54 protein-coding genes and 2 pseudogenes (2 of these 56 only partly in view) are annotated in these 55213 nt (G+C 72.9%); 27 read left to right on the top strand and 29 right to left on the bottom strand.

From position 1 onward, the window contains the following. Positions 1-565, bottom strand: the 5' portion of a protein-coding gene (locus AB0950_RS11875; protein ID WP_366778417.1) for a universal stress protein. The gene continues 302 nt to the left of window position 1, outside the view; only the first 565 of its 867 coding nucleotides appear in the window; the start codon lies at positions 563-565; the stop codon falls past the left edge of the window. A gap of 216 nt (positions 566-781) precedes the next feature. Here AB0950_RS11875 and AB0950_RS11870 point away from each other — a divergent pair, with 216 nt between their 5' ends. The 3 genes from AB0950_RS11870 to AB0950_RS11860 are packed head-to-tail and all read left to right on the top strand — an operon-like array spanning position 782 to position 4282. Then, positions 782-2458, top strand: a complete 1677-nt coding sequence (locus tag AB0950_RS11870) for an FAD-dependent oxidoreductase (RefSeq protein ID WP_360145612.1) — start codon at positions 782-784, stop codon at positions 2456-2458. A 16-nt stretch (positions 2459-2474) separates the two neighbouring features. Further along, positions 2475-3932 carry an ATP-binding protein gene (locus tag AB0950_RS11865; protein ID WP_360573772.1) on the top strand — a complete coding sequence of 486 codons (1458 nt, stop codon included), beginning with the start codon at positions 2475-2477 and terminating at the stop codon, positions 3930-3932. Next, positions 3929-4282 (top strand): UBP-type zinc finger domain-containing protein, encoded by a 354-nt coding sequence (locus AB0950_RS11860; protein WP_360145618.1) that lies wholly within the window; start codon positions 3929-3931, stop codon positions 4280-4282. Before AB0950_RS11865 ends, AB0950_RS11860 begins: the two co-directional genes overlap by 4 nt. Positions 4283-4339: 57 nt before the next feature. Here AB0950_RS11860 and AB0950_RS11855 read toward each other — a convergent pair whose 3' ends face one another. Both AB0950_RS11855 and AB0950_RS11850 read right to left on the bottom strand, forming a co-directional pair. After that, the gene (locus AB0950_RS11855; RefSeq protein WP_366778416.1) at positions 4340-5557 is read right to left on the bottom strand and encodes an SGNH/GDSL hydrolase family protein; all 1218 of its coding nucleotides are present in this window, start codon (positions 5555-5557) and stop codon (positions 4340-4342) included. A gap of 293 nt (positions 5558-5850) precedes the next feature. Beyond that, positions 5851-7638, bottom strand: a complete 1788-nt coding sequence (locus tag AB0950_RS11850; RefSeq protein ID WP_366778415.1) for a M4 family metallopeptidase — start codon at positions 7636-7638, stop codon at positions 5851-5853. Between the two features lie 340 nt (positions 7639-7978). On the opposite strand from AB0950_RS11850, the gene AB0950_RS11845 reads away from it, so the two are divergent. From AB0950_RS11845 to AB0950_RS11815, 7 genes are all read left to right on the top strand, one after another. Next, the gene (locus AB0950_RS11845; RefSeq protein ID WP_360145627.1) at positions 7979-8656 is read left to right on the top strand and encodes an AIM24 family protein; all 678 of its coding nucleotides are present in this window, start codon (positions 7979-7981) and stop codon (positions 8654-8656) included. Between the two features lie 169 nt (positions 8657-8825). Further along, complete coding sequence (locus AB0950_RS11840; protein ID WP_366778414.1) at positions 8826-9866, top strand: tetratricopeptide repeat protein; 1041 nt, start codon at positions 8826-8828, stop codon at positions 9864-9866. Continuing rightward, positions 9863-10882 carry a polyprenyl synthetase family protein gene (locus AB0950_RS11835; protein WP_366778413.1) on the top strand — a complete coding sequence of 340 codons (1020 nt, stop codon included), beginning with the start codon at positions 9863-9865 and terminating at the stop codon, positions 10880-10882. The genes AB0950_RS11840 and AB0950_RS11835 overlap by 4 nt, the downstream gene beginning before the upstream one ends. Positions 10883-11106: 224 nt before the next feature. Further along, positions 11107-12069 (top strand): threonine/serine dehydratase, encoded by a 963-nt coding sequence (locus AB0950_RS11830; protein ID WP_366778412.1) that lies wholly within the window; start codon positions 11107-11109, stop codon positions 12067-12069. A gap of 198 nt (positions 12070-12267) precedes the next feature. Next, positions 12268-13827 (top strand): serine/threonine-protein kinase, encoded by a 1560-nt coding sequence (locus AB0950_RS11825; RefSeq protein ID WP_366778411.1) that lies wholly within the window; start codon positions 12268-12270, stop codon positions 13825-13827. A gap of 50 nt (positions 13828-13877) precedes the next feature. Beyond that, on the top strand, positions 13878-14849 hold the full coding sequence (locus tag AB0950_RS11820) for an LLM class F420-dependent oxidoreductase (RefSeq protein WP_360145642.1): 972 nt from the start codon (positions 13878-13880) through the stop codon (positions 14847-14849). Positions 14850-15012: 163 nt separating this feature from the next. Beyond that, on the top strand, positions 15013-15438 hold the full coding sequence (locus tag AB0950_RS11815) for an SsgA family sporulation/cell division regulator (RefSeq protein ID WP_360145645.1): 426 nt from the start codon (positions 15013-15015) through the stop codon (positions 15436-15438). A 45-nt stretch (positions 15439-15483) separates the two neighbouring features. Here the strand turns inward: AB0950_RS11815 and AB0950_RS11810 are convergent, their stop codons facing one another. From AB0950_RS11810 to AB0950_RS11790, 5 genes are all read right to left on the bottom strand, one after another. Continuing rightward, positions 15484-16026 carry a DUF6328 family protein gene (locus AB0950_RS11810; protein WP_360145648.1) on the bottom strand — a complete coding sequence of 181 codons (543 nt, stop codon included), beginning with the start codon at positions 16024-16026 and terminating at the stop codon, positions 15484-15486. 53 nt (positions 16027-16079) lie between these two features. After that, positions 16080-17063, bottom strand: coding sequence for an aldo/keto reductase (locus AB0950_RS11805; protein ID WP_366778410.1), 984 nt, complete (start codon positions 17061-17063; stop codon positions 16080-16082). Between the two features lie 70 nt (positions 17064-17133). After that, positions 17134-17721: a TetR family transcriptional regulator gene (locus AB0950_RS11800; protein WP_366778443.1), complete on the bottom strand. Its 588-nt coding sequence runs from the start codon at positions 17719-17721 to the stop codon at positions 17134-17136. Between the two features lie 58 nt (positions 17722-17779). Then, positions 17780-18601, bottom strand: coding sequence for a lipase family protein (locus tag AB0950_RS11795; RefSeq protein WP_366778409.1), 822 nt, complete (start codon positions 18599-18601; stop codon positions 17780-17782). A gap of 34 nt (positions 18602-18635) precedes the next feature. After that, entirely contained in the window at positions 18636-19838 is a 1203-nt protein-coding gene (locus AB0950_RS11790; protein WP_366778408.1) for an FAD-dependent monooxygenase, read from the bottom strand. 334 nt (positions 19839-20172) lie between these two features. Here AB0950_RS11790 and AB0950_RS11785 point away from each other — a divergent pair, with 334 nt between their 5' ends. Continuing rightward, on the top strand, positions 20173-20553 hold the full coding sequence (locus AB0950_RS11785) for a tyrosinase cofactor (protein ID WP_360573755.1): 381 nt from the start codon (positions 20173-20175) through the stop codon (positions 20551-20553). Between the two features lie 35 nt (positions 20554-20588). After that, positions 20589-21410, top strand: coding sequence for a tyrosinase family protein (locus AB0950_RS11780; RefSeq protein ID WP_366778407.1), 822 nt, complete (start codon positions 20589-20591; stop codon positions 21408-21410). Positions 21411-21420: 10 nt separating this feature from the next. On the opposite strand, the gene AB0950_RS11775 is transcribed toward AB0950_RS11780, so the two are convergent. Both AB0950_RS11775 and AB0950_RS11770 read right to left on the bottom strand, forming a co-directional pair. After that, positions 21421-22116: a ribonuclease H gene (locus AB0950_RS11775; protein ID WP_360145666.1), complete on the bottom strand. Its 696-nt coding sequence runs from the start codon at positions 22114-22116 to the stop codon at positions 21421-21423. A gap of 33 nt (positions 22117-22149) precedes the next feature. Further along, positions 22150-22944: a VOC family protein gene (locus AB0950_RS11770; protein ID WP_366778406.1), complete on the bottom strand. Its 795-nt coding sequence runs from the start codon at positions 22942-22944 to the stop codon at positions 22150-22152. Positions 22945-23106: 162 nt separating this feature from the next. Between AB0950_RS11770 and AB0950_RS11765 the strand changes: the two genes are divergently transcribed. The 5 genes from AB0950_RS11765 (at position 23107) to AB0950_RS11745 (ending at position 28779) form a co-directional block, all read left to right on the top strand. Further along, a complete protein-coding gene (locus tag AB0950_RS11765; RefSeq protein ID WP_360147127.1) occupies positions 23107-24114 on the top strand; it encodes a zinc-binding alcohol dehydrogenase family protein in 1008 nt (335 codons plus the stop codon). A 251-nt stretch (positions 24115-24365) separates the two neighbouring features. Then, entirely contained in the window at positions 24366-25808 is a 1443-nt protein-coding gene (locus tag AB0950_RS11760; protein ID WP_366778405.1) for a family 2B encapsulin nanocompartment shell protein, read from the top strand. Then, positions 25805-26875: a family 2 encapsulin nanocompartment cargo protein terpene cyclase gene (locus AB0950_RS11755; protein WP_360145675.1), complete on the top strand. Its 1071-nt coding sequence runs from the start codon at positions 25805-25807 to the stop codon at positions 26873-26875. The genes AB0950_RS11760 and AB0950_RS11755 overlap by 4 nt, the downstream gene beginning before the upstream one ends. A gap of 46 nt (positions 26876-26921) precedes the next feature. After that, positions 26922-27800 (top strand): geranyl diphosphate 2-C-methyltransferase, encoded by an 879-nt coding sequence (locus AB0950_RS11750; protein ID WP_366778404.1) that lies wholly within the window; start codon positions 26922-26924, stop codon positions 27798-27800. A gap of 103 nt (positions 27801-27903) precedes the next feature. Beyond that, complete coding sequence (locus AB0950_RS11745) at positions 27904-28779, top strand: aminoglycoside phosphotransferase family protein (protein ID WP_366778442.1); 876 nt, start codon at positions 27904-27906, stop codon at positions 28777-28779. Positions 28780-28819: 40 nt separating this feature from the next. On the opposite strand, the gene AB0950_RS11740 is transcribed toward AB0950_RS11745, so the two are convergent. Both AB0950_RS11740 and AB0950_RS11735 read right to left on the bottom strand, forming a co-directional pair. Next, entirely contained in the window at positions 28820-29302 is a 483-nt protein-coding gene (locus AB0950_RS11740) for a VOC family protein (RefSeq protein WP_366778403.1), read from the bottom strand. 96 nt (positions 29303-29398) lie between these two features. Beyond that, the gene (locus AB0950_RS11735; RefSeq protein ID WP_366778402.1) at positions 29399-29794 is read right to left on the bottom strand and encodes a helix-turn-helix transcriptional regulator; all 396 of its coding nucleotides are present in this window, start codon (positions 29792-29794) and stop codon (positions 29399-29401) included. A gap of 272 nt (positions 29795-30066) precedes the next feature. Here AB0950_RS11735 and AB0950_RS11730 point away from each other — a divergent pair, with 272 nt between their 5' ends. Beyond that, positions 30067-30954, top strand: a complete 888-nt coding sequence (locus AB0950_RS11730; RefSeq protein ID WP_360147133.1) for an RNA polymerase sigma factor SigF — start codon at positions 30067-30069, stop codon at positions 30952-30954. Between the two features lie 86 nt (positions 30955-31040). On the opposite strand, the gene AB0950_RS11725 is transcribed toward AB0950_RS11730, so the two are convergent. Together AB0950_RS11725 and AB0950_RS11720 are read right to left on the bottom strand one after the other, a co-directional pair. Next, positions 31041-31493 carry an ATP-binding protein gene (locus tag AB0950_RS11725; protein ID WP_366778401.1) on the bottom strand — a complete coding sequence of 151 codons (453 nt, stop codon included), beginning with the start codon at positions 31491-31493 and terminating at the stop codon, positions 31041-31043. Between the two features lie 483 nt (positions 31494-31976). After that, positions 31977-33071 (bottom strand): annotated as a pseudogene (locus AB0950_RS11720) (DUF6777 domain-containing protein); the annotation flags it as partial. Between the two features lie 187 nt (positions 33072-33258). On the opposite strand from AB0950_RS11720, the gene AB0950_RS11715 reads away from it, so the two are divergent. After that, on the top strand, positions 33259-34527 hold the full coding sequence (locus AB0950_RS11715; protein WP_360573746.1) for a streptophobe family protein: 1269 nt from the start codon (positions 33259-33261) through the stop codon (positions 34525-34527). A 403-nt stretch (positions 34528-34930) separates the two neighbouring features. On the opposite strand, the gene AB0950_RS11710 is transcribed toward AB0950_RS11715, so the two are convergent. From AB0950_RS11710 to AB0950_RS11695, 4 genes are all read right to left on the bottom strand, one after another. After that, positions 34931-36025 carry a serine/threonine-protein kinase gene (locus tag AB0950_RS11710; protein ID WP_366778400.1) on the bottom strand — a complete coding sequence of 365 codons (1095 nt, stop codon included), beginning with the start codon at positions 36023-36025 and terminating at the stop codon, positions 34931-34933. Continuing rightward, the gene (locus AB0950_RS11705; RefSeq protein ID WP_360573742.1) at positions 36025-36579 is read right to left on the bottom strand and encodes a hypothetical protein; all 555 of its coding nucleotides are present in this window, start codon (positions 36577-36579) and stop codon (positions 36025-36027) included. The genes AB0950_RS11710 and AB0950_RS11705 overlap by 1 nt, the downstream gene beginning before the upstream one ends. A gap of 38 nt (positions 36580-36617) precedes the next feature. Next, positions 36618-38957 carry an FHA domain-containing protein gene (locus tag AB0950_RS11700; protein ID WP_360145696.1) on the bottom strand — a complete coding sequence of 780 codons (2340 nt, stop codon included), beginning with the start codon at positions 38955-38957 and terminating at the stop codon, positions 36618-36620. 81 nt (positions 38958-39038) lie between these two features. Further along, on the bottom strand, positions 39039-39449 hold the full coding sequence (locus AB0950_RS11695; protein WP_360145699.1) for a hypothetical protein: 411 nt from the start codon (positions 39447-39449) through the stop codon (positions 39039-39041). A 311-nt stretch (positions 39450-39760) separates the two neighbouring features. Between AB0950_RS11695 and AB0950_RS11690 the strand changes: the two genes are divergently transcribed. Both AB0950_RS11690 and AB0950_RS11685 read left to right on the top strand, forming a co-directional pair. Beyond that, entirely contained in the window at positions 39761-40144 is a 384-nt protein-coding gene (locus AB0950_RS11690) for a nuclear transport factor 2 family protein (RefSeq protein WP_366778399.1), read from the top strand. Positions 40145-40210: 66 nt separating this feature from the next. Then, positions 40211-40435 (top strand): annotated as a pseudogene (locus AB0950_RS11685) (DUF1905 domain-containing protein); the annotation flags it as partial. Here the strand turns inward: AB0950_RS11685 and AB0950_RS11680 are convergent. Beyond that, the gene (locus AB0950_RS11680; protein WP_360145705.1) at positions 40428-41345 is read right to left on the bottom strand and encodes an AraC family transcriptional regulator; all 918 of its coding nucleotides are present in this window, start codon (positions 41343-41345) and stop codon (positions 40428-40430) included. The pseudogene AB0950_RS11685 and the gene AB0950_RS11680 overlap by 8 nt on opposite strands. 99 nt (positions 41346-41444) lie before the next feature. On the opposite strand from AB0950_RS11680, the gene AB0950_RS11675 reads away from it, so the two are divergent. Next, entirely contained in the window at positions 41445-42428 is a 984-nt protein-coding gene (locus AB0950_RS11675) for an oxidoreductase (protein ID WP_366778398.1), read from the top strand. A gap of 23 nt (positions 42429-42451) precedes the next feature. Here AB0950_RS11675 and mgrA read toward each other — a convergent pair whose 3' ends face one another. After that, a complete protein-coding gene (gene mgrA / locus AB0950_RS11670) occupies positions 42452-43444 on the bottom strand; it encodes an L-glyceraldehyde 3-phosphate reductase (RefSeq protein ID WP_360145711.1) in 993 nt (330 codons plus the stop codon). Between the two features lie 142 nt (positions 43445-43586). On the opposite strand from mgrA, the gene AB0950_RS11665 reads away from it, so the two are divergent. From AB0950_RS11665 to AB0950_RS11655, 3 genes are all read left to right on the top strand, one after another. After that, on the top strand, positions 43587-44516 hold the full coding sequence (locus tag AB0950_RS11665; RefSeq protein ID WP_366778397.1) for a LysR substrate-binding domain-containing protein: 930 nt from the start codon (positions 43587-43589) through the stop codon (positions 44514-44516). A 64-nt stretch (positions 44517-44580) separates the two neighbouring features. Next, positions 44581-46083, top strand: coding sequence for a carotenoid oxygenase family protein (locus AB0950_RS11660; RefSeq protein WP_366778396.1), 1503 nt, complete (start codon positions 44581-44583; stop codon positions 46081-46083). Between the two features lie 28 nt (positions 46084-46111). Continuing rightward, a complete protein-coding gene (locus AB0950_RS11655) occupies positions 46112-46627 on the top strand; it encodes a DUF664 domain-containing protein (RefSeq protein WP_360573732.1) in 516 nt (171 codons plus the stop codon). Here AB0950_RS11655 and AB0950_RS11650 read toward each other — a convergent pair. From AB0950_RS11650 to AB0950_RS11625, 6 genes are all read right to left on the bottom strand, one after another. Then, a complete protein-coding gene (locus AB0950_RS11650; RefSeq protein ID WP_366778395.1) occupies positions 46609-47679 on the bottom strand; it encodes an adenosine deaminase in 1071 nt (356 codons plus the stop codon). The two genes, AB0950_RS11655 and AB0950_RS11650, sit on opposite strands and share 19 nt — an antisense overlap. A gap of 59 nt (positions 47680-47738) precedes the next feature. Further along, positions 47739-48131, bottom strand: coding sequence for a VOC family protein (locus AB0950_RS11645; RefSeq protein WP_360145726.1), 393 nt, complete (start codon positions 48129-48131; stop codon positions 47739-47741). A 128-nt stretch (positions 48132-48259) separates the two neighbouring features. Further along, positions 48260-49186 carry a M56 family metallopeptidase gene (locus AB0950_RS11640; protein WP_366778394.1) on the bottom strand — a complete coding sequence of 309 codons (927 nt, stop codon included), beginning with the start codon at positions 49184-49186 and terminating at the stop codon, positions 48260-48262. Continuing rightward, positions 49183-49563 carry a BlaI/MecI/CopY family transcriptional regulator gene (locus tag AB0950_RS11635; RefSeq protein WP_360573728.1) on the bottom strand — a complete coding sequence of 127 codons (381 nt, stop codon included), beginning with the start codon at positions 49561-49563 and terminating at the stop codon, positions 49183-49185. Before AB0950_RS11635 ends, AB0950_RS11640 begins: the two co-directional genes overlap by 4 nt. 1107 nt (positions 49564-50670) lie before the next feature. Further along, positions 50671-51576, bottom strand: a complete 906-nt coding sequence (locus tag AB0950_RS11630; RefSeq protein ID WP_366778393.1) for an aldo/keto reductase — start codon at positions 51574-51576, stop codon at positions 50671-50673. A gap of 128 nt (positions 51577-51704) precedes the next feature. Then, positions 51705-52085: a VOC family protein gene (locus tag AB0950_RS11625; protein ID WP_360145738.1), complete on the bottom strand. Its 381-nt coding sequence runs from the start codon at positions 52083-52085 to the stop codon at positions 51705-51707. A 187-nt stretch (positions 52086-52272) separates the two neighbouring features. Here AB0950_RS11625 and AB0950_RS11620 point away from each other — a divergent pair, with 187 nt between their 5' ends. Beyond that, positions 52273-53310, top strand: a complete 1038-nt coding sequence (locus tag AB0950_RS11620; RefSeq protein WP_360145741.1) for an acyl-CoA dehydrogenase family protein — start codon at positions 52273-52275, stop codon at positions 53308-53310. A gap of 41 nt (positions 53311-53351) precedes the next feature. Here AB0950_RS11620 and AB0950_RS11615 read toward each other — a convergent pair whose 3' ends face one another. Continuing rightward, complete coding sequence (locus tag AB0950_RS11615; RefSeq protein ID WP_360145744.1) at positions 53352-53522, bottom strand: hypothetical protein; 171 nt, start codon at positions 53520-53522, stop codon at positions 53352-53354. A 239-nt stretch (positions 53523-53761) separates the two neighbouring features. Here AB0950_RS11615 and AB0950_RS11610 point away from each other — a divergent pair, with 239 nt between their 5' ends. Next, positions 53762-54202, top strand: a complete 441-nt coding sequence (locus tag AB0950_RS11610) for an SPW repeat protein (protein WP_360145747.1) — start codon at positions 53762-53764, stop codon at positions 54200-54202. An 87-nt stretch (positions 54203-54289) separates the two neighbouring features. Here the strand turns inward: AB0950_RS11610 and AB0950_RS11605 are convergent, their stop codons facing one another. Both AB0950_RS11605 and AB0950_RS11600 read right to left on the bottom strand, forming a co-directional pair. Then, positions 54290-55057 carry a metalloregulator ArsR/SmtB family transcription factor gene (locus AB0950_RS11605; RefSeq protein WP_366778392.1) on the bottom strand — a complete coding sequence of 256 codons (768 nt, stop codon included), beginning with the start codon at positions 55055-55057 and terminating at the stop codon, positions 54290-54292. Between the two features lie 155 nt (positions 55058-55212). Then, position 55213, bottom strand: a 1-nt sliver of a protein-coding gene (locus tag AB0950_RS11600; RefSeq protein WP_360145753.1) for an APC family permease. Its footprint extends 1451 nt past the window's final position; only 1 of the gene's 1452 nt is visible here; the start codon falls outside the window, past its right edge — the gene reads right to left on this strand; only part of the stop codon is in view: it crosses the right edge, with 1 base visible at position 55213.

Genomic DNA, 55213 nt, shown 5'->3' with positions numbered 1-55213 from the left:
ACACCGGCGGCAGGGTCCACGCGCGCACGGCCCGGACGGTCGCGCCGCGGGCCGCCGCCGTCTCGAAGGCGAACCGCAGCGCGGCCGCGCTGTCCTCGGGGTCGCCGTGCTGGCCGACCACGACATCCCGCCCGGCGGCCTCCGCCGCGGGCCGGTCCCCGGCGCGCACCAGGACCACCGGCCCGGTCGCCTCGGCGATGACCTGCTGCCCGGCCGAGCCCAGCAGGAACCCGAGGACGGCTCCGTGCCCGCGCGAGCCCAGCACCAGCATCTCGGCCTCCGCCCCGGCACGGACCAGCGCGTCCACGGGGTCGCCCTCGACGACGTCGACGCTCACCGCCGCCTCAGGATGCCGTTCGCAGGCGGCCCGCACGGCGTCGGCCACGCCCTGCGACGCCCATCCGTACTGGGTGTCGCGGTCGGCGGTGGCGAGCGACTCGGCGTAGCGCCAGGCGTGCACCACGCGCAGGGCCAGCCCGCGGCGTACGGCCTCCCGGCACGCCCAGTCCAGCGCGGCCAGACTCTCCTCGGTGCCGTCCACTCCTGCCGTGATCGGGCGTGTCATGCGTGATCCCCTCGCTCGTCGCCGCCGTCGTGGTCCTGGTGCCCACTATCGGGCACCGGCGCACACGGGCCCGGTGATCTTTGCGCCGCCCGGGGGGCCGGGCCGCCTGCCCTATCCCAGGGCGAACCGGGGCGATCGAACATACGATGGCTGGGAACCGGCGCGGTGGTCCCCACGACACCGATCCGTGACAGCGAAGCTCGGGGTGGGAGACGTATGGCACAGGCCGCCGACACAGCGCGGACCGTCATCCTGACCGTGGACGACGACCCGGGGGTCTCCCGTGCCGTCGCCCGCGATCTGCGGCGGCGCTACGGCGAGTCGTACCGGATCGTGCGCGCGGAGTCCGGGCAGTCCGCGCTGGAGGCGCTGCGCGAGCTGAAGCTGCGCGGCGACCTGGTGGCGGTGATCCTGGCCGACTACCGGATGCCGCAGATGAACGGCATCGAGTTCCTGGAGCAGGCGCTGGACGTCTATCCGGGCGCGCGGCGGGTGCTGCTCACCGCGTACGCGGACACCAACGCGGCGATCGACGCGATCAACGTCGTCGACCTGGACCACTATCTGCTCAAGCCCTGGGACCCGCCGGAGGAGAAGCTCTACCCGGTCCTGGACGACCTGCTGGAGGCCTGGCGCTGCAGCGCCTACCGGCCCGTGCCCAGCACCAAGGTCGTCGGGCACCGCTGGTCCGCCCGGTCGTCGAACGTGCGCGAGTTCCTGGCCCGCAACCAGGTGCCCTACCGCTGGTACTCGGTGGAGGAGCCGGAGGGCCGGCGGCTGCTGGCGGCCGCCGGAGCGGACGGCGCGCGGCTGCCGCTGGTGATCACACCGGACGGCGGCACGCTGGTCGAGCCGGAGGCGCCGGAGCTGGCGGCCCGGGTGGGCCTGGCGACGACGCCGACGGCCGACTTCTACGACCTGATCGTGATCGGCGGCGGGCCGGCCGGGCTCGGCGCCGCCGTGTACGGGGCGTCCGAGGGGCTCAGGACCGTGCTGGTGGAGCGGTCGGCCACCGGCGGGCAGGCCGGGCAGAGCTCCCGGATCGAGAACTACCTGGGCTTCCCCGACGGGGTCTCGGGCGCCCAGCTCACCGACCGGGCGCGCCGGCAGGCCGCCAAGTTCGGCGCGGAGATCCTCACCGCCCGCGAGGTGACGGCACTGGAGGCCAACGGCGCCGCCCGTGTCGTACGGTTCGCGGACGGTACGGCCATCGCGGCGCACAGCGTGATCCTCGCGACCGGCGTGCAGTACCGGCAGCTGGAAGCCACCGGCTGCAGTGATCTGACCGGGTGCGGGGTGTTCTACGGCTCGGCGCTGACCGAGGCCGCCGCCTGCCAGGGGCAGGACATCTACATCGTCGGCGGCGCCAACTCGGCAGGGCAGGCGGCGATGTACCTGTCCCGGGGCGCCAAGTCGGTGACGCTGCTGGTGCGCGGGCCGGACCTGTCGGCGTCGATGTCGCACTACCTGATCCAGCAGATCAACGAGGCGCCGAACATCTCGGTGCGGCCGCACACCGTCGTGGACTCGGCGCACGGCTCGGACCACCTGGAGCAGCTGACGCTCCGTCACACGGTGACCGGCGAGAGCGAACGGGTCGACGCGCAGTGGATGTTCGTGTTCATCGGCGCCGCGCCGCTGACGGACTGGCTGGGCGACACGGTGCTGCGCGACGAGCGCGGGTTCATCCTGGCCGGGCCCGACCTGACCGCCGACGGGCGGCCGCCGGCCGGCTGGGAGCTGGACCGGCCGCCGTACCACCTGGAGACCAGCGTCCCCGGCGTGTTCGTGGCCGGTGACGCCCGTGCCGAGTCCGCCAAGCGCGTGGCGTCCGCCGTCGGCGAGGGAGCGATGGCCGTCATGCTCGTCCACCGGTATCTGGAACAGTCATGAACGACGGGGAGCAGCCATGAGCGGGCGGATCATGCCGTGCAGTCCGAAGGAGATCAGCTCGCTGTTCCTCTTCGAGAAGCTGAGCCCCGAGCAGCTCGGGCGGCTGTGCAGCGAGGGGCGGGTGGAGCTGTTCGAGCCCGGCCCGGTGTACACCGAGGGCGACCCGGCGACCTGCTTCTTCGTGTTGATCGAGGGCACGGTGGTGCTCTCCCGCCGGGTCGCCGGCGACGACGTGGAGGTCAGCCGCACCTCGCAGCGCGGGGTGTACGCGGGTGCGATGCAGGCCTACCTCGGCGACCGGGTGCGGCAGGTGTACAACAACTCGATGCGGGTGACGGAGCCGTCGCGGTTCTTCGTGCTGCCGGCGGACATCTTCGCGGACGTCATGACCGAGTGGTTCCCGATGGCCGTGCACCTGCTGGAGGGCCTGTTCTTCGGCTCGAAGAACACCCAGGCGGCGATCGGGCAGCGGGAGCGGCTGCTGGCGCTCGGCTCGCTGTCGGCCGGGCTCACGCACGAGCTGAACAACCCGGCGGCGGCAGCGGTCCGGGCCACCTCGACCTTGCGCGAACGGGTCGCCAAGATGCGGCGCAAGCTCGCCGTGATCTCCGAAGGGCCCTTCTCCCGTGACGCGTTGGCGAGCCTGATCGAGATGCAGGAGCGCACCGCGGAACGGGTCGCCAAGGCCCCGGTGCTCACTCCGCTGGAGGCCGCCGACCGGGAGGACCTGCTCACCGACTGGCTGGAGGACCACGGCATCGGCCAGGCCTGGCAGCTGGCGCCGGCGTTCGTGCAGGCCGGGCTCGACGTGGACTGGCTGGAGCAGGTCGCGGCGGCCGTGGACCCGGAGATCCTGCCCGGAGCCGTCGGCTGGCTCAACTACACCATCGAGACCGAGCTGCTGATGAACGAGATCGAGGATTCCACCACCCGGATCTCGCATCTCGTCGACGCCGCCAAGCAGTACTCCCAGCTGGACCGGGCGCCCTACCGGGTGGTGGACGTCCACGAACTCCTCGACAGCACGCTGCTGATGCTGTCCGGCAAGATCGGCGCCGGCATCAAGGTCGTCAAGGAGTACGACCGCACGCTGCCGCCGGTGCCCGCCTACCCGGCCGAGCTGAACCAGGTGTGGACCAACCTGGTCGACAACGCGGTGTCCGCCATCAACGGCGCGGGCGGCTCGGGCACGTTGACGGTGCGCACCGCGCTCGACCGCGAGCGGCTGCTGGTCGAGTTCCGGGACACCGGTCCCGGTGTGCCGCCGGAGATCAAGGACCGGATCTTCGACCCGTTCTTCACCACCAAGCCGGTCGGCGAGGGCACCGGGCTCGGCCTGGACATCTCCTGGCGGATCGTCGTCAACAAGCACCACGGCAGCCTGCGCGTCGACTCGGTCCCCGGTGACACCCGTTTCCAGGTGCTGCTGCCGCTGACCGCCGAGACGCCGGAGGAAGTGGAGGAAACCGTATGAGCACCGTCGAAGGAGTCGACCCGGGCGTCCCGCCCAGCGGCCCGGGATGTGTGGAGTGCGAGGCGGCGGGCGGCTGGTGGTTCCACTTGCGCCGGTGCGCGCAGTGCGGGCACATCGGCTGCTGCGACGACTCCCCCGCCAAGCACGCGACCGCCCACTACCACGCCACGGGGCATCCGGTGATCCGGAGTTTCGAGCCGGGCGAGGAGTGGTTCTGGAACTACGCGACGGACGAGCTGTACACGGCGGGACCCGAACTCGCGCCGCCCGCCAGCCATCCCGCGGACCAGCCGACGCCGGGACCCGCCGGGCGGGTGCCGGCGAACTGGGCGGAGACGTTGCGGGGTTGAGCACCTAGCGGGTCGGGGGGTGCCGTGCCCCTGCGCGCGTCTTCCGCGTCCGGCCGGTCAGCGGGTGCAGTGGAGGCTGCTCAGGCGGACGGCGTCCGCCAGGGCCCGCATGCCGCGGTCGTCGGTGTGCAGATGGTCGCCGCCGTCGAGGGCCGGCCGCAGCCGCGCGGGGTCGTGCGGGTGGCGCAGGACGCGGTCGAAGTCGGTGACGGCGTCGAACTCCCCGGTGCCGCGGATGAACCGGTTCACCTTCCGGCGTACGGCGTCGGCGCCCGGGTCCCATTCGGGCCGGCCCTCGAACGGGCCGATCGTGGCGGCGACCACGCACTTGCCCGCCGCGTGCACCCGCCGGGCGATCTTCCGGTAGCCGGCGATCAGGTCCCGCGGGCGGACGCCGGTGTGCGCCTTGAGGTCGTTCACCCCCTCGAAGAGGAACACGGTGCGCACCCCGGGCAGGGACAGCACATCCCGGTCCAGCCGGCTGAGGGCGCTCTGCCCGGCGCCGTCCGCGAGCACCTGGTTGCCCGCGACGCCCTCGTCGGCGACGCCCTGGACGGCCGCGTGGGCCCGGTGCAGGCGGCGGGCCAGGTAGTCGGGCCAGCGGCGGTCGGTGTCCGGCGTGGAGTGCCAGCCGTCGGTGAGGGAGTCGCCGAGCACGGCGACGGCCCCGGTGCCCGGGCGTGACGGCCGTACGGACACCGCGTCGAGGTACCACCAGGCGCCGGTCGTCCGCGTCCACTGGGCGCCGCTGTCCTCGGCGGTGTGGTCGCCCTGGCCGGTGTACGACGTCTGCATCGCGAGCCAGTGGCCGGTCGCCGGTCCCGCCGCGTCCGGGGTGTGCAGGCTGACGGCCAGATCGGTGCCGGCGGGCACCCGGCCGGGCACGGGGTCGCTCCAGGCGGTGCCGCCCGCGGGGACGGTGACCGTGCGGGCGCGGCCGAAGGTCAGCCGCCGGTTGCTGCCGGGCCGCAGGGCGGCGCCCGCGGCGCGCACCCCGGCGTGGGCGTCGTCCACGGTCAGCGGCCGGTCGCCGAAGGCGTTGCTCAGGCGGACCCGCAGCTCGTCGCCGCCGACGCTGGTGTGCACGATCAGCCGGTAGTCCTGGCCGGCGGCGCCCTCGCCCAGGCGGTCGGCGCTCGCCGCCCAGGTCACGACCCCGGCGGCCGGCTCGGGGGACGCAGGACGGGCGCCCACGCGGGCGGGCGCGGACTGGCAGGCGGCGACGGTGAGCAGGGCGGCGGCGACGCGGCAGCCGCGGGCGAACCGGCCGGTCACGGCGCGACGTCCAGGTGCGTGCCGGACCCGCCGGGCCGTCTGCGGGTCCTCCGGGAGACAGCTGCCCATCCCACGCAGATCATGGTCGCGCCGACGCCCCCGTCGCGCACCTCGACGGGTGTCCCGTCCGGCGCGGGTGGTCTCGCCGCGGTTGTCCGGGGCCATCCTCTCCTCCAGGCGGTGACGCACGGGCAGGGCCGTACCGGTGCCCTGCAGCGCCCCGGACATGCGGATGCCCGGACATGCGGATGCCCCGCGCGGGGCGGGGCATCCGGTGGTGCGGCGGCCTTGCGTCAGTGACGGGCGGCCGGGGTGTTGGCGGCGGTGACGTTGACCGCGGCCCACGCCTTGTCCACCGTCTTGTACTCGGTGCTGCTCGCGCCGTACAGGTCCTTGGCCGCCTTCAGCGTCGCGTTCCGCGCGTCGTGGAAGTCGGTCGTGGAGACCATGTAGCGGGTCAGGGCACGGTAGAAGATGGCGGTGGCCTTGGTGCGGCCGATGCCCGTGACCGTGGAGTGGTTGTAGGTCGGCGAGTTGTAGTTCACGCCGTTGATCGTCTTCTTGCCGCTGCCCTCCGCGAGGAGGTAGTAGGCGTGCGAGGAGACACCGGAACCGGCGTGCACCTCGGTGTAGTAGGTGTCCGGCGACCAGTAGTCGATGGTGCCCTCGAGCTTGTCGAGCGACGGGTGGTCGAGACGGCGCAGGAACTTCTGCGCCAGGCCCAGCTTCTCGCCGATCAGGTAGTCCCCCGTGTCCTTCGGGTTCTTGGCGTAGAACTCGACGTTGGAGCCGAAGATGTCCGCGAGCGACTCGTTCAGCGCGCCCGGCTCGCCGTACTGGTTGCCGTCGGAGTCGACGTAGGTCGGCTCCAGCTTGGCGGTCGCATCCACCACACCGTGCGTCAGCTCGTGGCCGGTGACGTCGAGGACGACGAGCGGCTTCTTGAACATGTCGCCGTCGCCGTCGCCGTACAGCATGCAGTTGCAGGTCGGGTCCCAGAAGGCGTTGGCGACCTTCTTGCCCCAGTGGACCATCGCCTGGGCGGCCTTGCTGTTGTTGGCTATGCCCTTGCGGCCGAAGGTGCTCTTGTAGAAGTCCAGGGTCTTGGTGACGCCGTACTGGGCGTCGGCCGCGGCGCTGGCGCGGCTGCTGGTCGTGCCGTTGCCCCACACGTTGGTCGTGCTGGTGAACTTGGTGCCGGCGCTGAACTTCTCCGTGTACGAGCCCTTGGCGTCGCGCGTCTCGGTGCCGTACCGGCTCGGGTCCTTCAGCTGGTAGTGGCCGCGCGAGGTCTGCGTGGTGGTCAGGCCGACGGAACCCACGAAGAGGGTCTTGCCGGTGCCCTTGGCGGCCGACGGGTAGCTCGTCGTGGCGCCGGAGACGCCGGAGCCGAGCAGGCTTGCCTCGGGGGAGCCGGTGCCGGTGGCCGGGTCGATGGTCTCGCCGTGCTCGCGCAGGCTCTGGAGCAGCTTCGGCGACAGGAACTCGTCGCTGTCGGGAGTGTTGCTGCGCACCTTGCCGGTGACGGCGTCGACGACGACGGTGTGCGAGCCGCCCTGGTCGTCGGTGACGCTCACCTGGTAGGAGAGGGCGGAGGAGCCGTCGCGCGCATCGACGACGAGCTGGGCTGCGCCCGCCTCGCCCTTGGCCGCCCGGGCGGCCTTCGCGGCGGCCTGAGCGGCGGTCAGCTCGGCCTTGGCGGAGGCCGGCTTGACGGCGTGATCGGCGGCGCGGGTCACGCCGGTGTAGGCCAGCTTGTGGTCGAGGTGGACGACGAGGTCGCCGCCGAGGACGGGCAGGCCGTCGTGGGTCCGGACGAACCGGACGTGCCGGGCGCCCTCGGGGTCGAGCATGACGTCCTGCGCGTGCAGTGCGTCGCCCTGTGAGACGCCGGTCGCCGAGGCGTGGGCGAAGGCCGCGGTGCGCGCCGCCTCAACCACCGCGGTGGCGTTCGTGGTGGCGGACGCCGAGGACCGCTCCACCCCCGTCGAGGGACCCGCGAATGCCGTACCGGCCAGGCCCGTGGCAGCGGTCGTCACCGCGATGGCGACGGCGACGCTGCGTATGTGCGGTCTACGCAAGGATCAAGGTTCCTTTTTTGTCTACAGCAGCCGGGGTCACCAACCGCCTTGAGGCGTGGCGCGGTTGCGCGCCACGGGGGCTGGTCGGGCCCCAGGGCGTAACCCTTGCGGATCAGTCATGTGCACGTAAAGGCGGAATGATCGATTTCGCGACCTTCTATGGCAATCCTTTACGAATGCGTGCCACAGAGTGATCACTGACTGACCAACTGTGTGTCGCCTGTGGAGACGTTCAGGCCACCCCCTGGGTTGCACGGCCGGAATGTGAGCGACGTCGCATGCCTTCGCGTGGGCGGGGGCCACTGGCGCCGGCGCTTTGCGGGAAGACACCATGTCCCGCATGAAGGGTGATCTCTTTTCCAGTGAGCACGTGGTGCAGCCGGCCGTGGAGCCGGGCATGTCCGTCGAGAACGCCAAGTGCATCAAGTACGCGGTGGACGGCGAGATGTACGCCCGCCAGGGCGCGATGGTCGCCTACCGGGGCAGCCTCGCCTTCGAGCGCAAGGGGCAGGGCGTGGGCGGCATGCTGAAGCGTGCGGTCACCGGTGAGGGGCTGCCCCTCATGGCGGTGCGCGGGCAGGGCGAGGCCTGGTTCGCGCACGAGGCGCAGAACTGCTTCATCGTCGAGGTCGAGCCCGGCGACCGATTCACGGTCAACGGCCGCAACGTGCTGTGCTTCGACGCCTCGCTGTCGTACGACATCAAGACCGTCAAGGGTTCGGGCATCGCCGGCGGCGGCCTGTTCAACAGCGTGTTCAGCGGGCACGGCCGGCTCGGCCTGGTCTGCGACGGCAGCCCGCTGGTCATCCCGGTCTCGGCGCAGGCGCCGGTGTACGTCGACACCGACGCGGTGGTCGGCTGGACCGCGGACCTGCAGACCTCGCTGCACCGGTCGCAGTCCATCGGCTCCATGCTGCGCGGCGGCTCCGGCGAAGCCGTGCAGCTGATGCTCCAGGGCGAGGGTTTCGTCGTGGTGCGCCCCAGCGAGCTGACCGCGCAGAAGGCCCAGCAGCACTGAACCTTCACAGGGTGATCCGCACCGCACGGGCAACCCGCCTCGCCGTACCCGCGTCTTGATCGTCGACAGACCGACACGCCCCGGTCCTTACGGCCGGGGCGAATTCGGACCCACCTATACACGCCATGTATACACGCTTTGTATACACATCGCGTATAGAAAGGCACGCATGTACGGCAAGGCTTTCGCCCCCGAGTACCAGGGCGCCCTGACCACCCTGTCCGTGAACTCCTCGCTGGTCGATGTGCTGGCGGAGGGCACCGAGAAGCTGCGCGAGGCCGAGAGGTCCGGGCGCCACGCCGAGGTGGCCCGCTGCGGGCTCGCCGTGGCCGAGGCGCACCGGCGGCTCGGCCACGTACGGGACGCCGACCGGGCGTGGAAGGCGAGCTACCGCGCCGCCCGCGCGGCCGGCGACACCGCCGCGATGGCGTGGGCCCTGTGGAGCGGCGGCACCCTCGCCCGGCAGCGCGGCGCCTTCCCGCTGGCCTGGCGGCTGCTGGGACTCGCGGCCGAACTCGGCGAACGCGGCGGGGACGTCGTGGTCCGGGGCTACTCACTGGCCGGTCTCGCGGAGACCGGCCGGATCCAGGGCGACTACGCGGCGGTCGGCCGGCTGCACGAGCAGCTGCTGGCCGAGGCGCGCAGGCGCGGCGAGGCACGGCACACGGTGTGGGCGCTGGAGGGCATCGCCCAGATGCACCGCAACACCGGCGACCACGACCGGGCGTACGCGCTGTTCGAGGAGGCGGCGGAGATAGCCGAGCGGGCCGAGGACCGGCGCGGGCACGCCTGGGCGCTGCGCGGACTCGCCGACATCCTCTCGGTGCGCGACAAGGACACCGAGCGGGCGCTGGAGCTGCTGTCCCGCGCGGAGGCCGACTGCCGGGCGATGAACCTCGCCAGCGCGCTCGCCTACAACCACAAGATGCGCGGCAACGTCCTGTACCGGGCCGGGCGTTACACCGAGGCGCGCCGGATGTACGAGCTGGCGCTGACGGAGTTCCGCGCCATGAGCGAGCCGCGCGGCGAGGCGCTGGCCCGGCTGGGGCTGGCCAAGTCGCTGGCCCAGCTCGGCCGGGACCGCGCCGAGACGGCGGCCGAACTCGCCGACCTGGCACGAACACTGGAGCGCAGCGGACTCAAGCACGCCCGGGAGATGGTGGCCCGGGCCCAGGAGGAGTTCGGTCTCGACACGGAGGCCGCCCGGTGACCGCCGTACAGGCTCCGCCGTCCGCTCCCGAAGTGCTCGCCCGGTGCCGTCGATTGGCGGACCCGGCGCTGCGCGAGGCGGTCGGCAGGCTGCACCCGTGGGTCGCGGAGATGGCCGCGTACTCCTTCGGCTGGTGCGAGGTCGGCGGGGCGCCCGCCGCCGCGCCCGGCGGCAAGGGCGTACGGCAGGCGCTGGCCGTGCTCGGCGCCGAGGCGGCGGGGGCCGACGGGCTGACCGGCGTCCCGGCCGCCGTCGCGGTGGAGCTGGTGCACGCCTTCTCGCTGCTGCACGACGACATCATGGACGGCGACGCGACCCGGCGACGCCGCCCGGCCGTGTGGCAGGCCTACGGCACCGGCCCGGCGGTGCTCGCCGGGGACGCCCTGTTCGCGCTGGCGGTGGAGACCCTGGCGGCGGCGCCGCGGGGCGCCGGCGCCGTACGGCTGCTGTCGGCGGCCCTCGCCGACCTGGTGCGCGGGCAGGCCGACGACCTGCTGTTCGCCACCCGCCCGTGCACCGGCCCGGAGCGAGTGACGCTCGAGGAGTACCGGGCGATGGCCGAGGGCAAGACCGGTGCGCTGCTGGGCTGCGCCGTCGCGCTGGGCGCCCTGCTCGGCGGGGCGGACGAAGCGGCGGTCGGCGCGCTGGACCGGGCCGGGCGGCGGCTCGGCGTCGCCTTCCAGCTGGTCGACGACGTGCTGGGGATCTGGGGCGACCCGGACGTCACCGGCAAGCCGGTGGGCGGCGATCTGCGGGAGGGCAAGAAGACGTATCCGGTGCTGGCCGCGCTCGGCTCCCCGGCGGCCCGCGGGCTGCCCGAGCTGCTCGCTGCGCCGGGCCGGGCGGGCGAGGCCGCCGCGCTGATCGAGGCGGCGGGCGGCCGTACGGCGGCGCTGGCCGAGGCCCGTGCGCACACGGCCGCCGCACGGGCGCTGCTCACACAGGCACCCGCGGCCCCCGCGGCGGCGGGGGATCTGCTGCGGCTGCTGGACTTCCTGGTGGGCCGCATGCTGTAGCTGCGGCACACGGGGCCGTCCCGGCGAGCCCGCCACCCTGATCAAGGCCGAAGCCCGCGCGCACACGACCGCCGGGGCGGCAGGGGAACTGCACCAGCTGCAGGACTTCCTCGCGGGCCGCATGCTGTAGGCGGCGGGCGAAACCGTGTTGACCTCCGCACTCCCCGCGGGTCAGGGTGCCCTCGGGCGCGGACCTCACCCCCGCGCCGGAAGGGTGAAGCACCTTGATCGGCATCAAGGAGATCGAAGCCGCCGCGGAGCGGATCGCCGGACAGGTCGTGCGGACGCCGACCGTGCCGAGTCCGGGTCTGACCGCGCTGCTCGGCGTCCCGGTCACCGCCAAGCTCGAACTGCTCCAGCGCACCGGCTCGTTCAAGGCGCGCGGGGCGACGGCGAAGCTGCTGTCGCTGAGCGAGGCCGAGCGGGCGGCGGGCGTGGTCGCGGTCAGCGGCGGCAACCACGGGATCGCCCTCGCGGTGATGGCCGCGGCCCTCGATGTGAAGGCGACCGTGGTCATGCCCCGCACCGCGCCCGAGCGCTCCATCGCGCTCGCCGGGCAGGCGGGGGCGCAGGTGCGGCTGACCGACGGCATGGACAGCGCCTTCCAGCTGGTGACGCGGCTCAGTGACGAGGGTCTGACCCTGGTCCACCCGTTCGACGACCCGGTGGTGATCGCCGGGCAGGGCACGGTCGGGCTGGAGCTGGCCGAGGACGCGGGCGACGAGCTGACCGACGTCGTCGTCAGCATCGGCGGCGGCGGGCTGATCGCCGGGATCGCGGCGGCCCTCGCCGCCCTGCGGCCCGGCGTGCGCGTGTGGGGTGTGGAGACCGAGGGCGCCGAGGCCATGTCGGCCGCGCTGAAGGCGGGCGGACCGGTGCCGGTGCCCGTGTCGTCCCTGGTCACCACCCTCACCGCGCCCTCGGTGTCCCAGCTGACGTACGACCATGTGTCCGCGCTGGTCGAGGAGGTGCTGGTGGTGCCGGACCGGGACGCGGTGCAGGGCTCGCTGGACCTCGCCGAGCACGCCAAGGTGTGGGCCGAGCCGGCCGCGGGCTGTCTGCTGCCGGCGGCCCGGCGGATCGCGGCACGGGTCGGCGACGGCGCCCGGATCGGGCTCGTGGTGTGCGGCGGCAACACGACACCGCGCGAACTGACCGGCTGGGCCGAGCGGTTCGGTCTGCTGTGAGCGGGGGCCGCATCCGGCGACTTACCCTCGGTTACCCGCAGGTCGAACCACCGCCGGGTGCGGCCATCGCAAAGTCGCAAGCCCTTTCGGAGAAGTGAATGAAAGGCAGGAACGGCACCGGGTCACGGATTCTTTGAACGCACCCCCGCACGCGCCGCGTACCTCTGTCAGGACACGAAACAGGGGTTTCAGCGAGGGATGACCATGACCAAGTCGCACGTCTCCGCACACGAACTGGTCGCCGGGCGGTACCGGCTCCTCGAGGTCTTCGCCCGCGAGACGAACCGCCTGTGGTGGTACGCCGAGGACGTGGCGGCGGAGCAGCCCCGCCTGGTGGCGCAGACCGCCCTGCCGGAGCCCGCCGACGACGACTCCGCCCGCCGGATCACGGCCCGTGTCGTGCGGACCTCGGAGACGATGCGGCTGCTGTGCCCGGGGCAGATCGCCCAGGTCGTCGACGCCGTGGTGGAGGCGGGCGTCCTGTGGACGGTCACCGAGTGGATCGACGGCACGCCGCTCGGCGAACTCCTGGACCGGGAGGGCGCGTTCAACGCGCTGCGGGCGGCCCGGATCGGCCTGGAGCTGCTGGACGTGCTGCACGCCGCGCACGAGGACGGCATCACCCACGGCGAGCTGAGCCCCGGCCAGGTCTTCGTCCGCAACAGCGGCCCGGTCGTCGTCACCGGGTTCGGGCTGGCCGGCGCGACCCTGGTGCCGCGGCTCACGGCGCCGTCGTACGCCTCGCCGGAACAGGCCCGTGACGAGCGGATCGGGCCGGCCGCCGACCTGTGGGCGCTGGGTGCGCTGCTGTACACGATGGTGGAGGGCCGGCCGCCGTTCCGGGACCGCGGCCGGCCCGACGCCACCCTGAAGGCCGTGGACCGGCTGCCGCTGCGCACCCCGCTGCGCGCGGGCCCGCTCACCCAGGCGGTGCAGGGGCTGCTGAGGAAGAACTCGCGGGAGCGGCTGACCCGGCCGGTGGTCCGGGAGGCGCTGATCCGGACTTTGGACGAGGACGCCGACGCCGACCGCCGGCCGGCTCCCGTGCCCCGGCTGCGCGCCGCGTACGCGGGCGTGCGCCTCGCCGCGCGGCAGCGGGGCAGAACGGCCCTGGCCGTCGGGACCGCGCTGGCCGTGTTCACCGTCGCCGCCGCCGTCCTGGCCGCCACCCACGGGCATACGGGTCCCGGCACCGCCCAGGCACCGGCCCGCCCCAGCGTCTCTGCCCCGCCGGCCGACGCCGGCACCGGCACCGGCACCGGCACGCCGTCCCCCACGGCGAGCGCGTCGTCCGCGCTGCCGGCCGGCTACCGCCGCTACACCGCCCCGGAGGGCTTCTCCGTGGCCCTGCCGGACGCCTGGAAGCGGCTGACCACCACGCGCGTCACCGGCGCCTACCGCGTCGTCTTCGGCCGGGACGGCGCCTCCCCCACCCTGGCGGTCACCCACAGCGAGCACGTCGGCCCGGATCCCGTGGCCATCTGGCGGGACGACGTGGAACCGGGGCTGCGGCGGCTTCCCGGCTACGACCGCGTCGGCGATGTGCGCGCCCTCACCTACCAGGGCCACCGGGCCGCCGACCTGGAGTGGCTCGCGGGGTCCGGGGCCGCACGGGTGCACACCTTCGGGCGCGGCTTCCTCACCGGCGGCGACGGCTTCTCCCTGCGCTTCACCACCCCGGCCACGGCCTGGGACGACGCCGCCAACCGGCTGGCGCTGACGACGTTCCTGCGCACGTTCCGGGCGCCGGGGGACTGACCGGCGCCCGCGGCTCGTTTTCACACCGCCGACGCGGGGACTCGCCCCTTATGGTGCAAATCGGATACACGATGATGACCGAGCAGGCAGGCCCCCGGGAGCTCGTCGACCATGTCGTCCGGGCCGAGGAGGCCGGGTTCGACTTCTCGGTGATCTCCGACCACTACTTCCCGTGGCTGCGCTCGCAGGGCCACTCCTCCTACGCGTGGAGCGTGCTGGGCGCCGCCGCCCAGGCGACCTCGCGGATTCCGCTGATGACGTACGTCACCTGCCCGATCCTGCGCTACCACCCGGCGATCGTGGCGCAGAAGGCGGCCACCGTGCAGCTGCTGTCGCAGGGCAGGTTCCGGCTCGGGCTGGGCGCCGGCGAGAACCTGAACGAGCATGTGGTGGGCGGCGGCTGGCCCCCGGTCGACGTGCGCCACGAGATGCTCGAGGAGGCCGTGGGGATCATCCGCGCGCTGTTCGAGGGCGGCCATGTAACCCACCACGGGCAGCACTTCGACGTGGAGTCGGCCCGGCTGTGGGACCTGCCGGAGCAGCCGCCGCCGATCGGGATCGCCGTCTCCGGCGAGCAGTCCTGCAAGCTCGCCGGGCACCTCGCCGACCTGGTGATCGCGACCGAGCCGAAGCAGGGGCTGCTGGAGGCGTTCGACCGGCACGGCGGCAGCGGCAAGCCCCGCGTCGGCCAGCTGCCGGTGTGCTACGACCCCGACCGGGACACGGCGGTCAAACGGGCCCACTCCCAGTTCCGCTGGTTCGGGCTCGGCTGGAAGGTGAACGCCGAACTCCCGCACCCCGACGCCTTCGAGGCCGCGACGCAGTTCGTGGACGAGGACGACGTGGCCGCCTCCATCCCGTGCGGCGACGACCCGGACGCCTTCGTGGAGGCCGTACGGCCCTACGCCGAGGCGGGGTTCGGGGAGGTCGCGCTGGTGCAGATCGGCGGCGACGCGCAGCCGGAGTTCCTGGACTGGTCCGCGAAGACCCTGCTGCCCGCGCTCCGGGAGGCCTTCGGCTGACTCCGGGGACGCGGCGGGCCGGGACCGGCGGCCGGCCCGCCGGGGAGACACGGAGTCGTCGGCGTCCGCGCACAACCGCCGGGAATCGGCCACAGAGGTGAACATCCCCGGCGCCACGGGGTACTAGGAGGCCCTGAGCCGATCGAGGCCCGGAGGCCCGCCCGTGAACACGTTCGTGCACAAGACGCTGGTGGTACAGCTCCGCGCGGAAGGCACCGGCCGGTGTCCCGTGCTGGCCCATCTCAGTTACGACGCCGACGACCCGTTCGCCGTCACCGCCGCCTTCGGCCACGACGGCCGGGTGCTGGCGTGCTGGCGGCTGGACCGGGAGATGCTCTGCGCCGGCCTGGAGCGGCCCGTCGGAGTCGGGGACGTACGGCTGCGGCCGGTCGTGACGGGCGCGTTGCGGGAGCTGCGCATGGAGTTCCTCGGGGACGTACGGCCGGACGGCGGGCGGCACCACGCGGTGGTGTTCGCCTGGGCGCCCGCGGTCGCCGCGTTCCTGCGGGAGACCCACCGCATCGTCCCGCCGGGCCGGGAACGGGTCCCGGTGGACGCGCTGTTGGCCGAGATCCTCTCGACGGGCTGAGCGGCCGGGAAGCCGGTGTTCACGGCCCTTACGGGCAGCCGGTGTTCACGGCCGGTCCGGGCGCCCGTCCTGGGCGGAGTCGGCGCTCGCGGGCCGGTCCGCGGAGTGGGGCGCGTACCTGTGGCGGGCCCACAGGGGCAGGCCGAACCAGCACAGCAGGTACCAGGCGACGACGGCCGTCACCAGCCACGGCACATACGGGTTGTGCGTGGCCACCCGCAGGATCAGCAGCTGCGCGAACGTCATCGTGCCGAACAGCAGCACCAGGCCGACGAGGGTCATCCGGGACGCCAGCCGGACCGCCTGCGGCTTGACCATGCGGCCGGAGATCAGGCGGTGCAGGGAGACGGGGCCGATGAGGGCGCCGGTCGAGCAGGCGCCCAGGATGACGGTCACGATGTAGATGACCTGGTTGGTGTGGGAGAGCGTCGCGTACTTCGGATAGAAGACGACGGTCAGCAGGAAACCGAACAGGATCTGCACGCCCGTCTGGGCGACGCGGACCTCCTGGATGAGTTCGCCCCACATCCGGTCGGCCCGCTCTTCCTCGGTCTCGTGCCGTCCTCTGCGCCGTCCGTCCTGCGTCATGCGGTCTCGGGTAACCGCACGGCCGTTCCTTCAAACGATCGGTGCCGCCTCGACTACCAGCGGTGTTCGACCTGGTCCTTGATCCGGCGCTCGTACAGCTCGCGGATCGCGGTGAAGGTCTCCTGCGGCAGCGGCGGCAGCTTGGCGGCGGCCGCGTTCGCGCGGGCCTGCTCAGGGTTGCGGGCACCGGGGATCACCGTGGTCACACCGTCCTGCTCGATGATCCAGCGCAACGCCAGCTGGGCCGGGGTGTAGCCCTCGGGCGCGAGCGCGGCGAACTCGGCGGCGGCCTCGACACCCGTCTCGTAGTCGACGCCGGAGAAGGTCTCGCCCTGGTCGAAGGCCTCGCCGTGCCGGTTGAAGGTGCGGTGGTCGTTGGCGGCGAACACCGTGTCCTTGGTGTACTTGCCGGACAGCAGCCCGGAGGCGAGCGGCACGCGCGCGATGATGCCGACGCCGGCCTCGCGCGCGGCGGGCAGCACCTCGTACAGGGGCTTCATGCGGAACGGGTTGAGGATGATCTGCACGCTCGCCACGTGCGGCCGGGCGATCGCGGTCAGCGCCTCGGCGCAGGTCTCCACGCTCACCCCGTACGCCGCGATCCGCTCCTCCTCCACCAGGGTGTCCAGGGCGTCGAACGCCGCGTCGGAGGAGTAGACGGGTGTGGGCGGGCAGTGCAGCTGGACCAGGTCGATGCGGTCGACGCCGAGGTTGCGGCGCGAGCGGTCGTTCCAGGCGCGGAAGTTGTCCAGGACGTAGTTCTCGGGGATCTGCTCCACCCGGCGGCCCATCTTGGTCGCCACCAGCACGTGCAGGTCGGGGCGGGTGCGCAGGAAGGTGGCGATGGTCGCCTCGCTGCGCCCGTCGCCGTAGACGTCGGCGGTGTCGAAGAAGGTGACGCCCGACTCGGCCGCCGCCTCCAGGACGGCCTCCGCCTCCTTGGCGTCCACGTCGCCCCAGTCGGCGCCCAGCTGCCATGTGCCGAGGCCGATCACCGATGCCCACTGCCCCGACCTGCCGATTACGCGTTCGTCCATGGCGCCAGTGTGTCATCCGGCACCGGACCACACGGAACGGACCGCTCCGGAGTCGGCGGCCGGGTGCCGTTCACCCGCCCGGGTGCACGGGGCCCCGCACTCGGACTCCGGGCGTCAACTGGGCCTGCACCAGCGGCCCGTAGCGGTCGGCGAGGGTGTCGGGGTCGGTCCCGCGCAGATGCGGGCCGCGTGCGATGCCGTACATGACGCCGAGGCCGACGAGCGCGGCGACGGCGAGTTCGGCGCGCAGGCCGGGATCGGGGCCGGTGAGGCGGGCGGCGAGGCGTTCGGTCACCTGGGCGCCGAAGTTGGTGCGCAGGATGTCGCCGTGGTCGCCGTGCAGCGGGGCGAAGGCGATGCGCAGCAGCGGGTCGGCGCCGCGCTCGCGCTGGCCGGCGAGGACGTGCCGGACCATGTGCCGGCCGAGGCCGGACAGCGGCGCGTCCAGCAGGGCGTCGGCGTCGGTGTCGAAAGACATCACGCGGGTGAACAGGGCGTCCTTGTTGCCGAAGTACTTCACGATCAGCGGCGGGCTGACACCGGCGCGTTCGGCGACCGCCTTGAGCGTGATGTCGGCGTGCGCGTGCCGGGCGAGCAGGTGGCGGGCCGCTTTCAGGATGGCCGCCTTGGTGGCCTCGGCGTCGCGGCGGGCGGACATCCTCGGTGCGGGTGGGGTGCTCACCCCCTCATGCTCCCTCCGTCGCCCGCGGGAGCGCTCAGCCGAGGTTCTTCTCCAGGGCCGCCAGGTAGCTGTGCATCAGGTGGTCGCGGATGCCGTCGGAGGCGGGGGCGAAGGCGTCGGCGGTCAGTCCCCTGGCCCGGTCGGTGAGGGCCGAGAACATCGGCATGCTCTCGTGCAGCCTGCCGCCTGAGTCGATGTAGCGCAGCGCGCGGACGTGGGTGAAGACGGGCTCGGGCGGCAGCTGGGCAACGATGTCGCCGTTGTTGACGAAGCGGTACATCCGGCCGCCGTACCCCTGGTGGAACGCCTCGGCGAGGAGCCGGTCGCAGGCGCGCGGCTGGCCGTAGGTGTAGACGCCGTCGGCGGCCTGGTACGGGTCCTCCAGGTACATCCGGGCGCCGGCCAGCATCGCGAGGGCGCCGCCCAGGCCGTGCCCGGTGAAGTAGACGGCCTGGCCGTGCGTGCGCAGGTCGGCGACGGCCCGCTGGACGTCCGGGTAGACCGCCTCCAGGGCCTCGGCGAAGCCCTGGTGGACGTATCCGTTGCCGCCGGGGCCGGGCTTGAGTGAGGTGCCGGAGTCGGTGAGCCAGTCCTTGATCCGGGTGGGTTCGGTGCCGCCGAAGGCGGTGACGATCATCCGGTCGCTCGCCAGGGTGCAGCCCTGGACCTCCTGCAGCGGGAAGGGCGGGGTGAACCGGCTCTCGTGGTGGCGCACCCGGTCGAAGCCCCACCGCGCGGCCTGGTCCTCGACGGCGGCGCGGTCCTTGTGGGCGAGGTCGGCCGCGCGGGCCAGCCAGTAGGCGCGGCGCAGGCTGTATCCGGACGAGGTCTGGTCGAACGAGTCGGGCACGGCCATGGGCGGTTCTCCTCGGTGCGGTGGGGGCCGGCGGTCAGTGGCGGTGGGCCGACGACCGGGCGTGCAGGGTGCTCGCCATCCTGGGGCCGAGCCAGCGCTTGAGCCTGCGCAGCGTCTCGAGCCGGCCGGCCGCCTTGTCGAGGCCGTAGTACAGCTGCGGCGGGACGTACGGCAGCAGCGGCGAGTGGCGCTGGCCGAGCAGGGCGAACATGCGGTGCGGGGGCAGGTGGATGTAGCGGGGCAGGTTCTCGTACCACTGGGCGCTGTGGCGGGCCGCGCTCTGCACGGGCAGCAGTTCGGCCTGGCGCCGGCGCTCGTAGGCGGTCAGCGCCTCGGGCAGGGCGGCGTGCTCGTGCAGGGCGCGGGCGAGGCACATGGCGTCCTCCAGGGCGAGGGTGGTGCCCGCGCCGACGGAGTAGTGGGTGGTGTGGGCCGCGTCGCCGAGCAGGACCAGGTTGCCGTGGTGCCAGGTGCGGTTGGTGAGGGTGCGGAAGGTCTGCCAGCCGGCGCCGGGGCGGCCGATGAGCGGGTGACCGTCGAGGACGTCGGCGAAGAGCTTCTCCAGCAGGGCGAGGCCGTCCGCCTGGCTCGCCCGGTCCAGGCCGAGGCCGGTGTAGGTCTCCGGTGCGCACTCGACGACGCAGGTGCTGTGGTCGCCGCTGTAGCCGTAGGCGTACACCCAGATCCAGCCGTGCTCGGTCTCCGTGAAGGCGAAGGTGAACGCGTCGAAGATCTTGGTGGTGCCGAGCCAGACGTAGGGGTTGCGGCCGGGGACGATCCGGGTGCCGAAGGCCGCGGCGTGCCGGGTGCGCAGGGCGCTGCGCACCCCGTCCGCCGCGACGACGAGGTCGGCGCCGGCCGGCGGTTCGGTGATCTCGCTGTCGAACTCCAGCCGTACGCCGAGCCGGCGGGCCCGGTCGGCGAGCAGGTCGAGCAGCCGGTGGCGGCCGATGCCGAAGCCCTCGTCACCGCGGTGACGGGTCGTCAGGCCGTCGACGTGGGCGACCCCGTCGCTCCAGCGGACGGACGCGTCCTCGATCGCCCGCGCGGAGGCGGCGTCGTGCGCCTGGAGCTTGTCGAGGAAGGAGCGCCAGTACGTCACGCCCCAGCCGTAGGTCGAGCCCTCGGGGTCCCGCTCGTGGACGGTGATGTCATGGGCGGGGTTCTGCCGCTTGAGCAGGATGGCGAGGTACAGACCCGCGGGCCCGCCCCCGACGCAGACGATCTTCACACGCACACCCCTGGCAGTCACTCGACGTGATCGAACGGCACCGGAGGGTAGCAGGACGGCCGGGCCGTGTGATCGCGTCAGTTTGGCGTGGTGAGCCGGGCCACTCGGACGGACGGCGCGCGGGAAGGATCACCGGAAACGGGTCGGGCGCGGCAAGGAATTCCCCGTTCCGGGGCGGGCCGCCCTCCTGCAGCGGCAAGATCATCTTGATTCAACTCTGCACGACATGTGGCCACTTGTCCGGATCGCAGCCCACCGGTTCCGGGTGATTTCCTCCCGCCCCGAAGGCCCCGATAGGCATACGGCGTCACCACGGCAATCACCCTTCAGGAGGACCCGTATGCCCGACATCACCCGGCGCCGCGCGCTCACCGCGACGGCCGCCCTGGCCGCGACCGCCGGCGTCACCGTCCTCGCGGCCCCCGCCGCCCGGGCCGGCGGCCACGACCACCCCATGCCGATGCCGCAGGCCTTCGACGAGGTCTACCGGGGCCGCCGGATACAGGGCCGTCCGACGAGCGGCGGGGACCACCACCACGAACACGGCGGTGGGTACGAGGTTTTGGTCGACGGCGTCCGGCTGCATGTGATGCGCAACGCCGACGGCACCTGGATCAGCGTCGTCAGCCACTACGACCCGGTGCCCACCCCGCGCGCCGCCGCCCGGGCCGCGGTGGACGACCTGCGAGGTGCCCCGCTGCTGCCCTTCCCCGCCAACTGACCGCCGCCGCAAGGACCTCCGGAGCACCGCGCACCATGACCGTACGCAAGAACCAGGCCGCCCTGACCGCCGAGGAGAAGCGCCGTTTCGTCGCCGCCGTCCTCGAGCTCAAGCACAGCGGGCGCTACGACGACTTCGTCCGCACGCACAACGCCTTCATCATGGCGGACACCGACACCGGCGAGCGGACCGGCCACCGCTCGCCGTCCTTCCTGCCCTGGCACCGCAGATTCCTGCTCGACTTCGAGCGGGCGCTGCAGTCGGTGGATGCCTCGGTCGCGCTGCCGTACTGGGACTGGAGCACCGACCGCACGGTACGGGCCGCGCTGTGGGCGCCGGACTTCCTCGGCGGCACCGGGCGCAGCGCCGACGGCCGGGTGACGGACGGCCCGTTCGCCGCCGCGACCGGCGACTGGCCGATCACCGTACGCGTCGACGGCCGTACCTTCCTGCGCCGCTCGCTCGGCACGGCCGTACGCGACCTGCCGACGCCCGCCGAGGTGGAGTCGGTGCTGTCCATATCGGCGTACGACAGGCCGCCGTACAACAGCGCCTCGGACGGCTTCCGCAATCATCTGGAAGGGTGGCGCGGGGTCAATCTGCACAACCGGGTCCACGTCTGGGTCGGCGGGCACATGGCCACCGGGGTCTCCCCCAACGACCCGGTGTTCTGGCTGCACCACGCCTACGTCGACAAGCTGTGGGCCCAGTGGCAGCGGCGGCACCCGGACGCGGGGTACGCGCCCACGGGCGGCACGCCCGACGTCGTCGACCTCGACGAGACGATGAAGCCGTGGAACGACGTGCGCCCGGCGGATCTGCTGGACCACACGGCGTTCTACACGTTCGACACCTGAGGACGGCGGATCAGGCCTCGGCGGTACGGCACTCCGGGTGGCCCCAGCCCTGCGCGTTCTTGGCGATGGACTCGCCGGCCGCGTAGGAGCGGCCGCACAGGCAGCGGCCGGGGAACTTGGCCTTGATGGTGCGGGCGGACGCCGCGCCGCCGGTGCGGCGGGGCGCCTTCCCGCGCGGGGCGGACGCCTTCGGGGTGTCGGGCGAGGGCGGCGGCTGAGGGGAGCCCAGCGCGCTGCCCGCCGCCTCCTGGACGGTGGCGGCCTGGCTGGCGGCGCGGTCGGCGAAGTCGTTGAGCGGGTCGCCGTCGACCTGGTGGGCCGGGACGTAGCGGAACTCGACCTCACGGCCGTCGAGCAGCGCGTCGATGCGGACGACCAGGTCCTGGTTGGCGACCGGCTTGCCGGCGGACGTCTTCCAGCCGTTGCGCTTCCAGCCGGGCAGCCAGGTGGTGACGGCCTTCATCGCGTACTGGGAGTCCATCCGGATCTCCAGCGGCACGTCCGGCTCGACGGCCGTGAGCAGCCGCTCCAGGGCGGTGAGCTCCGCGACGTTGTTGGTGGCCCGGCCGAGCGGACCGGCCTCCCAGCGGGCGGGGGTCCGCTCGTCGCCGTCCGAGACCACCCATGCCCATCCGGCCGGTCCCGGGTTTCCCTTCGAAGCCCCGTCGCACGCGGCCACCACACGTTCACGCATACGCCCGATCATGCCACGGCCAGGGCGGGCGCCGTCCCGTGCCGGTCAGACCTCCTCGACCCTGGGCATCTCGCCCTCCGTGGTCGTGATGTCGATCACGGAGAAGTTCGCTCCCTGCGGGTCGCTGAGCGCCGCGAACCGGCCGAAGGGGCTGCTCATCGGCCCGAAGCGCAGGACGCCCCCGAGCTTGGTCGCGCGGGCCACGGCCTCGTCGCAGTCGTCGACGGTGAAGTAGACGTTGATGTACGAGGGCACCTCGGGCGGGAAGTCGTCGGTCATCCGCATCCGGCCGAGCACGGTGTCCTCCCCGATGTCGAACATCCGGAAGTCCACCGCGTCGTCCACGATGTCCTTCATCCGGTACGGGAAGACGGCGGAGAAGAAGGCGTCGGCCTTCTCGGGCTCGCGGGTGAAGACCTCCGCCCAGCAGTAGGCGCCCGGGGTCGCCCTCGCCTCGAAGCCCTCGTGGACGCCCGCCTGCCAGACGCCGAAGACGGCCCCGCTGGGCTCACGGGCCAGGCACATCGTGCCGAAGTCGCCGACCTGCATCGGCTCCATCAGCATCTCGCCGCCGTTCTCCCGGATCTTCTCCGCGGTGGCCGCGGCGTCCGGCGAGGCGAAGTACAGGCACCACTGCGACTGGCCCTCCTGGCCGGGCATGGGCGGGACGACGGCGGCCACTGCCTTGCCCTGCGCGTAGGCCTGCGTGTAGTGGCCGTACTCCGACGACGACTCGCCGAAGGTCCAGCCGAGGACGTCGCCGTAGAACCGCTTGGCTCCCTCGACGTCGCCGAACATCGCATCGGCCCAACAGGGCGTTCCCTCGGGTTGCACGGCCATGCTGCCGCCCTCCTGGTGTGTGTCCCGTACGGATGGTTCCCCGCCCTTTCAAGGCCCCCGTCCCGAAGCTCACGCTAGCCATCCCGCCGCCGGCCCGCGCGCCGAACCGGGCGCCCGCCGGACACTGGGAGGGGAGGCGACGGCGCGATGAGGACGGGCGCGATGCGGGCGTGGTCGGTGGTGCGGCCGGGACCGGTCGAGGAGCGGCCCCTGCGGCTGCTGGAGCGGCCGGTGCCGGCGCCCGGCGCGGACGAGCTGCTGGTGCGGGTGCGGGCCTGCGGGGTGTGCCGGACCGATCTGCATGTCGCCGAGGGCGATCTGCCGGTGCACCGGGCCGGGGTCACCCCCGGCCACGAGGCGGTCGGCGAGGTCGTGGGCGCCGGGGCCGCGGTGCGGGGCTACGCGGCGGGCGACCGGGTGGGCGTGGCCTGGCTGCGGCGCACCTGCGGGGTGTGCGTGTACTGCGCGCGGGGCGCCGAGAACCTGTGCCCCCGCTCGGAGTACACCGGCTGGGACGCCGACGGCGGGTACGCCGAGTACACCACCGTGCCGGCCGCCTTCGCCCACCGCCTGCCGGCCGCCCTGGACGACGTGGCGGCGGCGCCGCTGCTGTGCGCGGGGATCATCGGCCACCGGGCGCTGCGCCGCACGGCGCTGCCCGCCGGCGGCCGGCTCGGGCTGTACGGCTTCGGCGGCAGCGCCCATCTGTGCGCGCAGGTGGCGCTGGCCGAGGGCGCCCGGGTGCATGTGGTCACCCGCAGTGCGGCGGCCCGGCGGCTGGCCCTTCAGCTGGGCGCGGCCTCGGCGCACGACGTGACCGAGCCGCCGCCGGAGCCGCTGGACGGCGCGATCCTGTTCGCCCCGGTCGGCGACCTGGTCCCGGTGGCGCTGCGCGCCCTCGACCGGGGCGGGGTGCTGGCCCTGGCCGGCATCCACCTGACCGACGTGCCGGCGCTGCGCTATGAGACCGAGCTGTTCTACGAGAAGGAGCTGCGCAGCGTCACCTCCAACACCCGGGCGGACGGCCGGGAGTTCCTGGCGCTCGCCGCCCGGCACGGCGTCCGCGCGACCACGCACCCCTATCCGCTGTCGCGCGCCCCGCAGGCGCTCGCCGACCTCAAGGCCGGCCGGTTCGACGGAGCCGCCGTACTGGTCGACGACCTGACCTGAGCCACCGGGGCGCACCACACCGGCGCGCGGGAACGTCCGCGGGCGGCGCAGTACACCGGCGCGACGGCACACGGTTCGCCGGAGATGCCCCGGTCCACGGGTTTACGCCCCCAAGCGGAATGATCCGCCCCCTTCGCGCTGTACCGGGCACCTCACGAGGGCTGTTTGGCTTGGCCCGGGTGCAGGACCACCAGGATCACCACCCCTCGATCCCGCCACCCCTGTTCGCACGCAGCTCCGCTGGAGGGAATGTGACCACTCCGGACACCGCCGCCGGTTCCGCCGTCGACGAGCCCGCTCCCGAGCCCGCGGCCGACGGGCAGCTCACCAGCCTGAGCACCCGGGCGGCGCGCCAGCTCACCACGACCCACAAGTCCGAACCGCAGATGCAGGCCATCACCTCCCGATGGCTGCTGAAGACCCTGCCGTGGGTGGACGTCAAGGGCGGCGCCTACCGGGTCAACCGCCGCCTGACGCTGCGCACGGGGCGCGGCCGGGTGCACTTCGAGCAGAACGGCGCCGACGACATCCGGGTCATCCCGGAGACGCTCCGCGAACTGCCGATCCTGCGCGGCTACCCCGACACCGACGTGCTGCGGGAGGTCGCCGGCCGCTTCCAGCCGCGGGAGGTGCGCGCCGGACAGGTGCTGTTCGAGGCAGGCCAGCCGGTCACCGAGGCCTACCTGGTCGTGCACGGCCGGTTCACCCGCTACACCACCGGCAAGTACGGCGACGAGGAGATCATCGGGGTCGTCACCGACGGCGACCAGATGGGCGACGAGGCGGTGGGCCAGTCCGATCCGCTGTGGCTGACCTCGGTGCGGGCCGAGACCGCGGGCGTGGTCCTCGCGCTGCCCTGGGGCGTGGTGCGGGAGTTCACCGAGCGGGTGCCGTCCCTCGCCGACCACTTTCAGGCGTATGTCGAGCGGCAGCGGCGGCCGATGAACCGCAAGGGCGAGGCGGAGGTGCCGGTGCAGGCCGGCCATGTCGGCGAGCCGACGCTGCCCGGCGGCTACGTGGACTACGAACTCGCCCCGCGCGAGTACGAGTTGTCCCTGACCCAGACCGTGCTGCGGGTGCACACTCGGGTCGCCGACCTCTACAACCACCCGATGGACCAGACCCAGCAGCAGCTGAGGCTCACGGTGGAGGAGATCCGCGAGCGCCAGGAGTGGGAGCTGGTCAACAACCGGGAGTTCGGGCTGCTGCACAACGTCGACTACGGGCAGCGGATCAGCACCTTCACCGGACCGCCGGCGCCGGACGACATGGACGAGCTGCTGTCGATGCGGCGCAAGACCAAGGTGTTCCTCGCCCATCCCAAGGCGATCGCGGCCTTCTTCCGGCAGTGCAACCGGCGCGGCCTGGTGCCCGGCACCGCGAGCGTCGACGGCCACGAGGTGCCGGCGTGGCGCGGGGTGCCGATCTTCCCGTGCAGCAAGATCCCGATCAGCGAGGACCACACCACGAGCATCATCGCGCTGCGCACCGGCGAGGCCGACCAGGGCGTGATCGGCCTCTACCAGACCGGCATCCCCGAGGAGTTCCAGCCGGGGCTCAACGTCCGGTTCATGGGCATCGACTCCGCCGCGATCATCAGTTACCTCGTCACCGCCTACTACTCGCTGGCCATCCTGGTGCCCGACGCGGCCGGCATCCTGGAGAACGTGCAGATCGGGCGGTTCCCCGAATGACGTCCGACAACTCGCCGGGCACGGCCCCCGTGCCGTACACGCTGCCCGGACCGCCCGACATCGCCGCGCGCCTGCGCAGACCCCGGCGCACCGGCGCCGTCCCCGGACTGCACCACCGGCCGGCCGTCCCCGCCGACCCGGTGAAGGCCGCCGAGGTGGACCGCCGGCTGGAGACCTGGGCCCGCGGCCTCGATCTGTTCCCGGAGGCCTGGAAGGGGGACTTCTCCGGCTTCCAGTTCGGCAGGGCCGTCGTCCTGCAGCATCCCGGGGCGCTCGACCTGGACCGGCTGACGGCCGCCGGGAAGCTGCTGCTCGCCGAGAACATCGTCGACTCCTGCTACTGCGAGGAGGACGAGGGCCGGGGCGGTGCGCGCCGCGGCCTCGGCGGCCGGCTGATCATGGCCCAGTCGGCGCTCGACCCCTACCACGGCGTCCCGGAGCTGGAGGAGGAGTGGCGCCGGGGCGTGCGGGCGGACGGGCCGCTGCGGTCGTACCACTTCGCCCTGGAGGACTTCGCCGGCTTCGCCACGCCCAGCCAGACCGACCGGTTCGTGCACGACATCGCGCGGCTGCACCTGGGCTACCTCGCGGAGGCGGCGTGGGCGGAGACGCGGTACATGCCCAGGGTCTGGGAGTACCTGGTGATGCGGCAGTTCAACAACTTCCGGCCCTGTCTGTCCGTCGTGGACGCCGTGGACGGCTACGAGCTGCCCGAGCCGATCTACGCCCGGCCCGAGATCCAGCGGATCACCGCGCTCGCCTGCAACGCCACCACGATCGTCAACGACCTGTACTCCTTCACCAAGGAACTGGCCAGCGACCCCGACCATCTGAACCTGCCGCAGGTCGTCGCCGCCCAGGAGCGGCGCGGGCTGAAGGCCGCCTATCTGAAGTCCGTCGAGATCCACAACCGGATCATGGCGGCCTTCGAGGAGGAGTCGGCCCTGCTGTCGTCGACCTCGCCGCTGGTGGAGCGCTATGCCCGGGGACTCGCCGCCTGGGTCTCCGGCAACCACGAGTGGCACGCCACCAACACCCACCGCTACCACCTGCCCGACTACTGGTGACCCCCGCCTTCCGGAACACCGTCACACGCGCCATGAGGAGCCACCCTTGACCTCCGCCCCCGTCGCCCGGACCACACCCGTCCCGGTCCCGGCCCAGTCCGTCTACCAGAACCGGGTCGCGGACTACTGGAACGCCGAGGAGAACCCGGTCAACCTGGAACTCGGCAAGATCGACGACCTGTACCACCACCACTACGGCATCGGCGCCGCCGACCGGTCGGTGCTCGACGAGCCCGATCCCGGGGCGCGCCGCCACCGCATCACCGCCGAACTGCACCGCCTTGAGCACGCCCAGGCCGAGTTGCTGGCCTCGCATCTCGGGCCGCTCTCCCCCGCCGACCGCGTTTTCGACGCCGGCTGCGGCCGGGGCGGCGGCAGCGTCGTGGCGCATATGCTCTACGGCTGCCACGCCGACGGCGTCACCATCTCCGCCAAACAGGCCGCCTTCGCAGGCGAGCAGGCCCGCGCCCGGGGCATCGACGACAAGGTGCGCTACCACCACCGCAACATGCTCGACACCGGCTTGGAGACCGGCGCGTACGCGGCGTCGTGGAACAACGAGTCCACCATGTACGTCGAACTCGACCTGCTGTTCGCCGAGCACGCCCGGCTGCTGCGCCGCGGCGGACGCTATGTGGTGATCACCGGCTGCTACAACGACACCTACGGTCAGGCCTCGCGGGAGGTGTCGCTGATCAACGCGCACTACATCTGCGACATCCACCCGCGCTCGGAGTACTTCAAGGCGATGGCCCGCAACCGCCTGGTGCCGGTCCATGTCGAGGACCTGACCGAGGCGACCATCCCGTACTGGGAGTTGCGCCGGGAGGCCGAGCACCTGGTCACCGGCATCGAGGCCACGTTCCTGGACGCCTACCGCAACGGCAGCTTCCAGTACCTGCTGATCGCGGCCGACCGGGTCTGAGCACGGGTCCGCGGGAAATCGCGTCGACAGGCAGGGCGCCGAGGCGCTGTCATGGGCCCCGATGACTGCCTCCGACAGATGGACGCCGCCGGCGATGCCCAAGATGCACGCGGACGAGGTCGACCTCGACGCCCCGCTGGTCCGGCGCCTGATCGCCCGCCGGTACCCGCAGTGGGCCCCACTGCCGGTCCGCCGGCTCGCGTCCTCCGGGACCGAGAACGCCATGTTCCGGCTGGGCGCCGACCTGCTGGTACGGCTGCCCCGGCGGCCCGGCGCCGTGCCGGACCTCCGGCTGGAGCAGCGCTGGCTGCCCCGGCTCGGGCCGCTGCTGCCGGTCGCCGTGCCGGAACCGGTGGGCCTCGGCGAGCCGGACGAGGGCTATCCGTGGCCGTGGTCCGTCTACCGCTGGCTTCCGGGGAGCAATCCGGTGGCCGGCGCCCTGCGGGACCCCGAGCGGCTCGCCGAGGACCTCGGGGTGTTCGTGCGCGCGCTGCGCCGCGCCGACCCGCGGGGCGCACCGGCCGGCTATCGGGTCGGCCGCCTGCGCGACCGGGACGAGCCCACCCGGGCCGCCCTCGCCGAACTGGACGGACGCGTCCACACGGGTGCCGTCACAGCGCTGTGGGAGGAGGCGCTGCGCGCCCCCGCGCACACCGGGCCGCCGGTGTGGGCCCACGGGGACCTGTCCCCCGGGAACGTGCTGGTGGACGAGGGCCGGCTGAGCGCGGTCATCGACTTCGGCTGTGCGGGGGCCGGCGACCCGGCGGTGGACCTGATCGTGGCCTGGAACCTGCTGCCCGCCTCCGCCCGGGACGCCTTCCGCAAGGCCGCCGGCGCCGACGACGCGCAGTGGGCGCGGGGGCGGGGCTGGGCGCTGTCGATCGCGCTGATCCAGCTGCCGTACTACTGGGACACCAACCCGGCCCTGGCGGAGAACTCCCGGCATGTGATCGCCGAGATCCTCGCCGAGGCCGGGTGACGGGAGCCGAGCGGCCGGCGGGAAGCGCCGGTGGTGGCCCCTACTCCCCCGCGTACGCCCTGTTCAGCGCCGCGACGTCCAGCTTGCCCATGCTCATCATGGCCTTCATGGTCCGCGACGCCTTCTCCTGGTCCGGGTCGCCGATCAGGTCGATCAGCCGGTCGTAGACGACCTGCCAGGAGAGGCCGTACTTGTCCTTGAGCCAGCCGCACGGGCCGGGCTCGCCGCCGTCCTCGGTGAGCTTGGTCCAGTAGTAGTCGATCTCGTCCTGGTCGGCGCAGAAGATCTGGAACGAGATGGCCTCGCTGAACGTGAACTGGGGGCCGCCGTTGAGCGCGACGAACTTCTGGCCGTTGGCCGTGAACTCCACGGCCATCACGGAACCGGCCGGACCGGGCCCTGCCTCGTTGTAGCGGCCGACGCGGCCGATGCTGGAGTTCTTGAAGACGGAGACGTAGAACTCGGCGGCCTCCTCGGCCTGGCCGTCGAACCAGAGACATGTGGTGAAACCGTCGGCGGTCATGAGTACCTCCTGGGCGAGGGAACGCGGTCATCTGTGTCGACCGGTCCTCGCGGCGAAACTCATCGGTGCGTGCCGGCCTTGCGGGACTTTCGGGGCTCAGGCCGCCAGGCAGAGGCCGTTGTACGGGCGGCGGGGCGCGGCCGCCGGGCGGCGGGGCGCGGCCGTGCGGCGGGTCAGCTCGCCGTGGGCCAGGGACAGCAGGCCGCCGAGGCCCAGGCCGAGGGCCTGCGCGGCGGCCGCGAGCACCTCCGAGGAGGCCTCCTTGCGGCCGCGCTCGATCTCGGACAGATACGGCAGCGAGATCCGCGCCGCGTCGGCCACCTCCTTCAGGGTGCGCCCCTGGGCCCGGCGCTCTCGGCGCAGCACCTCACCGACCAGATCGCGCCACAGCGGCTCCTTGTCCGCCGCGGGCTCGGACTCGGGGGCCGGCGGACGGGCGGGCGCCGGTCGCAGGGGGATCACTCGGGCATCGTCGCTCACCTGGTTGCTCACCCCCGCCAGCCTAGGAACCGAGGGCCGTGGGACAAGGGGCCGGCATTGCGCCCTGAGGGAAACCACCCCGCCGGACGGGCACCGAGCGTTTTCCGCCGACAGGCGAAGCAGGCATGCATGCTATCCGTGACCAGGGGTACCCGCGTCGTGAGCACACCGCACGGTCAGGCATGCAACGCCGGTCCGGGGGTATGCGGGCACACCGCGAGGAGTTGACAGAAGCAGAAGGCCGCCGAGGCAGCCGCACAACCGTGACTACCGTGGGAGAGGTAATGAACACCGCCGGGATCCGGTCGGAAGCAGAGGTCACCCAGAGGACCGAGCAGGACGGGACGGGCGAGGGGTCACTGCCTGGCATCGCGGACCCGGCATCCGTCGCACCACGTGACGCACGGGAGCTGTCCCGCCAGTTCTTCCAGCGACTCACCGAGCTGGAGGAGGGCACGCACGAGTACCAGTACGCGCGCAACACCCTCATCGAGATGAACATGTCGCTCGTGCGGTTCGCCGCCGGACGGTTCCGGGGCCGCGGCGACGACATGGAGGACATCGTCCAGACCGGCATGATCGGCCTGATCAAGGCCATCGACCGGTTCGAGCTGTCCCGCGAGGTGGAGTTCACCTCCTTCGCGCTGCCGTACATCGTCGGCGAGATCAAGCGGTTCTTCCGGGACACCACCTGGGCGGTGCACGTGCCGCGCCGGCTCCAGGAGCTGCGGGTGGAGCTGGCCAAGGCACGCGAGGAGCTGTCCAGCCGGCTGGACCGGGACCCGACGGTGGCCGAGCTGGCGACCCTCATGAACATCACCGAGGACGAGGTGATCGAGGCCCAGCTCGCCTCGAACGGCTACAACTCCGCCTCCCTGGACGCGGCGCTCACCGGTGACGGGCCGGAGGACGGCGAGGCGGTGCTCGCCGACTTCATCGGCGTGGAGGAGGAGGGGCTGCGGCTCGTCGAGGACTTCCACGCGCTCGCCCCGCTGATGGCCGAACTCAGCGAACGGGACCGGCAGATCATCCATATGCGGTTCGTGGAGGAGGCCACCCAGGCGGAGATCGGGCAACGGCTCGGCTGCTCCCAGATGCACGTGTCCCGGCTGATCAAGCGGATCATCACCCGGCTGCGTGAGGGGATGCTCGGCGAACTCGGCTGCGCCTGACGCCGGTCCGGCCCCGCCGGGGTGAGGACGCCGGTGGGCTCAAGCCGTCCAGCGTGGCGCCCCAGCGGTCGGTCGAGCGGGGCGCCTCAGCGGTTCAGCCGGAAGCGGGCGCGGATCCGCTTGCCCACCGGCACGCGTTCCGCGGTGACCTCCGAGGCGAGGGCGTGCACGATCTCCAGGCCGTGCCGCCCGATGCGTTCGGGGTCCTTGGGGAAGCGGCGGGGAAGGGCGGAACTGCTGTCGTAGACGGACACCGTGACCTCGCTGTCCGTGCCCTCCAGTTCCAGGATGTACGGGCCGTTGCTGTGCCGGTCGGCGTTGGTGACGAGTTCGCTCACGAGCAGGAGCAGCTCGCCGCCGGCCCGGTGGTCGGCGTCCGCGCACCACTCGGTGCGCAGCTGCTCCAGGAAACGGGCGGCGAAGTCGCGCGCCTCGGCGATGCATCCGGGCTCGCCCGTGTAGTGCGCCGCGCGGCGCAGCGGTTCCACGGGAACGTCGAAACCAGTCGGTATCACATCCCCGCCCAGGTGTTTGCTCATGCTGTCTCTCTCGGAAAGCCGGATCCGGCCGGTCACGTGTTGCACCTGTCCTCGTACCCCGAGCCGGGCCCGGCAGTCCCCCGAGGCGTTCGCCCGCCGCGCACAGTGGCGAGGCTCACGCCGTCCGGCACCCACGACCGCTCCCGCCGTGGGAGCGTTCTACGACTGCTGCTGAGTGGGTGGCCCGGTGGTCACCGGGGCCGGAGCAGAGCTTACCGAGGAAGGCGACGCGGAACCGGCCGACTCCTGCCCGGTCGAGGCCGACCCCGTCCGCTCGCTCGACGGCGCGGTCGACTGGGGCCCCGCGGACGGCGAGGCGGGCGCGGCGGAGGACGTCTGCGACGACGCCGGCTTCGACTCCGCGGACGTCGACGCCGAGGGCGAAGCGGCCGAGGAGGCCGAGGAAGGGGACGGCGTCGGCTTCGACGCCGAGGGGGAGGCCGGGAAGGACGACACCGACGAACCCGGCGACGCCGAGGACTTCGACGGCGACGACGACGGGGACGAAGAAGGCTTGGACGGAGACGAGGACGGCGAGGAGGGCTGGGAAGCCGACGGGGAGGACGACGCCGACGGGCTCGGCTTGCCGGACGGGGACGGGCAGTGCTTCATGCCCGGCGGGCACGACGGTGACGCGGGCCGGGGTGGGGTCGTCCAGGGGTGCGCGACCTTGGGCGGCTGGGCGTGCTGGTCGTGCCGGCAGTCGTGGTCGCCGCGCTGCCGGTGGATCCAGTCGTTGCGGTGCGTGTCGTAGAGCACGAAGACGTCGACGGGCTTCGGCGCGGGGGTCACCACGACCACGTTCGAGGGCCGGTACGCAGGCCAGCGCGGGCCCACCAGCTTGGGTGCGGCCTTCTGCGCGACCGGCGAGGTCAGCGGGTTGCCGCAGGCACAGCGCACGCGCGGCACACCGTGGCCGTCCACCAGCACGGCGGTGCCCGCCTGGAGCACCGACTGGTAGGAGGTGGGGGCGCCGTCGCGGTAGCCGTGGTTGGTGACCCGGGTGTCGACGCGCAGTTGCACCGGCGTCAGCGAGCGCAGGTAGGCGGGCACGCCGGACGGCTGGACGCCGGCCACGGAGGCGAAGGCCTTCTCCTTGGCCGGGTCGGACTGGAAGAACCTGATCTGCTTCTCGACATCGCAGGCCGGAGTGCTCTTGGTGCCGCCGTACAGGCCGGGCGCCGCGCCGTCCACGCCCTGCACCGCGTTGGCCGGGCCGGAGGGCGCGGCGGAGGCCGAGGGCGGCGGCGGGGCGGAACTCTGCCGGGCCGTCGATTCCGTGAACGGGTCCTCGCCGCTGCTGTTCGCGGACTGCAGGAAGACCTCGCCTCCCTTGGCGGAGGAGCCGCCGCCCGGACGGGTGAAGACCACCGCCAGCACCACGGCGGCCACGACCACGGCGGTGATGCCCGCCACGCGCGGTACGGACTTCCACCACGGCCCGTGCGGCCCCTTGGCTCCGCCCGGCCCGGAGGGCGGCGGTCCGGGCGGTGGCCCGGAGGGCGGCCGGGACGAGCCCGACAGCGGGCCGGAGGGCGGTCCGGTCGGGCGGCCGGAAGACGGAGGTTCGGCGCTCACGAGCACTTCTTCCCGTCGCGATCGTCGCGATACGCGGTGCGACACGCGGCATTGCTCAGTCAAGTCCCTTTTGGTGCATTTGGCTGCACGTTGATCCCATTGTGTGTCGCGGGATGAGGGCCGCAAGCCGACGCGGACGGCCCCACTCGGCGGGCGGGCTGCCCGGTGGGTGCTTAGCGTGTCCCTCGTGAGCGTTCCGACCGTCTCCGCGCGGCCCGCCGCCCGGCACGGCTGGGCGCAGGCCCTGACCGCGGTGCTGACCGGGCTGGCCGCCATGGCGCTGGCGGCGGCACTCGGACTGTGGGCGGCGGGGGCGACCGGCCTGCCGGACGCCGCCTTCCCGCGGGTGGTGGCCGCGACCCTGGTCACGTCGGTCGGCGGCAGTGTGGACCTCTCCGGCAACGCGGGCGTGCTGGCGCAGACGCGGGCCGGGCTGACCGTGATCCCGCTGTCGGTGACCCTCGCCGGCGCCCTGGTGATCGGCGCGGGCTTCCTGCGCCCGCTGCGGCACCGGGCGGTGGCCTCGGCCCGGGAACTGGCCGGCTGGGCCGCCCGGATCGCGGTGCTGTGGCTGCTGGTGCTGATCGGGCTGGCCCTCGGCGCCCGGCAGACCTTCGCCGTCGACGTGGGCAACGGCACCCTCAGCGATCTCACCGGGCTGTTCGACTCGGCGCCCCGCGTCGGGTTCACCACGGACGTGCCGCTGACGGTGCTGTTCGGCCTGCTGTGGCTGGCGGGGGTGCTGCTGCTGGCGCTGATGGTGGCGCGCGGGGCGCCGCTGCCGGGGCGGCTGCTGCGCTTCCAGGAGTCGGTGCGCCCGGCGGCGCACGCGATGGTGGTCCTGCTGCTCGCCTATGTCGTCGTCGCCCTCGTCGCCGCGCTGATCACGGCCGCCACGCGCGGGCACGTCCCGGCGACCTTCGCCGTGATCCTGCTGGGCCTGCCCAATCTGGCCTGGCTGGCCCTCACCATCGGCCTGGGCGCCACGTGGAACGGCCGGGTGGACGGCCCGTTCGGTCTGCCGATGCCGCAAGTCCTGGACGCGATCCTGCGCACCCCGCACGTCTCCGAACTGAGCCTGCGCTCGCTGACCAGGTACGACGGCCGTTGGTGGTGGCTGGTGGCCGTGGACGCGATCCTGCTGCTGGCCGTGGCCTTCCGGATGGCGGCCCGCTCACCGGCCCGGATCCGGCTGTGGCAGCACGCCGTCCATCTGGCGGTGGCGCTGGCGCTGGCGGTGCTGATGATCTGCCTGACCGGCCGCATCTCGGCCCACTACGGCCTCTCCCTGCTCGGCATCGGCGACCTGGGCGGCGGGCTGTCCGGGGAGCTGTTCCTCAGACCCCGGCTGTGGCAGGCGGTGGGCCTGGGCGCGCTGTGGGGGCTGGTCGCCGGGTTCCTGGGCGGCCTGCTGGCCAAGGGCGTACGGCGGCGCGGCGAGGTGGACGGGCCTTGACCGAGCGGACCGGTGTCAGCCGAGGCGGAACCGGTCCTGGGCGAGTGGACCGGTCTGAGGCGAGGTGGGCGGGTGTCAGGTGTGGAACACCGGCCCGGCCCACTGCGGCGGCCCCGGGACCCCGGCCACCACGGAATCGCCCGTGCGCCCGGCCCCCGGATGCTCCGGACGCGGCCCTGCCGCCACGCGGCCCCACAGCGGCCCGACCACTGGGCGATCCGGTGCCGACCCCGCCACCACAGTGGACCGGCCTCAGGTGTGGAACACCGGCCCGGCCCACTGCGGCGGGCCCGGGGTCCCGGCCACCACGGGATGGTCTGTGCGCCCGGCCGCCGCGCGGTCCGACAGCGGCCCGACCACTGGCTGATCCGGTGCCGGGCCCCGCCACCACGGTAGACCGGCCTCAGGTATGGAACACCGGCCCGGCCCACTGCGGCGGCCCCGGGGCCCCGGCCACCACGGAATCGCCCGTGCGCCCGGCCCCCGGATGCTCCGGACGCGGCCCTGCCGCCGCGCGGCCGCACAGCGGCCCGACCACTGGGCGATCCGGTGCCGGCCCGGCCACCGCGCGATCCGTCTCCGTGTCGGGCTCCTCCGCCGGGTGGGAGCCGGCCGGGTCCGCGGTGTCCGCGACGGACCGCAGGGCGGCGACGAAGCCGAGGCACGTGGGGTAGCGGGCGTCGGGGCTCTTGGCGAGGGCCTTGGCGAACACCGCGTCGAGCCCGGCGGCTAGACCGGGGCGCGCCCGGCTCGGCGCGGGCGGTTCGTCGTACTGGTGCGCCCAGAGCAGGGCCATGTCGTCGTCGCGCAGGAACGGGGGACGGCCGGCGAGACTCTCGTACACCACGCAGGCCAGGGCGTAGACGTCGCAGCGGCCGTCGACCGGGCGGCCGGAGATCTGCTCGGGGGCCATGTAGTCGAGGGTGCCGACGAACTGGCCGACACTCGTGAAGCCGGTCAGCGACAGCGACTTCTTGGTGAGCCCGAAGTCGGTGAGGTACACATGCTCGGGGTGGTCGCTGTCGATGCCCTCGGCGATCAGGATGTTGCCGGGCTTGACGTCCCGGTGCACCAGACCGTGCTCGTGGGCGGCGTCGAGCGCGGAGGCCACCTGCGCGGCGATCCGCACCGCGTCCGGCAGGGGCAGCGGTCCGCGCAGGTCGAGGAGGCGGCGCAGGTCGCTGCCGGAGACGTACCGCATGGCGATGTAGAGCACCCCGTCCGTCTCGCCCGCCTCGAAGACCGGCACGATGTGCGGGTGGTCGATGGCGGCGGCCACCTGGGACTCGTGGGTGAACCGCTTGCGGAAGGTGTCGTTGCGGGCGAGTTCGGGGGCGAGCAGCTTCAGGGCGACCGTGCGGTCAAGCCGCAGGTCGCGGGCGCGGTAGACGACGGCCATGCCGCCGCGCCCGATCTCGCCCTCGATCAGGTAGCCCGCGATCCGCCGGCCGACCGGTTCCGCGGGCGGGCCGGAGGACAGGCTGGTTCCGGGTGCCATCAGCGCTCGCCCTCCGGCGCGACCACCCGGGTCGGGGCGTGTCCGGCGTCCTGCGCGCCGGTGACCTGCCGGTCGGTGGCGTAGGTGGTCAGCCGCCGTCCGTCGCCGTAGACCCAGCGGCCCGCCTCGGGGTCGTACAGCCACATCGACTCCCCGTCGACGACGAGGCCGATGCGCAGGCCGCCGGTCCGGTCGGCGAAGTCCTCGCCGTCCAGGGCGCCGGCGGCCAGCCCTTCCACGGCGGACCGGTAGTCGGCCAGTGCCTGTTCGGCGCGGGCGAGCAGAGGGCGGGGGTCGGCGGCCGTGGCGGCCGGGCCGTCGGCGGCCGGCGGGTCCTCGGGTACGGCGACGAGGCGGCGGCCGTCGACCCAGGCGGCCCAGCCGTTGGAACAGCGGACGTGTCCCCAGTCGCCGCACCGCTCCACGAGCTCGACGGGCAGCAGCGGGTCGAGGGGCACGGTGGGCCGGGCCGGGTCGGGGGCCTCCCAGGCGGGCATGCCGTGCCGCGGCACCACGTGCGTGGGCCGGAAACCGGGACCGGTCGCCTTGCTCATCGCAGCGCCTGCTTCCGCGTGGGGGCCATCGCGTTCGCCTACTTCCGCATCACGGCGGGCTCCTGCCGGCGCAGCAGCCGTGCGACGACGAGCCCGTAGAGGACGGAGAGCACCACCAGCATGGCCAGATCGAGCAGCCAGACGCCCGTCGAGTGCCGGAAGAGGGGGTCGGCGGTCAGCTTGCCGGGGATGGTCCTGGACAGTCCGACCGTGCCCGCCATGGCTCCGAGCGCCCAGCGGGAGGGCACCAGCCAGGACAGCTGCTCGAGACCGGGCACACCGTGCAGTTTGAGCAGGGCCCCGCAGAACACGACCTGGACGATGGCGAGCAGCACCAGCAGCGGCATCGTCACCTCCTCCTTGCGCACCAGCGCGGAGATGAGCAGGCCGAGCATCATCGCGGTGAACGCGAGCAGGGCGACGGCCAGGGCGATCTCGGCGAGCGGCGGCAGCAGCACGCCCCTGCCGCCGGGGGTGTTCAGGTCGACGCCGAGGAGGCCGACCAGGGTCAGCACGACGGCCTGGACGACACTGACCGTGCCGAGCACCACCACCTTGGACATCAGATAGGCCGAACGGGGCAGTCCGACGGCACGTTCGCGCTGGTAGACCACGCGTTCCTTGACGAGTTCGCGCACCGCGTTGGCGGCGCCGGTCAGCACCGCGCCGACGCACAGGATGAGCAGGGCGTTCATCGCGGTGTCCCGGCCGAGTCGGCCGCCCGCCAGGGCGCGGGCCATGGCGCCCATGACGAACGGCAGCGCGATCATGACGGCCAGGAAGGTGCGGTCGGCGCCGAGCACGGCCGCGTACCGCCGGATCAGGGTGCCGAGCTGGGCGGCCCAGCCGCGCGGGTGGGGCGGCGGCGCCGGGGAGACGGGGGCGGGGCCCGGGTGGTGGGGCTGGGTGGTGGCCTCGGTGACGTAGTGCCGGTGGAACGGCGACTCGCGGTACTCGCGCGCCCAGTCGCGTTCCAGGTCGCGGTCGAAGGCCTCGAAGGCCTCCGGCCACTGCTCGAAGCCGAAGAAGGCGAGGGCGTCGTCGGGCGGCCCGTAGTAGGCCACCTTGCCGCCGGGGGCGAGCACCAGCAGGCGGTCGCAGACGGCCAGGCTGAGGACGCTGTGGGTGACCACGATGACGGTGCGGCCGTCGTCGGCGAGGCCGCGCAGCATGTGCATCACCGACCGGTCCATGCCGGGGTCGAGGCCGGAGGTCGGCTCGTCCAAGAAGAGCAGGGACGGTTTGGTGAGCAGTTCCAGGGCCACGCTGACCCGCTTGCGCTGGCCGCCGGAGAGGCTGTGCACGGGCTGCCCCGCGCGCTGCTCGAGGCCGAGTTCCCGGATGACCTCGTCCACCCGGGCGCGCCGCTCGGCCCGGGCGGTGTCCTGGGGGAAGCGCAGCTCGGCGGCGTACGACAGCGCGGCGCGCACGGTGAGCTGCGGGTGCAGGATGTCGTCCTGCGGGACAAGGCCGATGCGCTGGCGCAGTTCGGCGTAGTCGCGGTAGAGGTCGCGGCCGTCGTACAGGACGGTGCCCCGGTCGGCGGGCCGCTGCCCGGTCAGGGCGTTGAGCAGCGTGGACTTGCCGGCGCCGCTCGGTCCGACCACCGCGAGCAGGCACTTCTCCGCCACCGGGAAGGACACGTGGTCGAGGAGCACCTTGCGGCCGCCGTCCACGGCGACGGTGAGGTCCTGGACGTCGAGGGAGATCTCGCCGGTGTCGACGTACTCCTGGAGTTCGTCACCGACCAGGCTGTACGCGAAGTGACCGATGCCGATGACGTCGCCGGGGCCGACGGGGGCGCGGGTGACGGGCCGTCCGTTGAGGTAGGTGCCGTTGTGGCTGCCGAGGTCGACGATCTCGTACGTGCCGTCGGGGTGGGCGCGCAGTTCGGCGTGGCGGCGGGAGACGATCAGGTCGTCCACCACGAGGTCGTTGTCGGCGGCCCGGCCGATGCGCACCGAGCGCACGGGCAGCGGGCGGACGCTGCTGGGCCGGCGGAAGGTGCCGGTCAGCAGGGGCTGTGACACCGCGGAGGGACGGCCGGGGGCGGGCGGCGGGGCGCCGGTGAGGACGGCACGGGGGCCGTCGGTGGGGTTGCCGAAGCGGATGACGCTGCCGGGGTGCACGCCCCACTCGTCGATCCGGTGGCCGTCGGCGTAGGTGCCGTTGGTGCTGTGTTCGTCCTTCAGGGTCCAGCGGTCCCGGTCGCAGCGCAGCACGGCGTGGTGCCACGAGACCCGGGCATCGTCGAGGACGATGTCGCTCAACGGGTCGCGTCCTACGTGGTAGTCATGGCCCGGGCTCATCACCGTGGAGCCCGTGTCGGTCTCCACGAGGAGTTCGGGCGCCGTGGGGGCGACCGGCCGCTCCGCCATGGCCAGAATTCTACCGATACACCCGGTTTCGCGCCCGGAGTCCCGTCCAGGGCCCGCGGGAGCACCGGCGGCGGACACGTGTCAGGCGACGGGTACGACGAGCACCGGCAGGGTGCGCTGCATGCGCAGCGCGTCGACGGACTCGGCGAGCAGTTCGTACTCGGTGGTGTCGTCGCTGGCGGCGATCCGCACCATCCGCCCGCCGGCCAGTTCGTCGGCCACCCGTTCCTGCCCGGCGTCGTCGGCGCACCAGGCGCGCAGCAGAGCGGGTACGTCGGCCACCGTGCCGGCGACCGGCACCAGCGAGCCCGCCGGGAAGGCGGGGTCCTCCGGGCTCGGGTCCAGGCGTTCGGCGATCCAGGAGGCGCGGTCGCGCAGCCACCACAGGGCCAGGGCCAGCGTCGGCGCGCGATAGGTGCCGAGCGGTACCCCGATGCGCCGGCCGTCGCACATGCCGTACGCCGTGACATGGCACAGGAATTCGTCGTGCACGTCTCACTCCCCCGTCGCCTCGCTGCTGCCGGCCCGACCCTCGCTCTCCGTGCGGCTCCTGTGCGGTGAAGTGCCCCTGATGTTCGAGTATCGCCACTGCCGAAACACTGTCACCATGACTTTCCGGCCAGTCTGTTGGCATATTCACCGCTCGTTCCGACCGGAATGCGGCGGGGGTTGGGGAGCCGGTCATTACCAGGGAGGTAATCGACCCGCTCCCCCGTGCTCCGGCATGGTGGTCACACCGGATCGGCGAAGCCCCGGATCCGGGTCCGACCAGCGGTTACGACCTCGATGGAGGCTGATGCAGCATGTCCGTGAACACCGACCGTTACGAGAACGCCGCCGCCCGTTACTTCGAGGCCTGGAACGCCACCGAGCCGGAGGCGCTGAGGAAGGCGGTCGCCGCCGCGTGGACCGCCGACGGCGGCTACACCGACCCGCTCGCCGACGTCCGCGGCCACGACGGCATCGCGGCCGTGATCGCGGCGGCCCACGAGCAGTTCCCCGGGTTCTTCTTCCGCCCGCTCGGCGCGGTGGACGGGCACCACGACACCGCGCGCTTCGGCTGGGAGCTGGTCAGCGAGGCCGACGGCTCGGCGCCCGTGGCCGGGTTCGACGTCGTCACGCTGGACGGCGAGGGGCGGATCCGGCAGGTGCTGGGCTTTCTCGACCGGGTGCCGGCGCAGGCCTGACACCGCCTGGCCGCGCTGAGTTCGAGCGCGCGCGGCGGTCTGTCCCGGTGAACGACGACCCGGCGAAGCGGCGGCTGGACCTATGCGGTCTGGCCGCGCTCGGCTGAGTTCTTCGGCCCCCGCGGCCCGGTCAAGGTCCGCGGCACGGTCGACGGCCACCCGTTCCGAAGGTCGTTCATGGCCCTGGGCGACGGCCGGCACAGACTTCCCGTGAAAGCCGACATCCGGAAGGCGATCGGCAAGCGGGAGGGAGACACCGTGTCCGTACGCCTGGTGGAACGGCTCAGCTGACGACCGACTCCCGGTAGCGGCGGGGTGCGACGCCGAGGGTGCGCTTGAAGGCGTTGCTGAAGGCACTCTCGGAGCTGTAACCGACCGAGCGGGCCAGTTCCGCCACCGGCACGGAGTCCTGTCTGAGGGCACGGGCGGCCAGGCTCATACGCCAGTTCTGCAGATAGGCCAGCGGCGGCACGCCCGCGGCCTCCCGGAAGCGCACGGCGAAGGTGGTGCGGGACATCGCGGCGGCGCGCGCCAGCTCCTCCAGCCGCCAGGGGTGGGCCGGGTCGGCGTGCATCAGGCGCAGGGCGGGAGCCAGCCGCTCGTCGGCCAGCGCCCGCAGCCAGCCGGTCGGCAGGCCCGCGGCCTCGCTCAGGCACGCCCGCAGCACCTGGAGGAACATCAGCTGGGCGAGGTGGTCCGAGGAGAAGGAGGAACCGGCCCGGCCGCCTGCCATCTCCCGCATCAGCTGTGCGGTGAGCCAGCGCAGCACCGGCGCCTCCGCCGCGGTGGCGCGCACGTGGATCAGCTCGGGCAGGGCCCGGCGCAGCAGGTCCCCGCTGTCGCGGCTGAGGTCGATGTGCCCCGAGACGCACACCACCTCCTCTCCCCCGCCGAGCGCCGCCATGCGGGTGTGCGGATCCACGGCGACCTGAGCCGGTTCGACCGGCTCCAGTCCGGGCTCGCTGCACAGCACGTACGACCGCCGCCCGTCGGAGACCACGACGTCGCCCTCGGACAGGGCGATGGTGTCGGCGCCACCCTCGGCGACGAGGAGACAGCCGCCCCGCGCCACGACGTTCACCTTCAGCTTGTCGCGCCCCCGCAGCCGGATCGCCCAGCGCCCGCCGGCCGTGAAGCCGCCGGAGAACACCCCGCGCGCGTCCGCCACGGCGAGGGCGTCGGAGAGAGGATCGGTGGACATGCACGAACTATCACGCAAGTAGTGCGCATTCTCAAGCATTCATCGTTCGGAGCGACGGATCTACGGTGGTCTCACGGCTCACACCGAGGAGACACCCACATGACCACCGCACAGCAGCCCCTGCGCTCCGGCTTCGGCCCGGCGTCCACCGCCGAGGACGTCATCGAGGGCATCGACCTGACCGGCAAGGTCGCGATCGTCACCGGCGGCTATTCGGGCATCGGCCTGGAGACGAGCCGCGTCCTGCGGGCGGCGGGCGCCCAGGTCGTCGTACCGGCCCGGGATCCGGAGCGGGCGCGCGCCGCGCTGAAGGAGGTGGAGGGCGTCGAGGTCGAGGAGATGGACCTGATCGACCCGGCGTCGGTCGACGCCTTCGCGGAGACGTTCCTGGCCTCCGGGCGCCCGCTGCACATCCTGGTGAACAGCGCCGGGATCATGGCGACCCCGCTGCGGCGGGACGCGCGCGGCTACGAGTCGCAGTTCGCCACGAACCATCTGGGGCACTTCCGGCTGGTGGCCCGGCTCCGGCCGGCTCTGGCGGCGGCCCGCGGGGCGCGCGTGGTCTCGGTGTCCTCGCGGGGCATCCGCTTCTCCCCCGTGGTCTTCGAGGACCTCCACTTCGAGCGCCGGCCGTACGAGCCGTTCCTCGCCTACGGCCAGTCGAAGACCGCCAACGCGCTCTTCGCGGTGGAACTGGACCGGCGGGGCCGGGCGGAGGGGGTGCGGGCCTTCTCCGTGCACCCGGGGACGATCGTGGACACCGGTCTCGCCAAGCACCTCCCCGAGGAGGCCCTCCGGGCGGCCGGCGCCGTCGACGAGGAGGGCCGGCCGGTGCGCGACCCCGCCAGGCAGCTGAAGACCGTCGCGCAGGGAGCGGCGACCAGCGCGTGGTGCGCCACCAGCCCGCGGCTCGACGGGCTGGGCGGCCTCTACTGCGAGAACTGCGACATCAGCCCCTTGGTGGCCCCGGAGAGCGAGGCCGCGTGGAGGGCCGAACCGGGGCTGGCCGGCGTGCTCCCGTACGCCGTCGACCCGGAGGCGGCGGCCCGGCTGTGGGAGGTGAGCGAACGGCTCACCTCCTGACCGCGGCCACCGGCCCGGGGTGCTCAGCCCTTCACGATCGCGTCGATCCGCGCCAGTTCCTCGGCGTCGAAGTCCAGGTTGCCGAGGGCGCCGACGCTGTCCTCCAGCTGCCGCGGGCTGCTCGCGCCGACCAGCGCGGAGGTGACCCGGCCGCCGCGCAGCACCCAGGCCAGGGCCAGCTGGGCCAGGGTCTGGCCGCGGGACGTGGCGATCTCGTTCAGGGAACGCAGGCGGGCGACCAGGTCCTCGGTGACCGCGTCCTTGTTCAGGAAGGGGCTGTCGCTCGCGGCGCGGGAGTCCTCGGGGATGCCGTCCAGGTAGCGCCCGGTGAGCAGGCCCTGCTCCAGCGGGGAGTAGACGATGGAGCCGACCTGGAGTTCGTCCAGGGCATCGAGCAGGCCCTCGTCCTCGGGGCGCCGGTCGAGCATCGAGTAGCGCGGCTGGTGGATGAGGAGCGGGGTGCCGAGATCGGCGAGGATGCGGGCGGCCTCGCGGGTCTGCTCCGCCGAGTAGTTGGAGACGCCGACGTACAGCGCCTTGCCCTGCTGCACCGCGGTGTGCAGGGCGCCCATCGTCTCCTCCAGCGGAGTGTCCGGGTCGGGGCGGTGCGAGTAGAAGATGTCGACGTAGTCCAGGCCCATCCGGGCGAGGCTCTGGTCCAGCGAGGAGAGCAGGTACTTGCGCGAGCCCCATTCGCCGTAGGGGCCGGGCCACATGAGGTAGCCGGCCTTGGTGGAGATGACCAGCTCGTCGCGGTACGGCCCGAAGTCGGCCTTCAGGGCCTCGCCGAGCGCGGACTCGGCGGCGCCGGGCGGCGGGCCGTAGTTGTTGGCGAGGTCGAAGTGGGTGACGCCCAGGTCGAAGGCGCGGCGCAGGATCGCCCGCTGGGTCTCGGCGGGCCGGTCCGGGCCGAAGTTGTGCCACAGGCCGAGGGACAGCGCGGGGAGCTTCAGTCCGCTGCGTCCGGTGCGCCGGTAGGGCATGTCGGCGTAACGGTCGGGGTGTGCGGTGTACAACGCGACTCCATAGGGGTTGGCACACGGTGTTGCGGCTCCCGGGAGCGACGGGCTCCTGGTCGCCGGTCCCACTCTTCCCCGAGGGCCGGGCAGTGGTCCAACAGAAGAATCCGATGGAATTGTGCGGCTAGGCTTCTCAATCATGGAACTGCGCCATCTCCAGCACTTCGTCGCCGTCGCCGAGGACCAGCATTTCACCCGGGCCGCCGAACGCCTCATGGTGTCCCAGTCGGGTCTGTCGGCGTCCATCCGGGCGCTGGAGCGGGAGCTGCGGGCGCCGTTGTTCGTGCGCACCACCCGCCGGGTCACGCTCACCGAGGCCGGGCGGGCGCTGCTGATGGAGGCCGAGCGGATCCTGGCGCAGGTGCGCGCCGCGCACGAGGCGGTGGCGGCGGTGCAGGGCGTGCTGCGCGGCACGCTGGCCCTCGGCACCGAGCAGTGCATCGCCGGGGTGCACGTCGCCCGGCTGCTGGCCGCGTTCCGGGGCCGGCACCCGGACGTGGAGATCCGGCTGCGGCAGGCCGGCTCGGGCGCGCTGGCCGAAGAGGTCGGGGCCGGCCGGCTCGACCTGGCCTTCGCCTACCGCACCCAGGCGGACAGCGACCAGCTGCGTTCGGTGTCGCTGACCAGCGAGCCGATGACCGTGCTGTGCCATCCCGGGCACCGGCTGGCCTCGGCCGGCGCGGTGCTGACGCCGGAGGATCTGGCCGGCGAGGTCTTCGTGGACTTCCAACCGGACTGGGGCCCGCGCCGCACCACCGACGCCGCGTTCGCCGCGGCCGGGGTGCGGCGCACGGTCGCCCTGGAGGTCAACGACGTGCACAGCCTGCTGGACCTGGTGGACGAGAACCTGGGGATCGCGGTCGTACCCCGGCACTTCCGGCACAAGCGGCCCTCCCTCACGGCGCTGCCCGTGAAGGGCGCGGGCGAGACGGAGTACGAGACCGTGGCGCTGCTTCCCCCCGACCGCGCCACCAGCCCCGCCGCCCGGGCGCTCGTCACACTGCTGGAGACGGCCGGCGAGACAGGGGGCCTGGCACCACCCCGAGACGGGGCCCAGCCCTCCTGCTGACGGCCGCCCGCCGCACCAGACTCGTGACCGTCGGCCAGGAAGACGACGGTCAGGAGGACATGTCATGGCGGAACACACACGGCGGAACGTGCTGCGCGCTACGGCGGGGGTCGCGGCGGCGGGCGCGCTCACCGGCCTGAACACCGGCCGGGCGACCGCCCGCACCGCAGCGAATGCGACACAGCGTCACTACCCTTACCTGGAAGGGGCGTTCGCACCCGTCACCGAGGAACTGACGGCCTTCGACCTGCCGGTGACCGGTCGCATCCCGCGCGAGCTGAACGGCCGCTACCTGCGCAACGGCCCCAACGTGCTGGGACTCGAGGATCCCCGGGCCCACCACTGGATGCTCGGCGACGGCATGGTGCACGGCGTCCGGCTGCGCGACGGCAAGGCCGAGTGGTACCGCAACCGCTGGGTGCGCTCCGCGCAGGTGGCGGGGAAGCTGGGCGAACCGCATCCGGGCCCGGTGCCGGAGGCGGACTTCGCGTGCAACACGCATGTGATCCCCTTCCGGGGACGGATCCTCGCGCTACAGGAGAGCGGCCCGCTTCCATACGAACTCGACGGCGAGCTGGGCACGTCGGGGCCGTACGACTTCCAGGGCACCGTGGACGGCGCGTTCGCCGCGCACACCAAGCTCGACGTGCACGCCGGCGAGCTGCACGCCGTCGCCTACGACCCGGCCTGGGACCACGTCCGGCACCTGGTCGTGGACGGCTCCGGGAAGATCGCGCGCACGACGCGGATCCCGGTGGCGGACGCGCCGATGATGCACGACTTCGCGCTGACCGAGCGGCACGTCGTCGTCATCGACATCCCGGTCACCTTCGACGCGGCGGCGGCCGGACGCGGTGCGCTCGTGCCGTACGTGTGGAACCCGCACCACCCGACCCGGGTGGGTGTCATGCCGCGCGCCGGGGGCCCGGTGCGCTGGTTCGGCATCGATCCGGTCTTCTACTCGCACACCCTGAACGCCTACGACGAGGGCGAGTCGGTGGTGGTCGACCTGACGACGTTCCCGGCGCCGTTCCACGTGGCCGGGCGCGGCTCGGACGGGCCGACCGCCACGGGCACCCCGAAGCTGGAGCGCTGGACGATCGATCTGCGCCACGGGCGGGTACGGCAGCGGGTGCTGGACGACCGGCCGCAGGATTTCCCGCGTGTGAACGAGTCGCTGGTCTCCAGGCGGCACCGCTACGGCTACACGGCGGAGGCGGCCGGGATGATGGCGGCGTATCTGACCCCGGACGGCGGCACCCCGCCCGACGACGCGTTCTCCAACGCGCTCGTCAAGCACGACCTGCTGCGCGGCGCCACCCAGGTGCACCGGCTGCCGAGGGGCGCGGCGGCGAGCGAGGCGGTGTTCGTGCCGCGGAACGCCTCGGACCACCGGGCGGCCGAGGACGACGGGTACGCGATCGCGTACATCCACAACCCGGACCGCGGCGCCGCCGACCTGGTGATCCTGGCCGCCCAGGACTTCGGCGGGGAGCCGGTGGCGCGGGTGCACCTGCCCGGACGGGTCCCGCTCGGTTTCCACGGGAGCTGGATTCCGGACGCGTGAACGCCCGCTGTTTGGGATGGTGGACGGTATGCATGCGAAGGACATCCTCATCGACGGCTACGCCCGCATCCAGGAAGAAGTCCATGCCGCCCTCGACGGCCTCGGCCCGGACGCGCTGCACCACCGTCCGGCCCCCGACGCCAACTCCGTCGCCTGGCTCGTCTGGCATCTCGCCCGGGTGCAGGACGACCACGTCGCCGACGCGTTCGACCTCGACCAGGTGTGGCTGAGCCAGGGCTGGGAGAAGCGTTTCGGCCTCGACCTGCCCCGGCACGACACCGGCTACGGGCACAGCCCCGCGAAGGTCGCGAAGGTGCGGGTCGAGTCGGCCGACCTGCTCACCGGGTACTACGACGCCGTGCACGAGCAGACGCTCGGCGCGCTGCGCTCACTGGCCGCCAAGGATCTGGAACGCATCGTGGACGAGCGCTGGGATCCGCCGGTGAGCCTGGGCGTGCGGCTGGTGAGCGTCCTGTCCGACGACCTTCAGCACGTCGGACAGGCCGCCTACCTCAGGGGGCTCGTTCAGAGCGCGGCCGCGTAGCCCGGCAGGACCACGTCCTCGATGAGGGCCTTGCGCTCGTCGAACGGGAGGAACGCGCTCTTGACGGCGTTCACCGTGACCGTGCGCAGGTCCTCGGCGCTCCAGCCGGCCTCGTGAACCAGCAGGGACATCTCCCGGGTCATCGTCGTGCCCGACACCAGCCGGTTGTCGGTGTTGAGGGTGACCCGGAAGCCGAGGTCCTTCAGGGCCGTGATCGGGTGCTCGGCGATCGAGGTGGCGCAGCCGGTCTGCAGGTTGGAGGTGGGGCACATCTCCAGGGCGATCCGGCGGTCGCGCACCCAGGAGGCGAGCCGGCCGAGCTTGCCGTCCACGATGTCCTCGGTCAGGCGCACCCCGTGGCCGATGCGCTGGGCGCCGCACACCTGAAGGGCCTGGTGGATGCTGGGCAGGCCGTGCGCCTCGCCGGCGTGGATGGTGAAGGGCACGCTCTCGCGGCGCAGGTGCTCAAAGGCCTCCAGGTGGTCGGCGGGCGGGAAGCCGTCCTCGGCGCCGGCGATGTCGAAGCCGACGACCCCGGCGTCGCGGTAGGCGACGGCCAGGTCGGCGGCCTCACGCACCCGGTCGAACATCCGCATCCCGCACAGCAGCGTGCCGACCCGGACCGGGGTGCCGGCGGCGGCCGCCTTGGCCATGCCGGCGGCGAGCCCCTCCTGGACGGCCTCCACGACCTCGCGCATCGACAGCCCTCCCCGGGTGTTCAGCTCGGGGGCGTAGCGGACCTCGGCGTAGACGACACCGTCGGCGGCGAGGTCCAGCACGTACTCCTCGGCGGTGCGCAGCAGGCCCTCGCGGGTCTGCATGACGGCGAGGGTGTGCTCGAAGGTGGCTATGTAGCGCACCAGGTCGCCGGAGTTGGCGGCCTCGAAGAACCAGGCGGCCAGCTCGTCGGGGTCGGTGGTGGGCAGGGTGTGACCGACCTCGGCCGCCAGTTCCACGAGGGTGGCGGGGCGCAGGCCGCCGTCGAGGTGGTCGTGCAGCACGGCCTTGGGAAGCCGGCGGAGGGTCTCGGTGTCGATGCGGGGCGCGGTCATGGCTGGGCGTTCCTCGGCAGGTGGGTCGACGGTGTTTCGGGGGGTGCTCAGGGGAGTGATCAGGCGGCGGGCTGGAGCAGGTCCCAGCGGTTGCCGTAGAGGTCCTGGAAGACGGCGACAGTTCCGTACGGCTCGTGCCGCGGCTCCTCCAGGAACGTCACGCCGGCCGCGGTCATCCGGGCGTGGTCGCGGGCGAAGTCGTCGGTGTGCAGGAAGAACCCCACGCGTCCGCCGGTCTGGTCGCCGACCCGGGACCGCTGGGCCTCGTCCTTGGCGCGGGCCAGCAGCAGACCGGTGCCGGCGGCCGGGCCGCCGGGCTCCACGACGACCCAGCGGGAGCCGTCGGGGCGCGGGGCGTCCTCGGCGAGCCGGAAGCCGAGGGCCTCGGTGTAGAAGCGGATGGCCTCGTCGTAGTCGTCGACGACGAGGGTGACCAGGGCGACGCGTCGCATCGGGACCTTCCGGTGGGGGTGGTTAGCGGGTGAGGTTATACGTAAAACGTCACCGACGCCAGTCCCGTTCTACGCGCGTTGCCCAGCGTGGACGAAAAGGCCCCAGGGAAGCTCTGCGGGCCTGCCGGTCAGGGAGCCTCGTCGCCCTGGGCGATCTCCACGCGGTGGTGGAAGTCGGCCAGCCCGGCGACGGAGGCCGTGCAGGAGAGGGCCGTGCAGGCGAGCAGCAGGGCGGCGATCGCACGGCCGGCGCGGGGCACGAGGGGGGCGGCCAGCAGGGCCTGGACGCGCTGCGGGACGGGACCGGCGGTCGCGGCGGGCACGAAGCCTGGGCGTTCGGTGTGGGCGCCCTGGCCGGCGAGGGCCGCGCGGGCGATGGCGCGGGCGGTCAGACGCCGGTCGCCGACGCTGGCTGCGGCGGCCTCGTCGGCGACGCGCTCGGCGGCGAGGCGGATCGTGTCCCGGACCGGGCGCAGCGCCGGATGGCAGTGCGCGGCGAGTTCGGCGGCGGCGAGGAAGTAGTGGTGGCGGCCGTCGTTGTGGGCCCGCTCGTGCGCGAACAGCGCCTCCCGCTCGGAGCCGTCCAGGCTGCGGAGCATGGCGGTGGTGACGACGATGCGGTGCGGGCGGCCGGGCAGCGCGTAGGCGTCCGGCCGGGGCGAGTCCACCACGCACAGGTCGCCGGCGGCGGGCCGGCGCCCGGCCTCGGCCTGTGCGGCGCGGAAGGCGCGGGTCTGGCGCAGCACCGAGCGCACGAGGGTCCAGCCGCAGACCGCGAGGGCGCCGACTGAGGTCGCGGCGGCCGGCAGCACGACCAGGTCCGAGGCGGTGCGCAGCGGGTGGATCAGCTCGCCGACCGCCGCGAAGAGCGGGACCTTGAGCAGCCCGATGAGCATGAAAGAGCCGAGCGCGGCCAGCGAGCAGCCCGCGAGGACGACCGCGCAGACGGTGACGGCCCACAGCGCGGCGACCGGGGCGAGCCGGCCCAGGGCCCGGCGGGCCAGCGCCGGCAGGGCGAGCGGCAGCAACAGGGGCAGCAGAAGCAGCGCGGTCATCGTTCGTCGGCTTCGAGCAGGTCCCGAAGGATGCGTTCGTCGCCGGGGCTCAGCTGGGCGACGAACCGGGCGAGGACGGTCTCGCGGTCGCTGTCCCGGTCCAGCTCGCTGTGCATCCGGCGGGCGGTGAGACCGTGGGCGTCCTGGACGTCGCGGACCGGGAAGTAGGCGTACCCGCGCCCCTGGCGGTGCCGCTCGACGACGCCCTTGTCGTACAGGCGGGTGAGGATCGTCGTCACCGTCGTACGGGCCAGGCCGGCGCCGAGGCTCCGCTGCACCTGGCCGGGCGTCTGCGGGGCGCCGGCGGCCCAGAGCGCGGCCATGACGCTCGCCTCGAGCTCACCGGCCGGCCGGCGCTCGTCCTTCGCCTCGGTCATGGAACGTCCCTCACCCCGTCTTGGTCTGGCGGCCCGGGCGACCGTCTACACGATAGTAGTCAACCGCTCCTTCGTACGGCTGTGCCCTCGCACCCATTATGTGAGCGCCGCTCGCGGGGCAGCCGTCCGCGAAAAGGGGACGCGAGAAGGAGGGCGCGAAAAGGGGCGCGCGAAAAGGGCGGGCGGCTTGGCGCGCCCGGCACGTGGCCCGCCGCCCGGAGGGACGGACCGCCGCGCGGGCCCAGGGCTGCTGGTCGCCGCCGGGAGGCGACTCAAGGGGAGGGTTGGGTCGAGGGCGGCTCTCCGGAGGAGGAGGGTCTGGGGCCGACACTGGCCGGCACCGGCTGGATGGTGCGCGCGGCAATGGGTGCGGGATGCATGCCACTGGGCCGGGCGAGTGGCGAGGGCTGCCGGACGCACCCCCGGAGCCCAGGCCAGAGGTGACCGTTGGCACGCGACCCAGGAGCCCGGGCCAGGGGCGACCGTCGGCACGCCGCCCCGGAGCCCAGGCCAGAGGCAACGGTTGGCCCGCACCCCGGAACCCAAGCCGGAGGCGACCGTTGGCACGCCACCCCGGAGCCCAGGCCAGAGACGGTTTTGGGGCACCGCCCCGGGGCCCCGGCCAGAGGCGACCGTTGGCACGCACCCCAGAACCCGAGCCGGAGGCAACCGTTGGCACGCCACCCCGGAACCCAAGCCAGAGACGGTTTTGGGGCACCGCCCCGGAACCCAAGCCGGAGGCGGTTTTGGGGCACCGCCCCGGAACCCGAGCCGGAGGCAACCGTTGGCACGCCACCCCAGAACCCCGGCCAGAGGCCGGCTTGGGCACCGCCCAGGAGCCCGGACCAGAGACGACCGTTGGCACGCACCCCGGAACCCGAGCCGTAGGCGACCGTGGGGACGCCACCCGGGGGCCCCGGCCAGAGGCGACCGTTGGCACGCCGCCCCGGAACCCGGGCCAGTAGTGACCCCCTGTGGGCCGCCGCCTCCGAGACCCAGGCCGAGAGGCGGCCGCTGCGGGACGCGCGCCTTGGACCCGGATCCGGCGCGGTCGGTGCGGAAGGCCGCCGACTCGGGCGACCCGGGGGAACGGCCGTCAGGTGTGCGTCAGTTCGTAGGGATGTGGAGCGCGTTCAGGCGGACCAGTTCGTCCGCGGTGAGGCGCAGGGCGCCGGCCGCGACGTTCTCCGCGACGTGGTCCGGGTTGCCGGTGCCGGGAATGGCGAGGACGTGCGGACCCTGGTTCAGGGTCCAGGCGATCCGGATCTGCGCGGGACTGACCCCGTGGGCGCGGGCGATGTCGCGCACGGTGTCGTCATGGTCGTCGGCCGCCGCCCGCGCTCCCGCGTTGCCCGCGACGGCGAAGAACGGCACGAACGCGATGCCGTGCTCGCCGCACAGGCGGAGCATCTCGTCGTCGACGGGGTCGGGACGGTCGAGGGCGTACCGGTTCTGCACGCACACCACCGGGGCGATCTCCAGGGCCTCGGCGAGGTGGCGCGGCTGGACGCCCGAGATGCCGAGGTGCCGGATCAGCCCGGCGGCGCGCAGCTCGGCGAGCGCGCCGAAGTGCTCGGCGATCGAATCCTGGTTCTGGCGGCGGAAGTTGACCACGTCGAGGTGGTCGCGCCCGAGCTGGCGCAGGTTCTCCTCGACGTGACCGCGCAGCTGGTCGGGGCGGGCGGCGTCGCCCCACTCCCCGTAGTAGTCGCGGAAGGGACCGACCTTGGTGGTGATGACGAGGTCGTCGGTGTAGGGGGCGAGGGCCGTGTTGATCAGTTCGTTGGCGGAGCGTGTGGCGGAGAAGTAGAAGGCGGCGGTGTCGATGTGGTTCACGCCGAGTTCCACGGCCCGGCGCAGCACGGCGATCGAGCGGGCACGGTCGCTGGGCGTGCCGAGGTGGAACGCGGCACTGCCCGTCAGCCGCATGGCTCCGAAGCCGATGCGGTGGACGGGCAGGTCACCGAGTGTGAAGGTGCCGGAGGCTTCCGCGGTGATCGTTTCAGCGGTCATCCGGCGGAGTCTCGCACATCTGTCTTGCCGTGCAAGGGAATTAAGCCGAAGGGCTTCGCCGGCGACGGCCGCGCGGTGGGTCGTCGTGCGCCGGCGGGCCCTGGGACCGTGCCGGGCGCACAGAGTCGTCAGAGCGGGTTGAGGCGGGCCTTGAGCAGGCAGAACTCGTTGCCCTCGGGGTCGGCGAGCACGTGCCACGGCTCCTCGCCGCTCTGGCCGATGTCGGCCGGGCGCGCCCCGAGCTTCAGGAGGCGTTCGAGCTCGGCGTCCTGGTCGCGGTCGGTGGGGTTGACGTCGATGTGCAGGCGGGTCTTCCCCGGCTCCGGCTCGTCCCTGCGGCTGAGGATGATCGTCGGCTGAGGGCCGCCGAACCCTTCCCGCGGCCCGATCTCGATGCAGTCGTCCCCTTCGCGATCGAGCACCACGAAGTCCAGGACCTCGCACCAGAACCGCGCCAGCACCTCGGGTTCGCGGCAACCGAGCACGAGTTCACTGATACGACATGCCATGGACGAAACCTACTCTCAGCGTGAGAACCGCAGGACCGGGCGCGCGCGGAGCAGTTGGACTCCCCGCAGCGCCAACACGCTCGGGACCGTACCGGACAAGGCGAGCACACGCGAAGGTTTTTCGGGGCCGGGGCCGCCCGGCCGGGCCGCCGGGCGAGGCCGCATCCTCTCCGAAAGAATCGCCCGTATGACAGCCACCACCCCGCACCCGCTCGTCGACCGCGCCCACCGGCTCGCCACGGACCTGCTCGCGCCCGAGGCCGAGCGGGTCGACCAGGAGGGAGTCCCGATGAGTCACATCGAGGCGGTGAAACGGTCGGGGCTGCTCGGGGCGGCCGCTCCGGTCGAGTACGGCGGCTCGGGCGCGCCGCCGGACGTGCTGCGCCGGACCGCGGAGATCCTGGCCGGGGCGTGCTGTTCGACGTGGTTCGTGCAGACCCAGCACCACACGCCGGTGCGGATCCTGGTCCGGGGTGCACTCCCGGTGCGGGAGCGGCTGTTGGGCCGGCTGTCGCGCGGGGAGCTGCTGTCCGGGGTGGCGTACGCGCATGTGCGGTCGTATCCCCACGTCCGGGTGCGGGTCCGCCGGGAGGGCGGCGGATGGCGGTTCGACGGAACCGTGCCCTGGTACACCGGATGGGGCCTGAACGACGTGATGCTCCTCGCCGGTGTCACGGAGGCGGGCGAGGTGCTCCTGGCGTTCGCCGAAGCCCGCGAGCAGCCGGGGCTGCGGGCCTCGGAGCCGATGCGCCTCGCCGCGCTCACCGCCGCGCGCACGGTGTCGCTGGAGTTGTCCGGGCTGTGGCTGCCCGAGGAGGCGGTGGCCCTGCGCATGCCCTACGAGCAATGGGCGCCGGTGGACCGGGCCAAGACGCTGAACACCAACCCGGCGGTGTTCGGCGTCGCGCAGGCCGCCCTGTCCCTGCTGGATCCGGAAACGGCGGCTCCCCTGGCGGCCCGGCTCGCCGACGTCCGCCGGCGTGCCTATGCCCTGGCCGACCATCCGGCGCCGCTGGAGCGGGTCGCGGAGCGGCTGGCGGTGCGCGCGGAGGCGTACGAGATGCTGCGTACGGCCACCACGGCGGCGGTGGTCGCCGGAGGCGGCCGCTCGATGACCCTGGCCAACCGCGCCCAGCGCCTCGCCCGCGAGGCCCTGTTCCTCCTGGTGCAGGGGCAGACGACGGAGAACCGCACGGCGCATCTACGGGCACTGGGATGCGCTTGAGCCCGCAGTCCGGCAGGGGAGGCCGGCCGTGCCGCTCAGCCTCAGCCGTCCTCGTCCGGCGCCTCGGCCACCACGAGGAAGGCGTCGGACTTCAGGTCCATCACCACGGTCACCCGCTCGCCCTCGGCGCGGCGCGCGGCCGCGTACTCCTCCGCGGGCCAGGATCCTCGCGGGGCCCCGGCGGGGAACCGCTCCAGCACCTTCGCCTCCATGACGGCCGGTCACCTCCGCAGTCGACAGCGGTCGGAATGTACATCCTGTACTTCTCCCCTGCCCGGAATCAGCGCGGCCATGTCACTGCGTGTCCGCCCCTCACCCGGTCGACACGCGTGGTCACAACAGCATCACAGGCCTACACATAAAGAATAAATAAGAGCAAAATGGGAGCATGCGGTGCTGCCTGTGCACCGCACCAGACGCGATCTGGCCTGCAAGTCAAAGGAGACGAGACATGGCCAACGTGCACAGGGGTGACATATCGACCCACCCCGATGTCTCCGAAATGCGGGATCGCTACGCCCGCATGCTCGGCGGTCGTGATGTGGCGCTCGTGGACGGCCCGGTCTTCCTGCTCGGCCTCTACTGCGCGGCATCTCCGTGGATCGTGCACTACACAGCGAGCCAGCCCGCGCTCATGACCCACAACCTGATCATGGGCATCGCGATAGGTCTGCTGGCACTCGGATTCACCCGGGCCCCCGAGCGGATGTACGGCCTGAGCTGGGCCATGTGCGCCCTGGGCATCTGGATGATCATCGCCCCCTGGATCGTGGGCAGCGGCCCGGACCAGGGAGTGATCATCAACAACGTCGTCATCGGCGCACTGGCGCTCGTGCTCGGACTGGTCTGTGCCGGTACGGCGGCGCGCAGCACCCCCGCCCCCAGGCCGTAAACCGGAGACACGAGGAAAGGAAGCACAGGAAGAACCTGCAGCACGTGAGGCCGGCCCGCCCAGGCGGACCGGCCTCACGCATCCCTCTCAGTGGCCCGGCACCAGCCAGGGCTCCTGCGGCAGGGTGCGGCCGGTCTCCAGCAGCGACTTGAGGTTGGACAGCACGGCCGGCCAGCCCCCGGCGACGTCCGAGCGCTCCCCCTCGTCGTTCAGGTCCTCGTGCACGACCGTCAGCCGGACGATGTCCCGGTAGGGGGCGATCTCGAAGGTGACGCGGGAGTGCCGGTCCTCCTGATCCTCCTGGGCGGGCGCGGCCCAGGTGGTGACCAGGCGGGTCGGCGGCTCGCTCTCCACCACCTTGCCGACCACGTCGGCGATGCCGGAGCCGTCGGTGCGCACATGCGCCCAGCGGGACCCCGGCTGCCAGTCGGACTCGTTGCGGTGACCCCAGTAGGCGGCCGTCAGGTCGGCGTCGGTGAGCGCCTCCCAGACCTTCTCGGGTGTGCTCGCGATATAGGTGACGTACACGAAACTCGGCTTGTCGGTCATGGCTTCCTCGGCTCGTCGCTTCAGGACGCCGAGCGCGGTCAGGCGCGGGCGCTCGAACTTGTCGATCCACCGCTCCTGGATCTCGTGGAGCGGTACGGGGTTGAGGTAGTGCAGCTTCTCCCGCCCCCGCCGCACGGTGCTGATCAGGTTGGCCGCCTCCAGGACGGCCAGGTGCTGGGTGACCGACTGCCGGGTCATGGCGATGCGTTCGCACAGCTCGCCCAGGGTCTGGCCGTTGTTCTCGTGGAGCCGGTCCAGCAGACGCCTGCGCGTGTCGTCCGCCAGCGCCTTGAAGACCCTGTCCATTCCGGTGTCGTCCTCTGATCGCACACTCCACGTTATGCAGGCAATCACCTGCATGTCAAGGACCGAGCCGGTCACACGCGAAAAGCCTCCCCGCGGACTCGGGTCCGGGCCGGGGAGGCCAACGCTGGGTGAAGGGGCCGGTCGAGGGCGTCCGGT

It is taken from the genome of Streptomyces sp. NPDC007189, assembly GCF_040703635.1.
GTDB lineage: Bacteria > Actinomycetota > Actinomycetes > Streptomycetales > Streptomycetaceae > Streptomyces.
The sequence above is the reverse complement of the archived record's forward strand: the minus strand, read 5'-3'. Positions and strand labels throughout refer to the sequence as shown.

Bases quoted from the DNA above. Each gene is read 5' to 3' on its own strand.
- AB0950_RS11870 (WP_360145612.1), top strand. From the start codon at position 782: ATGGCACAGGCCGCCGACACAGCGCGGACCGTCATCCTGACCGTGGAC.
- AB0950_RS11805 (WP_366778410.1), bottom strand. From the start codon at position 17,063: ATGGACGAACGCGTAATCGGCAGGTCGGGGCAGTGGGCATCGGTGATC.
- AB0950_RS11795 (WP_366778409.1), bottom strand. From the start codon at position 18,601: ATGGCCGTGCCCGACTCGTTCGACCAGACCTCGTCCGGATACAGCCTG.
- AB0950_RS11860 (WP_360145618.1), top strand. From the start codon at position 3,929: ATGAGCACCGTCGAAGGAGTCGACCCGGGCGTCCCGCCCAGCGGCCCG.
- AB0950_RS11615 (WP_360145744.1), bottom strand. From the start codon at position 53,522: ATGGAGGCGAAGGTGCTGGAGCGGTTCCCCGCCGGGGCCCCGCGAGGA.
- AB0950_RS11705 (WP_360573742.1), bottom strand. From the start codon at position 36,579: ATGAGCAAGGCGACCGGTCCCGGTTTCCGGCCCACGCACGTGGTGCCG.
- AB0950_RS11740 (WP_366778403.1), bottom strand. From the start codon at position 29,302: ATGACCGCCGACGGTTTCACCACATGTCTCTGGTTCGACGGCCAGGCC.
- AB0950_RS11680 (WP_360145705.1), bottom strand. From the start codon at position 41,345: ATGTCCACCGATCCTCTCTCCGACGCCCTCGCCGTGGCGGACGCGCGC.
- AB0950_RS11845 (WP_360145627.1), top strand. From the start codon at position 7,979: ATGAAGGGTGATCTCTTTTCCAGTGAGCACGTGGTGCAGCCGGCCGTG.
- AB0950_RS11620 (WP_360145741.1), top strand. From the start codon at position 52,273: ATGACAGCCACCACCCCGCACCCGCTCGTCGACCGCGCCCACCGGCTC.
- AB0950_RS11730 (WP_360147133.1), top strand. From the start codon at position 30,067: ATGAACACCGCCGGGATCCGGTCGGAAGCAGAGGTCACCCAGAGGACC.
- AB0950_RS11780 (WP_366778407.1), top strand. From the start codon at position 20,589: ATGACCGTACGCAAGAACCAGGCCGCCCTGACCGCCGAGGAGAAGCGC.
- AB0950_RS11820 (WP_360145642.1), top strand. From the start codon at position 13,878: ATGGTGCAAATCGGATACACGATGATGACCGAGCAGGCAGGCCCCCGG.
- AB0950_RS11770 (WP_366778406.1), bottom strand. From the start codon at position 22,944: ATGGCCGTGCAACCCGAGGGAACGCCCTGTTGGGCCGATGCGATGTTC.
- AB0950_RS11635 (WP_360573728.1), bottom strand. From the start codon at position 49,563: ATGACCGAGGCGAAGGACGAGCGCCGGCCGGCCGGTGAGCTCGAGGCG.
- AB0950_RS11655 (WP_360573732.1), top strand. From the start codon at position 46,112: ATGCATGCGAAGGACATCCTCATCGACGGCTACGCCCGCATCCAGGAA.
- AB0950_RS11700 (WP_360145696.1), bottom strand. From the start codon at position 38,957: ATGGCGGAGCGGCCGGTCGCCCCCACGGCGCCCGAACTCCTCGTGGAG.
- AB0950_RS11610 (WP_360145747.1), top strand. From the start codon at position 53,762: ATGGCCAACGTGCACAGGGGTGACATATCGACCCACCCCGATGTCTCC.
- AB0950_RS11605 (WP_366778392.1), bottom strand. From the start codon at position 55,057: ATGGACAGGGTCTTCAAGGCGCTGGCGGACGACACGCGCAGGCGTCTG.
- AB0950_RS11865 (WP_360573772.1), top strand. From the start codon at position 2,475: ATGAGCGGGCGGATCATGCCGTGCAGTCCGAAGGAGATCAGCTCGCTG.
- AB0950_RS11775 (WP_360145666.1), bottom strand. From the start codon at position 22,116: ATGATCGGGCGTATGCGTGAACGTGTGGTGGCCGCGTGCGACGGGGCT.
- AB0950_RS11630 (WP_366778393.1), bottom strand. From the start codon at position 51,576: ATGACCGCTGAAACGATCACCGCGGAAGCCTCCGGCACCTTCACACTC.
- AB0950_RS11840 (WP_366778414.1), top strand. From the start codon at position 8,826: ATGTACGGCAAGGCTTTCGCCCCCGAGTACCAGGGCGCCCTGACCACC.
- AB0950_RS11650 (WP_366778395.1), bottom strand. From the start codon at position 47,679: ATGACCGCGCCCCGCATCGACACCGAGACCCTCCGCCGGCTTCCCAAG.
- AB0950_RS11725 (WP_366778401.1), bottom strand. From the start codon at position 31,493: ATGAGCAAACACCTGGGCGGGGATGTGATACCGACTGGTTTCGACGTT.
- AB0950_RS11755 (WP_360145675.1), top strand. From the start codon at position 25,805: ATGACGTCCGACAACTCGCCGGGCACGGCCCCCGTGCCGTACACGCTG.
- AB0950_RS11825 (WP_366778411.1), top strand. From the start codon at position 12,268: ATGACCATGACCAAGTCGCACGTCTCCGCACACGAACTGGTCGCCGGG.
- AB0950_RS11675 (WP_366778398.1), top strand. From the start codon at position 41,445: ATGACCACCGCACAGCAGCCCCTGCGCTCCGGCTTCGGCCCGGCGTCC.
- AB0950_RS11710 (WP_366778400.1), bottom strand. From the start codon at position 36,025: ATGGCACCCGGAACCAGCCTGTCCTCCGGCCCGCCCGCGGAACCGGTC.
- AB0950_RS11665 (WP_366778397.1), top strand. From the start codon at position 43,587: ATGGAACTGCGCCATCTCCAGCACTTCGTCGCCGTCGCCGAGGACCAG.
- AB0950_RS11640 (WP_366778394.1), bottom strand. From the start codon at position 49,186: ATGACCGCGCTGCTTCTGCTGCCCCTGTTGCTGCCGCTCGCCCTGCCG.
- AB0950_RS11625 (WP_360145738.1), bottom strand. From the start codon at position 52,085: ATGGCATGTCGTATCAGTGAACTCGTGCTCGGTTGCCGCGAACCCGAG.
- AB0950_RS11800 (WP_366778443.1), bottom strand. From the start codon at position 17,721: ATGTCCGCCCGCCGCGACGCCGAGGCCACCAAGGCGGCCATCCTGAAA.
- AB0950_RS11745 (WP_366778442.1), top strand. From the start codon at position 27,904: ATGCACGCGGACGAGGTCGACCTCGACGCCCCGCTGGTCCGGCGCCTG.
- AB0950_RS11660 (WP_366778396.1), top strand. From the start codon at position 44,581: ATGGCGGAACACACACGGCGGAACGTGCTGCGCGCTACGGCGGGGGTC.
- AB0950_RS11810 (WP_360145648.1), bottom strand. From the start codon at position 16,026: ATGACGCAGGACGGACGGCGCAGAGGACGGCACGAGACCGAGGAAGAG.
- AB0950_RS11765 (WP_360147127.1), top strand. From the start codon at position 23,107: ATGCGGGCGTGGTCGGTGGTGCGGCCGGGACCGGTCGAGGAGCGGCCC.
- AB0950_RS11785 (WP_360573755.1), top strand. From the start codon at position 20,173: ATGCCCGACATCACCCGGCGCCGCGCGCTCACCGCGACGGCCGCCCTG.
- AB0950_RS11690 (WP_366778399.1), top strand. From the start codon at position 39,761: ATGTCCGTGAACACCGACCGTTACGAGAACGCCGCCGCCCGTTACTTC.
- AB0950_RS11645 (WP_360145726.1), bottom strand. From the start codon at position 48,131: ATGCGACGCGTCGCCCTGGTCACCCTCGTCGTCGACGACTACGACGAG.